This is a genomic window from Candidatus Amarolinea dominans (genome assembly GCA_016719785.1).
Taxonomy (GTDB): Bacteria; Chloroflexota; Anaerolineae; order SSC4; family Amarolineaceae; genus Amarolinea; species Amarolinea dominans.
Genome location: JADJYJ010000020.1, coordinates 1 through 57317, shown reverse-complemented (window position 1 = coordinate 57317; position 57317 = coordinate 1). Strand labels below are relative to the sequence as shown.

The window sequence follows — 57317 nt, the reverse complement described above, 5'->3', positions numbered from 1 at the left end:
GCCAGGCCTGGCGCAGCAGGTTGGCCTGGTGCTGGCCGGTCGTGAAGACCCGCGCTACGTCGGCATCCGCGCCGCCATTGCCCAGGCGGGTCTGCAAAACGACATCCTTGTGTTGGGCGCGGTCAGCGAGGCCGATCTGCCGGTCCTGTACAGCGGCGCCGAGGTGTTCATCCTGCCCTCGCTCTACGAAGGCTATGGCCTACCGGTGATCGAGGCGATGGCCTGTGGGGTGGCGGTGGCGTGCAGTAACACCTCAAGCCTGCCGGAGGTGGTGGGCGGCGATGCCGGTGTCCTGTTCGATCCGGCTGACAGCGATGAGATGGCGGCCGTTTTGCGGCGCCTGCTGACCGACGGCGCCCTGCGCACCACGTTGCAACAGACCGGCCTGGCGCGTGCCCGTCAATTCACCTGGCAGCGCACGGCAGAGCTGACGCTGGCGGGATATGAGAAGGAATTCTGACGCCGCAACTCACTTGGGCAAACGGTGTTATGCTGTGGTAGTACAGTAAAATCAAGGATGGAAGAATTCAATGTCAGCAACGATGGTGGCAGCGGCAGCCGTGATTGGCTATCTGCTTGGCTCGATTCCCGTGGGATACCTGGTGGTGCGAGCCATGAGTGGAGTGGATGTGCGTACCGTGGGCAGTGGACGCACCGGCGGCACCAATGCCATGCGCGCTGGTGGTTTGGGCGCCGGTGTCATAACAGCCATCGGCGATATGCTCAAGGGCCTGGCGGCCGTTGCTATCGTGCGGCTGCTCAGCGGCGGCGTACCGGAGATCGAAGCCATCGCCGGCCTGGGCGCCGTGGCCGGTCACAACTGGTCGCTCTTCATGGGCTTCAAGGGCGGCGCCGGTACCTCGCCCAACATCGGCGCCTGTATGGTGTTCTGGCCGCTCTCGGCCCTATGGTTGGTGCCCATGGTGCCGCTTGGCGTCTTCGTCGTCGGTTACGCTTCCGTCACCTCACTGGTGATTGCCGCTGTGATTCCCATCACCTTTGCCCTGCGCGCGGCCGCCGGGCTGACCTCGTGGGTCTACGTCTGGTATGGCATCGCCGCCGCGCTGCTCGTCGTCCTGGCGCTGCGTCCCAACATCAAACGCCTGCTCAACGGCACCGAGCCGCGCGCCCCACGCATCGGACGCCGCACCCCCGACAAGCAGGCTTAACCAGCAATTGCAAATCCTGTTCATCCTGTCAATCCTGTCCAAAAAACTCGCACCGATCTATGCCGCGAGCCGCAGCCACGTCTCCCATTCTGGCTGCGGATCGCGATAGACCCCGCGCATCTCCGGCGGCAGCAGACCGGCCACGCGGCTCATGGCGGCGTCGGTCTGCAGCCGCAGATGCTCACGCGTCAGTTTGCCTTCGGGCCAGCGAAAACGAAACGGCGTTCCGTAGCGCAGATGCACAGGAACGGGCCGCAGGCGCTTGAAGGACGCGGTCAGCGCGGTGGAGCCGGTGATTGCCACCGGCACGATGACCGGATCGCTCTTGCGCGCCACGAAGGCCAACCCCTCCTTGCCCACCTGCAGGCTGGCATCCCTGCTGCGCGTCCCCTCCGGCGCCATCAGCAGCACATGACCGGCCGCCAGCACCGCCTCGCACGCCTTGATGGCCCGCACGTCAACCTCCCCGCGACGGATCGGAATGACCCCAAACCAGCGGATCAGCGCGCCAAAGAGCGGAATGTCGTAGTTTTCGATCTTGGAAATCGGCACGCCATAGCGCGGCAGCAGCGCCACCGTCACGAACGGGTCAATGGCGTGGATGTGGTTGAAAATGAGAATGACCGGCCCCTGCGCCGGCAGGTTGTCCAGCCCCTCGATGGTGGTGCGGCTCAGGGTGCGCACCACCGCGTAGAGAATGGGTTGCACCAGGCGCCGGCCCCAACGCGGTTTCCTGGGGTCCGCAACGGCCAGATAGCGATAGTCTTGATTCATCCTCATCTCCTATCCGCATGACGGCAACCAATTCGTGAAATTCGTGGCAAAAAATGCTCGCATTCTTCTTTCGAGGGACACGGATCAACACGGAAACGGCCCCCGCTCGTGGGGCGGGAGCAGAGCGGCCAGGTGTTCCATGATGAGGTCGCTGGCGTCGTCCAGGGCCTGGCGCCGGGCCGCGCCGTGGCCGGTGATCGTCAACGGGCCAAAGGGCCGGCCGATGGTCAGCGTGACGGGCGCGCGGCGCAGGCGCTTCCAGCAGCCGAAGACCTCCTGACCGCTGCCGGAGAAGGCCATCGGCAGAATGGGCACGGCCTGCTGCGCGGCCAGGAACGCCGTGCCCGGACGCGGCCGGATCAGCGCGGAGCGAAAGCTGCGGCTCTGCACCCCGCCTTCGGGAAAAATCGCCAGCACGCCGCCCTTTGCCAGCACGGCCGCTGCCATGCGCAGCGCCTTGCGGTCCACCTCCCCACGATGTACGGGGATGCCCGCGTAGCCGCGCACAATCCAGCCCACCCACGGATGCTCGAACATGTTGTGTGCGGCCAGGAATTCCACGTCGTAAGGCAGAAAGACCGGCGCCAGCGCCGGCTCGATCCAACCAAAATGATTGATTACCACGATCAGCGGCCCGCTGCTGGGCAAATTCTCCTGCCCGCGCACCGTCAAGCGCAGCAAGAAGAAGGCGGCCAGGCGCGCGAGGAGAATCAAGAAGCGCCGTTGCAGGCGCCGGCTCCAAGTCATGGCCGGCAACGCGGCAGTATCCTGCGGCATCAGTCCCTCGCCTCCTGCCAGGCGACAATCAGGCCCATGATCTGCTGCAGGACTTCGGGCGCCGACAGATCAGTCGAGTCCACAACCTGGGCGTCTGGCGCGGCGCGCAGCGGGGCCGTGCGGCGTCCGCTGTCGAAGGCGTCGCGCCGGCGCATCGCGGCCAGAATCTCCTCGTAGCTCACCGGCAGGCCGCGCTCACGGCCTTCTTCACAGCGGCGTCGTGCCCGCTCCGCTGGGGACGCGTCCAGGTAGATTTTCAGATCAGCGTCCGGCATGATGACTGTGCCGATGTCACGGCCCACCATGACCACGCGGCCGGCATGGCCGATGCGCCGCTGATGCATCTTCAGGGCATCGCGCACACGCGGATACGCAGAGACCACCGAGACATTGGCGTCCACCTGCGGCTGGCGCACGGCCCAGGTGACATCTTCGCCCCCGGCCAGGACCGTAGCCAGTCGGCCATCGCATGCATCTGCCGGCGCGACCACATCAATAGGCACCGTCAGGGCCAACTGCGCGACGGCGACCTCATCGCTGATAGGCACCCCGCGGGTTAGCGCCAGCCAGGTCACCGCGCGGTAGACCACGCCGGTATCGAAATAGAGATAGCCCAGGCGCTGGGCCAGGGCATGACCAATGGTGCTCTTGCCCGAGGCGGCCGGGCCGTCAATGGCAATGGTCGCGGGAAGGGCAGCAGAGGGCTGCGGGGCGCCAACGTTCATCAGGTTGATCTCTTGCGGCGCACGCGCGCGATGCGGCCTCCCGCGGACAAGGGGCGCGCCCGGCGCGGCCGGCTGTCGCTACCCGGATAGGGCGAACGGCCGCCAGAATCACGCCGGCCAGGGCCGCGGCTGTCCGCTTGACCAGGGGCCGCGGCGCGGTCAGCGCGCGGTGGGCGGGCTGAGCCGGTGCGGCGAACTGGACGGGCGCTGGCGTCACGGCGGGGTGCATCCGCGGCATCCGCGCGGCGAACTGGACGGGCGCTGGCGTCACGGCGGGGTGCATCCGCGGCATCCGCGCCCTCGGCGCGGCGGGGCGGACGCGCGGTATCTGAACGGCGCGGCCGGCGGGTGGCATCCGCACGGCGCCCTGGGCGGGCGCTGGCGTCACGGCGCGGTGCATCCGCGGCCTCGGCGCCCTCGGTGTGGCGCGGCGGGCGCGCGGCATCCGCGCTGGCGTCACGCCGCGGTGCATCGGCGGTATCCGCGCTGAGGTCAGTGCGATCCGGCGCCGGGCGGCGGGGCGGGCGTCCGTGGGCAGGACGGGGCGCCGGCTGTGCGCGACGGGGACCGCTGCGTTGACTGCGGCCAGGAACGACCGCCAAGTGCGTGCCGTGCGCAGCCGGTTTATCTTGCAGCACGCGGCGCAGGTGGCGTAGTTCGGTCAGGGTGGCATCACGCCACGCGCCGGCTTCGAGGTGTACCAGGCGCAGCGGCCCCAGACCCACCCGGATCAGGCGTAGGACGGGGTGACCAACGACCGCGGTCATGTGGCGAATTTCGCGCTTGCGCCCTTCGCGCAGCACCATGCGCAACCAACTGGTGGGCTGTGAGCGGGCATCGCTTGATCGCGCTAAGTAAGGCGGCGGGCCATCAACAATCTCCGCCTCGGCCGGTGCGGTCTTGCCGCCGCTCAGTTCGATGCCCTGACGCAGCTTGCGCAAGGCAATGGGGCCAGGCTTTCCCTCGACCAGCACCAGGTATTCTTTCGGATGCTCGTAGCGCGGATGGGTGAGCCGGTGGGCCAGATTGCCATCGTTGGTCAGCAGCATCAGGCCCTCGCTGTCGAAATCGAGGCGCCCCACCGGATAGAGGCGCTGAGGCACTTTGACCAGGTCAACCAGACACGGGCGGCCGTCGGTGCTCTCCGTATCCGAAAGATAGCCGGCCGGTTTGTAGAGCACGATGTAGCGCAACGCCTCGGAGCCGGTCAGCGGGTGCCCATCGAGCAGCACCGTATCTTTGTCCGGATCCACCCGTGTGCCCAGTTCGGTGACGACCTTGCCATTGACCTTCACGCGGCCATCCACGATTATCTCTTCGCACGCGCGGCGTGAGGCAACCCCCGCATGTGCCATGATTTTCTGCAGACGCTCTTCCATTACAATCTCCTCCCTACGATCTCCCCCGCTACGATCTCCCCGCTCTCCAACAGCGAACTTCCCGCTCGTCAGTACGCGCCCCACAGCAGCGGCTGCGTGCCCAGGTCCTGATCACCTTGCAGGAAATGAACCACGCCGGCCGGAGCGCCCGCCTGATCATTGTCATCAAGCAGACGTTCGCGCAGGGGCTGCACCCAGGGACGCTGCCAGCGCGGGATGAAAACCGTGGACGCTGGCCCAGTGGTCAGGAAACGCCATTCGCCCGCGCGGTCGCGTGCCCGGTTGAGCGCGCTGTCTGGCACGCTCAACGTCATCCAGCCATAAAACGACCGGTAATGCGCCAGCAGATCGTTGGCATCCGCGTAGCGCTGCGTGCTGCCCAGAATCACCACAATCGTGCGATGGCCGTCCTGATTCACCGACCCGATCAGACACTCGCCGGCCTCGTCGGTCGTGCCAGTCTTGACCCCATCCGCATGGGCGTCCAGGGTCAACAGCTCGTTGATATTGGTCAGCGCATAGCCGCCGGCGTTGTGGTTGACCGTGGCGACGATGCGCGCAAACACAGGATAGCGCAGCGCGCTGACTGTGAGCTGGTACAGATCACGCGCGCTGGCGTAATGGCCTGGCGCATCGAGACCGTGCGCATTCATGAAATGAGTCTGCGTCAGTCCCAATTCGGACGCCCGGCGATTCATCAGCGCAACGAACGCATCCTCACTGCCGGCGATGTCCAGGGCAATTGTCACCGCCGCGTCATTGGCCGAAACCAACAGCAGCCCATACAGCAGGTCTTCGACCGTGAGGGTTTCGCCGGCCTGCAGGTACATCGAGCTGCCGCCCACGGCCAGGGCTGCCGCGGGCACGGTTGCCACGCGATCCAAGTCGCCGCGCTCCAACGCCAACAGCGCGGTCATAATTTTGGTCGTGCTGGCCATGGGGCGTGGTACATCGGCCTGTTTTGCCATCAGCACCTGGTTCGTATCCACGTCGGCCACCAGCGCAGACTGCGCCTGCACAGCCGGCCATTGGGCAGCCTGGCGTATGCTGGAAACCTGGTGCGGGTACAGCCGCAGCGGCGAACGACTGCCATCACGCTGCACCGGTGGACCGGCGGCCACCGACAGCAAAGCCAGCAGGCTGATCAGACAAGGTAGCAAACGGCTCTGACTGACCGTGCGGCCCTTCTGCATCTTGCGACTCTCTTTGAGATGGCTGCTAAATCGCCGCATGACCAACCTTCGGGTTCGTGAAAACGGTGCGTCCCGTGCTTTTGCGCGTTTTCCCGGCAAAACGCGCCATCTCATTCACTTTCAATCCCTGGGTTGCGTGATGGCCGGGCGCAAAAAGAGCACCTCGGTGTCGAATTTACATCGGCCACCCGTCGGTGCCCTCGTGCCTCAAGGAAATATAGACTTATTTAGCGGGGGGACAACCTACGGCTCATTGACAGCCACGTCGTAGACGCGGACATTATTCAATGTGTTCGTTTCATCGGCCACGCAACCCACTTCGACGCGCAATTGATAGCGTGATCTGAGCGCGCCAGCCAGGTTGCCTTCGAAGCGAATAATGGCCGTTTCACGCCCGGCAATCACCGACGCATATTCAGTATGATCCAGCACCACAGAATCGGCATCATCACTGAGGATGACACGCACGGGCACATCATACTCCGGCGCATCGCCGCGATTTTCGATGACCACCAGCAGTCCGAGACGACCATCGTTCAGGACGGCCTTTTTGGAATCGAACTCGATGGCAGCCACGCGCACATCGCGCAGGCCCGCGGTGTCGGTACGATAATCGGTGTTGGCGTCAACACTCTTCTCAGCTGGGTTCTCTGTCACACGAACACAACTCGTCAATGACAAGAGAAGGCAGCCCAAGCAAAACCATCTGGTAATTTGCATACGATCCATCTTGAGAGATTATCTACCGGACGCGAGGATGGGTGAATTGGGAGAGCGGAGGAAAGGGATTGAAGTGTTGATCATGAGATCGTCCGCTATTTTCATATCAAGCTCCTGCCCAAGATCATACTGCGGATGGAGAAGTTTGTCAAGTATGCTGAAATCTGGGAACCTATCCCAAAAAGATAGCTTGACCCCTCGCGGGCGTCCTGGCTGGCATGCGGCCCAATGCTGCGGGCTATTGGGATCGGCTCTGAGCTTGTGATTGCTTTGACTTTTGGATGGGCCTATGCTAAACTGCCGTTCATGATGACCTTGCAAGTAGCTGTTGGACGACCGTACACCTTTCGTGGCGACGACCATCATCATCGCAAACCCGGACAGGTTCAGCCGTAACCGCGCCCGCTGGCGCCTGTCCTCAAGACTAGTTCGCTGAACTAGTCTTTTTTATTGTCAAAGCGAGGCTGTGTTGATACCAGGCCAGATACCCTACGGAGTGGGCGATCTTTTCCTTGAGGATGCCGCACACCAGCGCGCCCTGGAAACGCGGCTGCGCCAAACCTTCGCCGGTTGGGCTTACAGCGAGATCATTCCACCGACGCTCGAATATGCCGAGGTCGTTGCCGGGCCGGCCGGCAGCCAGTTGGCGAACACCATGATCCGCTTCGTAGATCGTGACGGCCAGACCCTGGCCCTGCGCCCTGATCTCACCATCCCCACCGCGCGCGCCGTCGGCACCAAGCTGTACGCGGAACCGCTCCCGCTGCGCCTGTTCTACATCGGCAATGTCTTTCGCTACGAAGAACCGCAGGCCGGCCGCCGCCGTGAGTTCAGCCAAGCCGGCTGTGAGCTGATCGGCGCCAGCACGGTCGCGGCCGATGTCGAAGTCCTCAGCCTGACCATCGCCGCGCTGCGCGCCGCCGGCCTGACCGACTTCCAACTGACGATCGGCCACATCGGGTTCTACCACAGCCTGTTGGCCGCGCTCAAGCTGACGCCAGAGGCCACCCTGACGCTGAGCGAGGCCATTGACCGCAAGCGCCAGGGTGATCTGGCGGCCCTCCTGCCCACGCTGCCGCTGACCTTGCCGGCGCGCCGTGCTCTGCAGACCCTACCGCGCCTGACCGGCGGCGCCGGGGTCTGCGCCCAAGCCCTGGAAATTTGCCTGACCACTGACATGGCGGCCGCGGTTCATCATCTGCAGGCCATCTATGCGCGCCTGGCCGCGGCCGGATTGGCGCCTCACATCAGCCTGGATCTGGGCGAGATCCGGGGCATGGCCTACTACACCGGCATCACCTTCGAAGGCTTCGCGCCGGGCAGCGGCGCGGCCATTTGCAGCGGCGGGCGATATGACAACTTGATCGGACATTTCGGCCCTGCGCTGCCGGCAGTTGGCTGCGCCCTGGTCGTGGACCGCGTGCTGCGCATTGCCCGTCAACAGCAGGCGCCCGCACACTCCCTGACGCCCGATTGGCTGATGGGCGTCGCACCTGCCGCGGACGTGACCGCACTGCAAGGCTGGATAGCCGGCCGGCGCGCCGCGGGTCAGGTCGTGGATGTGGATGTGCTCGGCCGCAGCGAAGATGCGCTGCGCACGCTGGCGCAGCAGCACGCCATTCCCCGCCTGCTCTGGCTACATGAAGAGGGCATCCATCTCCTGACCGCCAACAGCGCACAGGCCTGGGCGCTCGCCGACTTCTTGGCCGCACCACCGGAGGCGCTATGATGATCGGCGACGGACCGCGTGCCAACAGCCAGGGTATGGCGCTGCCAACTTCCACCTTCGACGCACGGCAGTTGACCATTGCCCTGCCCAAAGGGCGCATGCAGCAGCAGGCCCTGGCCCTGCTGGCGCAGATCGGCTACGGTCGCGACGCCGCCGATCCGAACGATGATGATGCGGCCCGGCGCCTGATCATTGCGGGCGCGGCCGGCCGCGTCAGCTACCTGCTGGCCAAGCCAGGCGATGTTCCGATTTATGTCGAGTATGGCGTGGCCGACCTGGGCGTGGTCGGCGAGGATGTGCTGGCTGAGAGCGGCCGCGATGTCTACGAGCCGCTGCGCCTGCCCTTCGGTCATTGCCGGCTGGTGGTGGCCGGTTGGGCCGAGCGCCCCTCGCGACCGCTGCGCCTGGAGTCGAATCCACGCGTCGCCACCAAGTACCCCAACCTGGCACGCGCCTATTTCCAGGGGCGCGGCATTTCGGCCGAGATCATCGCCCTGAGCGGGTCCGTGGAGCTGGCGCCGGTGGTGGGATTGGCCGACCTGATCGTTGACCTGGTGGAAACCGGCAACACCCTGCGCGCGCACGGCCTGGTGGAACTGCGCACCATCCTGGAATCGCAGGCCTGCCTCATCGCCAACCGCGCCAGCTATCGTCTCAAAGCCACCAGCATGACCGACCTGCTCGAACGCCTGCGCAGCGCGATCCAACCGACGGACCTTTGACACGAAATTTGCCATGCGGTGCTATAATTCACTCATGAGATAAGGTAAACAACCTGGTTGAGGTGAAACCATGACCGTTCAATCTATCACTACCCATTCTATCACTCGCCATGCTATCACTCTGCATCTGTCAGACGCCGTCATGCGCCGGGCGACGCAAGCGGCCTCCATGTTGCAAGCGCCGGTTGAGGAGATTCTGGCTTCGATGCTGGCCGTCACTCTTCCAGACACCGATGATGCACCGGTCTCTATACAAACCGAATTGGCGCGAATGACCTGGCTAAGCGATCAGACCTTGTGGCAGATTGCTCATCAATCGCTGCCGATGGAGCAGGCCGCACGCCTGAAAGAACTGTCTGCTCCACAGGCTGAGCACCCGCTGAGTCCCGCAAATCAGGCAGAACTCGATGCATTACGCCAGGAATACGGCCGCTACACCCTGCGCAAAGCACGCGCCTACGCGCTCTTGAGTCTGCGCGGCGGGCGCCCGCTATTGGTCAACCAATAATCTAACATGGCGCATATTCCGAAAACTCTGCGCCGCCGCGTCATGTCCACAGCCAAGTATCGTTGTGGCTATTGTCTGACTTCTCAATTGCTCAGCGGCGCGCAAATGCATATCGAACATATTATCGCTCAATCTCAAGGCGGTACGTCTGACGAAGCAAACCTTTGGCTCTCATGTGCCTGGTGCAACAGCTACAAGGGAGCGCAGGTAACCGGTGCTGATCCGGCAACAGGCGCCATCATTGCGCTTTTCAACCCGCGTACACAATCATGGCATGACCATTTTGCCTGGAGCGATGACGGCCTGTACATTGTCGGTACAAGCGCAACTGGCCGTGCAACTGTCGAAGCCCTACGCCTGAACAACGAGTTCATTGTACCTGCACGCCGTCAGTGGAAACTTGCCGGCTGGCATCCGCCGTTGGACGAAGAAACAAAACACTGAAAAACCTAGCGGAACCATGACAAGATCACTCATTCCAATCATTACCGACATTGGGCAGGCCCGACAGACGGTGCTGCGGCGGGCGGCCTGGGATGACCAGGAAGTGCCCGATGTCGTGCGCCGGCATCCGGCGGCGCTTTGGCGAGGAGCTGACGCCCGCGGCGGCCGTGGCCCGTGTCTTGAGCGATGTGCGTCGCCGCGGCGAGACGGCCGCGCTGGAATGGACGCAGCGCATTGACGGCGTTACCCTGGCGTCGTTGACGGTGAGCCGGGCGGAGCAGCAAGCCGCCCTGGCACGCCTGCCGGCCGCCCTGGTCGAGGCGCTGCAACTGGCAAAAGAACGGATCGAAGCCTTTCACCGCAAACAACCGATGGATTCCTGGGTGGACGCGGGCGCGGATGGCGTCCTGGGCCAACTCGTGCGGCCGCTCGACGCGGTGGGCGTCTACGTACCAGGCGGCACCGCGCCGCTGCCCTCGTCGCTGTTGATGGCGGCCGTGCCCGCGCGCGTGGCCGGCGTGACGCGCATCGTCGCCGTCACTCCGCCCGACCGCGCCAGCGGCCGCGTGCCCGACGTGATCCTGGCCGCGGCCGCGCTGGCCGGCGTGGATGAGCTGTGGGCCGTGGGCGGCGCGCAGGCCATCGGCCTGCTGGCCTACGGCGGCGCCACCCTGAAGGCGGTGGACAAGATCGTCGGCCCCGGCGGGCTGTTCGTCACCCTGGCCAAGCGCCAGGTCTACGGCGCGGTGGGCATTGACGGCATCCCCGGTCCCACGGAGACGATGGTCATTGCCGATGCCGGCGCGCGCCCTGCGCTGGTCGCGGCCGATCTGCTGGCGCAGGCCGAACATGATGTGCTGGCCTCGGCCATCCTGCTGACCCCGTCGGTGGAACTGGCCAGCCAGGTGCAGATCGAAATTGGTCGCCAACTCGAAGATCTGAGCCGGGCCGACATCATCGCGCAATCGCTCAGCGACCGCGGCGGCATCGTCATCACCGCCAGCCTGGCGCAGGCCGTGGAGTTGGCGAACGCGTACGCGCCGGAGCACCTTTGCCTGCTGGTGGAAGATCCATGGGCGCTGGTAGGCCAGGTGCGCCACGCGGGCGGCATTTTCCTGGGTGAAGGCTCGTTCGAAGTGCTGGGCGATTACGTGGCCGGGCCTAGCCACATCATGCCCACGGAAGGCTCCGCCCGCTTCGCCTCGCCGCTGAGCGTGGCCGATTTCGTCAAGCGCATCAGCCTGATCGGGCTGTCGTTGCCGGCCGGTCAACGGCTGAGCGCGGCCGCAGCCATACTGGCCGAGGCGGAAGGGCTTGACGCACACGCGGCCGCGGCCAGGCAACGCATGAAGGGGGACTGATGATGGATTATCCGAATTACGTACCCGCGGATCCACCCGACGCGGCGCTGCTGCTGACGCTCAACCAGGCGCTCTTCGCCGAAGATGGTTTGACCGCCTTTCCGCTGGCCGACCGTCAGCGCGCCATCGAGATGCTGCTTGAGGAGCCTGAGCGCTGGGGCGAAGTCTGGCTGATTCGGGACGGCGAGACCGTCGTTGGCTACACCATCCTGACCTGGGGTTTCACGGTGGAGTTGGGCGGCCCCTTCCTCCTGATTGATGAGCTTTATCTGCGGCCTTCGCACCGCGGGCGGGGCTGGGGCAGCACAACGCTCGATTTCATCAGCGACCGGGCGCGCTTTCATCGCGGCGTGGCGCTTCAGCTCGAAGTGGAACACCACAACGCCCAGGCCCGTGCGCTGTACGAGCGTAACGGATTCCAGTCGCACGCCACGCGCACCACGATGGAACTGCGCCTGGATGACGATTCAACGGCTGCGTTCTGAGCCGGCGCCGTGACGCGGAGAGAAGCATGGAAATTACTCAACCGTCCGGCTCGCGCCCTGGCCAGGCTGCGCACAGCTTCGAGCACCTGCTGCGGCCCGATGTGGCGGGACTTGAGGAGTACACGCCCATCCTGCCCTTCGAGGTGCTGAGCGAGCAGTTGGGCCGCCGGCCCGAGGAGATCGTCAAGCTGGACGCCAACGAAAACCCGTATGGCCCCGCGCCGGCTGTGCGCGAGGCGTTGACGGCCTTTCCGTTCTACCACATCTACCCGGATCCGGAGCAGCGTCACCTGCGCGCGGCGCTAAGCGCGTATGTGGGCGCGCCGGCCGAGATGATCCTGGCTGGGCATGGCGCGGATGAGCTGCTGGACTACCTGTGCCGCATTTTTCTGCGCCCCGGCGACGCGATCATCAACTGCCCGCCCACCTTCGGCATGTACAGCTTCGATGCGCAGCTCAGCAGCGGCCGCGTGGTGGAAGTGTGGCGCCGGCCCGACTTCAGCCTGGATGTGGCGGGCATCGAACAGGCCGCGGCCGGCCAGGGCGTCAAACTGCTCTTCCTGACCAGCCCCAACAACCCGGACGGCAGCCTGCTCGATCCGGCCGATCTGCGCCGCCTGCTGCGCCTGCCACTAATTGTGATCCTAGATGAGGCCTACATTGAATTTGCCGGGCTGGAGCACTCGGCGGTCTCATGGGTGGCCAGCCATGACAACCTCGTGGTCCTGCGCACCTTCAGCAAATGGGCCGGCATCGCGGGGCTGCGCCTGGGCTATGGCATCTTTCCGGTCTGGATCCTACGCCACCTGTGGAAATTCAAGCAGCCCTACAACGTCAATGTGGCCGCCACCGTGGCCGGGCTGGCCGCGCTGGCGCACCGGGCCGACCTCGCGCCGACCATCGCCGCGCTGATTGCAGAGCGTCAGCGCTTGCAGGTGGAACTGGCGCGCTTCCCCTTCTTGCAGCCCTACCCCAGTCAGGCCAATTTCGTGCTGTGCCGGGTGCAGGGTCGTGAGGCCACGGCGCTCAAACTGGCGTTGGCGCAGGCGGGTGTGCTGGTGCGCCACTATGCCAAGCCAGGCCTGGAGAACTGCATCCGCGTCAGCGCCGGTCGGCCCGCGGACACCGATGCGTTGCTGGCCGCGCTGGCCGGCGTTTGACGGTCCCGGCGCATGGCGCCAACGATGCAAGCCGGAGGCTGGCGTTACGGTGACGGCGCTGTCGGCGGCAGAGTTTGCTTCTCTCGTCCAACGTCGTCCGGCCAGGAGGCCGGACCTACGGGAACGATTGTCGCGCCGGTTCGCAGGTCGTCCACCGAGCGCACGGTGAAATCTGCGCCGGCCGCCAGCAGGTGGGCGGCCAGGGCCTCGCCACCCGTGACGCTGATGCCGATGGCGAGGAAAGAGCGTTCCTTGCGCGCACGTTGTGCGGCCAGCATGTCGTCCGGCGTATCGCCCAGGTAAGCGGCCGCCAGGGAACCGCCGGGATCGAGTTGCGCGCTGGCAGCGAGCAGCGGCCAGGGGGACGGTTTGCCCAGGCGAGCGGGCGCGCCGGCGGCCGCGGCGGCCGCCTCGGCCGCAACCACATCGTCATGCGTGACGCAGACCTCGAAGAAAGAGGCCAGACCCAGCCGGTGCAGCGCGTAGGCGGCTTCGGCACGCGGACGGCCGGTGGCAATGCCCAGGCGATGATCGCGCGCCAGCGCGGCCAGCGTCGCGGGGCTGACCAGCGGCGTTTCCGTCTCAACCAGACCGGCTGTGCGTCGGAAACGGGGCGCGACCGCAAAAAAGTGTGTGAACAGCGTCGGGCCGAAATAAATTTCCTGGAACAGGCGTAGGACGAGGTTGGTTGTCGTCAGGTCGCCGGCGTAGAACACCAGGTGTTGATTGCGGGCGCCCATGACCTGGCGCAGGCCAGGCAGTCCGCCGCCGGCCTGGCGCACCGGGCCAGTCAGGGAATCGAGGCGGTCAGCGGCTGCTTGCAGATGTGCGGCGGCGTTGACTGGAATCGGGATTTGCGCCAGATAGGCCAGGATGGCGTCCAGGTCAGGCAGGGGTGCAGGCGGCTCGGCCAGCGGCGGCAGTTGCGCCAGAAAGTAGCCAATGAGGCCGGCGGTCAAGTCCCAATCGTTGTTGAAGCCGCCCATAAGCTTGCAGGTTTCAACCAGGGCCGGCGTCACCAGACCCGGCGTCAAGTTCAGGCCCAGGCAGTCGCCCAGGTAAAATTGCACGGTTTGGATCACGACGGCGCGATAGGAAGAACGGACGTCCACCAGAACGCCGTCCATGTCGAAGATCAAAAGTGGTGGTAATGGCATAGGGGTAGTGTAATCGCGAAAGTACAAAGTGCAAAGTGCAGAGGGCAAAGCGCAGAGGGCAAAGCGCAGAGGGCAAAGCGCAGAGGGCAAAGCGCAGAGGGCAAAGCGCAGAGGGCAAAGCGCAAAACGCAGAGTGCAAGGCGCAGAGTGCAGAGTGCAGGGCGCACGTGAGGACGCCGAACACAGAACGTTGAAGGATCGCCAGCAAGACGGCGTGAACGCCAAGTCACGGTTCGCCTCGATGTTTTGCACTTTGTATTTTGTACTTTGCACTAACTTTTGAGCGCCAGGTCGCGAAGCACGACGATGCTTTGCACTTTACACTTTGTATTTTGCACTTCCTAAGGGAGGTATTCATGCGGACAGGTGAAATCAAGCGCAGGACGAACGAGACGGACGTTGTCCTGAAATTGGAGGTGGACGGCCAGGGTCGTTTTGCGGGGCAGACGGGCGTCGGCTTTCTCGATCACATGCTGGCGCTTTTCGCGGGGCACGGGCTGTTCGATCTGACGGTTACGGCGCAGGGTGATCTGCAGGTGGATGAGCATCACACGGTGGAGGATGTTGGCATCTGCCTGGGCAAGGCGCTCGACCAGGCGCTGGGCGATCGGCAGGGGTTGGTGCGCACGGCGCACAGCTTTGTGCCGATGGATGAGGCGCTCGGTTTTGTGGCGATTGACCTGGGGGGGCGCCCCTACTGCGTGGTAGACGCAACCTGGCACACGCCGCGGGTGGGGCAACTGGGCACCGACCTGATCCCCCATTTCTTCGAGGCGGTGGCGATTCACGGCCGCTTGAACCTGCACGCCCGCGTGCTCTATGGCCGCAACGATCATCACCAGGTGGAGGCCCTGTTCAAGGCCTTTGGCCGCGCCCTCGACGCAGCCACCCAACTCGACCCGCGGCGGCAGGGGGTGCCGTCAACTAAAGGCACGTTGAGCGCGTGATTTCCGTAGGCCCCCAGAGATGGGGTACACGTCAGCCAAGCCCACGATAAACCTGAAGCAAACCAAAGGCCAAGAGCGCCAGCGCGGAGATGCCGAGAAGGGTACGGTTGATTTGCGGGCCGAGCGGTCGCGCCAGGCCGAAAAGCAGGGTGATTCCCGCCAGCGCGCCGACCAGGGTTGCGTAGAATCCGAACAGGAAGGCAGCACCTGAGATGGGCGCTTCCTGCCAGCCGCTGAGCAGGATGGGGCCGGTGACGAGGCTCCAGTAGATGTACGGGCCGGGGTTGAGCGCGTTCATCAAGGCGGCGTGCCACACGCTCTGCCGCTGGCTGGGGCCAACCCGCTGCCAGCGCGAGGCGTCGAACGAACGCCAGGCCCGCCAGGCGCCCCAGGCCAGGTAGAGGATGAAAAGTCCACCGGCCAGGTAGAGGCCGCGCTGCAGCCAGGCCGGTATGCGGCTGAGCAGCAAGAGCACCAACAGGATGATGGGGCCGTCGCTGATGAGCGGAGCAAAGGCCGCGGGCAGCGTACGCCGCCAGCCATTTTGCATGGTCTGCGACAGCAGGTAGGCCTGGAACGGCCCGGGCTGCGCCGCGGCGGCCAGCCCGAAACCGATGCCCTGAAGCAGATAGAGCCACATGCCGGGCACCGCTAGTGCGCCAGCGCGGTCACGAAGCGGGCGAACAGTTCATCCGCATCGTGCGGGCCGGGGCTGGCTTCGGGGTGATACTGCACCGAAAAAACGGGACGATCCTTGAGGCGCAGCCCCTCAACCGTGCCGTCGTTCAGATTCCAGTGCGTGACTTCGACCTCAGGGGGCAAGCTGTCCGGGGCCACCGCGTAGTTATGATTCTGACTGGTGATCTGCACCCGGCCGCTGACCAGGTCCTTGACCGGCTGATTGCCGCCGTGGTGCCCGAACTTGAGCTTGTAGGTGCGGCCGCCCAACGCCAAACCCAGAATCTGGTGCCCCAGGCAGATGCCGAAGAGCGGGATGTCGGTTGTCAGGAAGCGCCTGACCGCCGCTGCCGCATAGGTCACGGCCGCGGGGTCGCCCGGCCCGTTGGAGAGGAAAATGCCGGCCGGCGCCAGCGCCAGCACCTCGTCGGCCGGCGTATCAGCCGGAACCACCACCACGCGGCAGCCGTAGCTGGTGAGGCGGCGCAGGATGTTCCATTTGCTGCCAAAGTCGTATGCCACGACCAGCGGCGCGCCAACCGCGACCGCATGCGCCTGGGCAAGCTCCCAGGCCGGCGCGGCGCCTTCTTCCCAGGTGTGCGGATGAGCGCAGGTCACCTCTTTGACCAGGTCGCGGCCATCCAGCCCGGCCCAACGCTGCGCCAGTTCCACCAGACGCGCCGCGGGCGTTCCATCGGTCGCAAGCGCGCCCTTCAGCACCCCGGCCGTGCGCAGGTGACGGGTGAGGCTGCGTGTGTCAATTTCGCTGATGCCGGGAATGCCGTGGCGCGCCAGGTAGGCCGGCAGCGATTCGGTGGCGCGCCAGTTCGATACCAGCGGGCTGATTTCGCGCACGATGAAGCCCTGCACCCACGGCCGGCTCGATTCGACATCCTCCGCGTTGACCCCCACATTGCCGATGTGCGAGGCGGTCATCACGACCATCTGCCCGTGGTACGACGGGTCCGTCAGCACCTCCTGGTAGCCGGTCATGCTCGTGTTGAAAACCACCTCGGCCACGGCCGTGGCGACGGCGCCGAAGCCCTCACCGTGCAGAATCGTTCCATCTTCCAGGGCCAGTATGGCTTTCATAGCTTTCATAGCTTTCATCCTTTCCGTCGGGGCATAACCGGTGCTCAGAAGAATTTCACATTGACCGGCGCCAAGATCAGACGCTTGAGCAGGCCATTGCGGGCCGCCGGGGCTGTGATCACCGGCGCGGCCGCTATTTCGGGCAACGTCAGCAGCATGGCCACTTCGTCGCAGCGATGGAATTTCGGGCAATAGATGCACTCCTGCCACACCTTGGGCGAGATGCTCCAGCGGTCCACGGCCTCGAAGCCCAAGCGCTCGAAGAAGCGCGGGCGCAGGGTCAGCGCGCAGACCTGGCGAAAACCGCGCGCCAGCGCCAGATCGAGCAGCTTGCCCACCAACAGGCCGCCCAGGCCGTTGCCGTGCTGGCTGGCGTCCACCGCCAGCGAGCGCACCTCCGCCAGGTCAGCCGCCAGCGCGGCCAGTGAACCGCAGCCCACCACCCGCTCGCCCGCGCCATCCGGCCCGACGGTTATCTCAACCGCCACCAGGAAATCAGGCAGAGCGCGCAAAATCTGCGCGGCGCTGCGCGGCAGCATCAGGTTCTGCGCGGCAAACTGCTCGACCAACGCGGACATTGCGGCCGCATCTGCGGCCTGCGCCGGCCGTATGGCCATTCTAACCCCGAATGAATTCGGGGCTAATGGGCGTTCCGCCGCCAGGTCGGCCTGCGCCGACCGATCTCCGCCGAATGAATTCGGGACGAAGGGGCGTTCCGCCGCTACCATGTCTTCAGAATCGCGTCCAGGCGCTCGACCACGGTGTCTAGCTCGGCGTCGGTGATGACCAGCGGCGGCGCCAGGCGCAGCACATCCGGCCCGGCGTTGATCAGCACCAGGCCGTGCGCGAAACCGGCCTTGACCACATCGCCGGCCGGGATGTCGAGCTGCAAGCCGAGCAAAAGGCCCCGACCGCGCACATCCAGCACGTGAGGCGAGTTGATCTCCTCCAGCCGCTCCTTGAGAACCTCACCCTTGCGCCGCACCTCGGCCAGGAAGGCCGGTTGACTGATGCGGCGCACCACCGCCTCGGCCACGGTCGCCACGAACGGCCCGCCGGCAAAGGTGCTGGCATGATCGCCCACGGCCATCACGTCCGCCACGCGCTGGGTCATCAGGATCGCGCCCATGGGCAGGCCGCCAGCCAACGGCTTGGCGCTGGTCAGCAGGTCGGGCGCCACGCCGCTGTCATGCCAGGCCCACAGCGTGCCGGTGCGGCCCAATCCGCACTGCACCTCGTCGAAAATCAGCAGTGCATCGTGCGCGTTGCATAGGTCACGCAGTCCTTGCAGGAATTCAGGCGTCGCGGAATGAATGCCGCCCTCCCCTTGCAGCGGCTCCACGATCACCGCGCACACGTCATCCTGAATGGCCGCGGCCGCGCTGGCAAGGTTGTTGAACTCGGCCACGCGCACGCCGGGCATCAGCGGCTCGAAGGCCTGCTGGTACTTGGGGCGGGGCGTGGCGGCCAATGAGCCGAACAGGCGGCCGTGGAACGCGTTGCTGAAGGAGACGATGTGGAACTTGCCCTCGCCATGCCGCGTACGGCCGTACTTACGGGCAAACTTGAACGCGCCTTCGTTGGCGCTGGCGCCGCACAGGCTGAAATGCACGCGCTGCGCAAAACCACTGGTTTCGACCAACAGCTTCGCCAGGCGTGCGACCGGCGCGGTGTGATACAGGTTGCTGACATGCCACAGCCCGCCCGCGGCCTGCTGCGCCACCGCGGTCAGTTCCGGGTCCGCATAGCCCAGCGCGTTGACCGCAATGCCCGCCACGCAGTCCAGGTACGCGTTGCCGCGGCTGTCGTAGAGCGTGGAGCCTTGTCCGCCCGTGAAAACGATGTCGGGCCGGGCATAAACCTGCAAGAGATAGTCGTGTTCGGTCTGAATGATGTCGTCCATGGAAACCCCCTCATTTCACAATCGCGGTGCCGCCGGTCCGGGCCAGGCCATCCAGGTCGGTGATGACGGCCTGATAGACGCCGGCGACGACGGCTTCGGCGGCGCTGCGCACTTTGGGGATCATGCCGCCGGTGATGATGCCTTCGCCAATCATTTCCTCGACCTGACCGATGGTCAAAACCCGCACGACACGTCCGGCCACCAGTACGCCGGGCACGTTGGTCACGAAGACCAGCCGGCTGGCCTGCAGGCCGTGCGCCAGCGCGGCTGCCACGTGATCCGCGTTGACGTTGTAGGTCTGGCCGTCTTCGCCCAGGGAAACTGGAGAAATGACCGGCACGAAACCCTGGGCCAGCAGGCGCTGCAGGGGCGCGACGCGCACGGCCGTCACCTTGCCCACGTAGCCCAAGTCGAGGCCGTCCGGCTGCCAGCGCGTCACCTGCACCAGGCCCGCATCCACGCCGGTCAGGCCGATGGCCTCGACGCCGCGGTTGACCAGCCAGCGCACGACGCGCGTGTTGACCAGGCCGCTCAGCACCATTTCCACCAGGCGCAGACTCTCCGCGCTGGTCACCCGCACCCCCTGCACCATCTCGAACGGCACCTGCAGGCGCTGATGCAGGTCTGCAATCTCCTTGCCCCCGCCATGCACGATCACCGGCTGGCAGTCCGCCTGCACCGCTTGCACCGCGGCGACGAACCGGCCCAGGAACGCCGCATCGTCAATCTCATTGCCGCCGATCTTGATGACCACCACCGGCTTTTGTGTACTCATGAGCCGCCCCTCTCCCAAAAAAGTTCGAACACTGAACGGCCAGTGCAAAGTGCAAAATACAAAGCATATCGGCGCACTTTGCACTTTGTATTCTGCACTTTGCACTTACAGTAGCGCCGTTGTCTCCGGCAGGCCCCACATGGCATTCATGTTTTGCACCGCCTGGCCGCTGGCGCCCTTGAGCAGGTTGTCAATACTGCTGGTCACAATCAGCAGATTGTCGGCCTGCGGGCTGAGGCCAAGCGCGCAGCGGTTGCTGTTGACGGTATGCCGCAGCGTCGCCACCTGGTTCAAGCCCAGCAGGTGGATGAACGGCTCGTCCCGGTACGTGTCGCGATAAAGGCCGAGCAGCGCCTCGCCGCTGATCTTTTCCGGCAGTTCCACGTACATCGTGCTCAGAATGCCTCGATTGACCGGCAGCAGGTGCGGCGAAAAGATCACCTGGAACGCGGCCGCAGCCGGGCGAGCTTGCACCGTCAGTTGCTCCTCCATTTCGGGCAGATGGCGATGCTGGCGGCCGATGCTGTAGGGCGCAAAATTCTCGTTGGCTTCCACAAAATGGCTGCTCAAGCGCAGCCCGCGGCCCGCGCCGCTGACGCCCGACTTGCAGTCCGCGATCACCCGCCCGGTCAACAGGCCCACGCGCGCCAGGGGTGCGAGGGCCAGGATCACGCTGGTAGGATAACAGCCGGGATTGGCGACCAGTCGCGCCGCGGCCACCGCGTCCCGGTAGAGTTCCGGCAGGCCGTAGACCGCCTCGGCCAGGAGCTGCGCCTGGGTGTGGGGATGGGCGTACCAGCGCTGGTACACGGCCGCGTCCTGCAGGCGAAAATCGGCGCTCAGGTCAATGGCCTTGACGCCCGCGGCAATCACCTGCGCCACCGCCTCCATCGAAGCCGCGTGGGGCAGGCACAAGAACACCACATCCACCTCGTCGAGCCGCTGGCGCAGCGCCTGCTCCAGCGGCAGCAGTTCATCGTCCCACGGGCAGGGGAAGACGCTGCTCAGGCGGCCGCCCGCGCTCGACTCCGACGTCAGCCACGCCAACTGCACCTGCGGATGGCGGCGCAAAATCTGCACCAACTCGTATCCTGTATAGCCGGTCGCACCGGCAATGCCCACTCGAATCATCCTGGCCTTGTCCTTACGCTCACTCGCTTGTCATACCCCTGGTTTTGGGCAACAAAAAAGCTCTCCGCCTGGAGAGCTCTCGTTTGACCGTGACACACTGTTGATCCCCACCCTGGGAGTGGCCCAAAACGCGCTGACCCAGACTTTAACGTCCGGCTACAACCTCTGTGGGCTCCTAGGGGAGGGAATCTGAAGCATCATGCGTGTCTCAATCCTTTGCTCGATTTGCCTGCATCGCCCTTGCATTTTGCAGTGAGTCAAGTTTAGCACAGGTATACCCGCTTGTCAATTGCGAAAACTGCCCTATGCTCCCGGCAGTCGGCGTCAGTTGACAACCGATTAGGATGAGAGTAGACTGCGGGCAGTGACGGGGACATGATTCGAGTTGCATTCTCGGATACAGCAGGCAACTCGGTTGACGGTTGACCGTGTCAATGCAGACCTGTCACAGCGGAGGAGTCGAGAGGAGTCGAGAGGAATCAAAATGAAGTGGCAAGAGATTCGTGATCACTACCCACATCAGTGGCTGCTCGTCGAAGCGATCAAGGCTCATTCAGAGGCAAATAGGCGCATCTTGGACCAGTTGGCGGTTATCAGCGCGTTTCCTGATTCGCCAACAGCGCTGCGAAGCTATCTCCAACTGCATCGTGAAGCCCCACAGCGCGAGTTGTATGTCTTCCACACCAATCGGGCCGTACTTGATATCCCAGAACGTCACTGGCTTGGAATTCGGAGAGCGTTATGAGAATCCGATTGCAAGTATGGCTTGTCCTATGTTAGCGCAAAGTGACATACCAGGGTCAGAATCTATGGCCTGGAAACCCTCAGTTACAGATGATTCAGACGAGGAATTGTCGCTACAGATCAGGCGCTACGATTGGGTTATTGCAGGAACCTGAGACGTAGTTCAAGCCGGATTCACGGCGTCGGCGGCGCTGAATTCGTGTATGCCAAACGCGTTGATGAGTTGAGCGTAGGTGAACTCCATGTCCATGACTTCGAAATCGAAGTCGGGGCAATGGATTATGGCTTCGAAATAGACGGGATCATCGGAATGAGTTTTTTGATCCAGGTTGGAGCAGTCATTGATCTTGTGCAGCTAGAGGTGCGGTTATCAGCTTGACACAATCAAATCTGTACATAGAATGCAACAATCACCTGATTGACACCCGTTCCATGTTGGAACAGTTGGGAGAAGAGGCGTAAGTCAGTCATGCCCAGTCTTTTTCGTAAGATCTTTCAGACAGGAATCGTCACGGAGCCGCTTGGCCCTGATGCAGACGAAGTCGTGCAATTGGTCAAGGCCGTCAACGCCCAGGCGCAGCGGCTGTTCGGCCGTGCGCTGGCCGTGCGCGAGGTGGATGCCGGTTCCTGCAACGGCTGCGAAATCGAAATCAGCGGCCTGACCAGTCCGGTGTATGACAGCGAGCGCTTTGGGATTCACTTCGTGGCCTCTCCGCGCCACGCCGACCTGCTGCTGGTCACGGGTCCGGTCACCCGCAACATGGAAGTGCCCCTGCGCAAGACCTACGAGGCCACGCCTAATCCCAAGCTGGTCGTGGCCGTGGGCGACTGCAGCCAGACCTGCGGCGTCTTTGCCGGCAGCTATGCGGTGACCGGCAGCGTGGACCAGGTGATCCCTGTGAATGTCTTCGTGCCCGGTTGTCCGCCCGAACCCGCCGACATCCTGGCCGGCATTTTGACCGCGCTGAACCGAAGGCCGCCGCGTTGATTTCTACCTCTCACTCCTTGGGCAAACCATGATGCAAACCTTTTTCTTTCTCATGCTGGGTGGGTACGCGTTCGGCGCGCTGAGCGCCGCGGTCAGTGGTCGCAGCGCAAGTGGGCGCTGGCTCACCGCGTTGGGAGCCATGATCGGCGGGGGCGCGGGCATCGCCCTGGGCGGCCAAGTGCTGCTGAGCGGAACGTCGTTTACGCAGGTGTTTCCCAATCTGCTGCCGCTGGCCGGCGGGCTGGCGCTGCGCCTCGATCCCCTGGGCGCCGTCTTCCTGCTGGTGATCGGCCTGGGCGCCGTGCCGGCCGCGCTCTACGGCGTGGGCTACACGGCTATCTACGCGGATGGCCGCGCCTCCCTGCCCGGTCTGGGCGTCATGTTCAACCTGTTCCTGCTGACCATGAGCCTGGTCACCCTGGCCGACAACATCCTCACTTTCCTCTTCATGTGGGAAGGCATGTCGCTCACCTCCTACTTCCTGGTGCTGACCGAAGCCAATGCGCCCGCTGCCGACGGCAGCACCGCGCAGGCCGGGGTGTGGTACGCGGTCATGACCCATACCGGGCTGGCGGTGCTGCTGGCCGCGTTCGTCCTGCTGGGAGCGGGCGGCAGCGGCTCATTTGCCGAACTGCGCAGCGCCGCGGCCGCCCTGCCGGCCACCACGCGCAACGTGATCTTCCTGCTGGCCTTGCTCGGCTTTGGCTCCAAGGCTGGCGTCATTCCCCTGCACGTCTGGCTGCCGCGCGCCCACCCCGCTGCGCCCAGCCATGTGTCGGCGCTGATGTCGGGCGTCATGATCAAACTGGGCATCTACGGCCTGCTGCGCATGGCGCTCGATCTGTTGGGCGGCGGGCCGGCCTGGTGGGGCGCGCTCGTCCTGGCGCTCGGCGCGATCTCCGCGCTGCTCGGCGTGCTCTACGCGCTGATGGAGCACGACCTGAAACGCCTCCTGGCCTACCACTCGGTCGAAAACATCGGCATCATCCTGATCGGCGTCGGCGCCGGGCTGGTCTTTCACAGCTACGGCATGATGACCCTGGCCGTGCTGGGATTCATCGGCGGGCTGTACCACACGATCAATCACGCCAGCTTCAAAGGGCTGCTCTTCCTGGGCGCAGGCGCGGTGCTGCACGCCACCCACACGCGCAACATGGAAGAAATGGGCGGTCTCATCAAGCGCATGCCCTGGACCGCCCTCTTTTTCCTGATCGGCGCGGTCGCCATCTCCGCGCTGCCGCCCCTCAACGGCTTTGTCTCGGAGTGGCTGGTCTTCCAGGCGCTGCTGGGCGGTTTCAACCTCCCCGTGCCCGAAGTGGCGGCGCTGGTTCCTGTGACCGTCGGCATGTTGGCGCTGACGAGCGGCCTGGCCGCGGCCTGCTTCGTCAAGGCGTTCGGCATCAGTTTCCTGGCGATCCCGCGTTCGCAGGAAGCCGAACATGCGCATGAAGCCCCGGCCACCATGCTGGCCGGCATGGCGATCCTGGCCGTCGCCTGCATCGCCCTGGGCCTGGCGCCCTTTGCTGTAGTGCCCCTGCTGGGACGCGCCCTGACCGGCCTGGCCGGCCTGCCCGCGACCGAAACAACCTTCACCCTCGGCCTGACCGTGCAGGCGCCTGGCGGCTTCGGCAGCGTCTCTCCCACCCTGCTGGCATTAGGCCTGCTGGTCATCCTGGGGCTGACGCCGCTGCTGCTGCGCCTCCTGCGCGTCAACGGCCGGCTGCGCCTGGCCGACACCTGGGGCTGCGGCCGCATCGGCCAGACGCCGCGCATGGAATACACCGCCACCGCCTTTGCCGAACCGCTGCGCCGCGTCTTCGCGGAGCTGTATCGCCCCACCAGGGAACTGACCATTGACACCCATCCGGAGTCGAAGTATTTCGTGCAGGCCATCGCCTACCGGAGCGACATCACCCCGCTCTTCGAGCAGTGGCTGTACGACCCGCTGCTGCGCCTGATCCGTGGCCTCGCCCGCCAGGTGCGCAAGCTGCAAGCCGGGTCGCTGCATCTCTACCTGGCCTACATCGCCGTCGTGCTCATGGTCCTGCTGCTGGCCGTTAGGTGGTTCTGATGACCGCATATCTCTTGGAAGGTTTTCAAGTGCTCCTGGCGCTGCTGCTGGCGCCAGGGCTGGTGGGCTTCGTGCGCTGGCTGAAGGCGCGGCTGCAAAACCGCCGCGGGGCAGCGCCCTGGCAGCCCTACTTCGAGCTGAGGAAACTCTTTGGCAAAGAAGTGGTCATGTCGCACAACGCCTCGTGGCTCTTTCGCTTTGCGCCGTACATCGTCTTTGGCAGCACCGTGGCTGTGACCTGCCTGATTCCGCTCATCGCGGCGCCGCTACCCTTCGACGCGCTGGGCGACCTGCTCGTGGTGGTCTACCTGCTGCTGCTGGGCACCTTCTTCCTGGCGCTGGCCGGTCTCGATCCGGGCACCGCGTTTGGCGGCATGGGCGCCAGCCGTGAAATGACCGTCGCGGCCATTGCCGAACCGACCATTGCCCTCTCGATCTTCGGCCTGGCCCTGGGCGCCGGTTCCACCAACCTGGGGCGCATCGTCACCGAGACCCTGGCCCATCCCGACGTCGCCATCAGCCCCGGCCATCTGCTGGCCTTCACCGCGCTCTTCATCGTCACCCTGGCCGAGACCGGACGGCTGCCGGTGGACAACCCCGCCACCCACCTGGAACTGACGATGATTCACGAGGCCATGATCCTGGAGTATTCGGGCCGCTACCTGGCGCTGATCGAGTGGGCGTCGTGGCTCAAACTGACGGTCTTCTTTGCCCTGCTGGCCAATCTCTTTGTCCCCTGGGGCGTCGCCACCACGCTCACCCCGGCCGCGCTGGCGATTGCGCTCGTGACCCTGTTGGTCAAGCTCGCGATCCTGGGCGCGGTCGTGGCCGTCGTCGAAACACGGGTCGCCAAGCTGCGCCTGTTCCGCGTGCCAGAGCTGCTCAGCATGTCATTCGTGCTGGCGCTGCTGGCCGTCACCTCATCATTCCTGTTGAAATGAGCTGCCTGCCCATGAAAGACGAACTATGAACGCTGCCTTAGTGACTCAAGTGACAACCCTGGGTTCGAGCGTGGCCCTGCTCTTTGGCATCATGCTCCTGTGGCGGCGCAGCCTGCAAGCCTACGTCTCTGCCTTTCGCTGGCAGTCGGCTGTGCTGGCAGCCATCTTCGTCGCGATCGGCGTTTTCGACGGTGATCCCGAGTTGATCTTCGTGGCCGCGTTCTTCGTGGTCCTCAAAGTCATCGTCCTGCCGCTCTACCTGGGGCGTTTGCAGCAGCGGTTCGGCGCGGAAGGGGAGAATCAGCCTTACATCAACGTGGCAACGTCGCTGATCCTGGCCGGCGTCCTGGTGCTGCTGGCCTATGCCATCACGCGGCCCCTCGTCGCGGTCAGCACACTGCCCACGCGCGGGGCCATGCCCCTGGCCATGGGCCTGATCTTCGTCGGCCTGTTCGTGGTCGTCACCCGCAAAAAGGCCCTCACCCAAATCGTCGGCTTCCTGGTGCTGGAAAATGGCATCGCGCTGCTGGCTGCGCTGGGCACCTATGGCATCCCCCTGATTGTCGAGCTGGGCGTGTTCCTGGATGTGCTGATGGGCTTCCTGGTGATGCAGGTCTTCGTCTATCACATTCACGGCACCTTCGACTCGATTGACGTGGACCAATTGAGCGAACTCAGACACTGAGTTGACAGACTTCCGAGGCCCTGGAGACTGCGGAAGTTTCCTTTGCACCACAAGAGATTGCACATGACCTTCTTTTTGCTCTTGCTTCCACCCTTGCTGGCCGCCCTGCTGGCCGCGGTTGTTCGCCCCTATCGCTCGTGGGTCGGATGGGTCAATGCCTGCCTGTCGTTATTGCCCCTGGCCGCGGCGCTCATCTTCGCCAGCCAGGCCATTGCCGGTCACGAGGCGCCGGTGTGGGGCATCGCTCTCGGCCCGCTCGCGCTGGCTGAAGTGCTGCGCGCGGATAGCCTGGCGGCCCTGATTATGGTGTGCGTCGCCGCCGTTGCCGCGCTGACGCTCTGGCTCAGTCCTGGCGTGGGCGGCGCCGCGCGCTTCGACGACGCTCAGTTGCGTCGTTATCAGATCTTCGTCAACCTGTTCATTGCCATGATGCTGCTGGCGGTCGCGGCCAACAACGTAGGGGTGATGTGGATTGCCATCGAGGCCACCACCATCTTCTCCGCGTTCATCATTCCGCTCAGGCTGAGCAAGGCGTCGGTGGAAGCCTCGTGGAAATATATCCTGCTCAGCTCGGTTGGCATTGCGCTGGCGTTTGCCGGCACGGTGCTGGCCTATTTCGATTTCGTAGCCCTCTCCGGGCGCATCGAAAATGCCCTCAACTGGGATGTGCTGCTCACGATGGCGCCGGTCCTGCACCGTGAAGTGATGCAGATCGCCTTCGTCTTCCTGCTCGTAGGCTACGGCGCCAAGGCCGGCATTGCCCCCATGCACACCTGGAAGCCAGACGCCTACGGCGAAGCGCCCCCGCCCCTCACCGCCCTGATGTCCTCGGCGCTCTTCGCCGTCGCCATGCTGGCGATTGTGCGCTGGAAGGCTGTGGCCGACATCACCCTGGGCAGCGGCTTCACCGACAACCTGCTCATCGCGCTCGGCGTGCTCTCCCTGCTGATCGCAGCTTTCAGCGTCGTGCTGACCACCAATTACAAACGTATGCTGGCCTATTCGAGCATCGAACACACCGGCTTGATCTGCCTGGGCCTGGGATTGGGGCCGTTGGGCGCCTGGGCAGCCCTGCTGCACCTGGTCAACCACACCGCGGCGAAATCGCTCATGTTCCTGCTCGTGGACACCATCGAACAAAGATTCGTTTCGCCCCTGATCGCCAACACGCACGGCCTGCTCAAAGCGCTGCCCTGGACCGGTGCGCTCTTTGCCGCCGGCCTGCTGATTCTGATCGGACTGCCGCCCGGCGGCATCTTCATCAGTGAATACGCCCTGATACGCGCCGGCTTTGCCCAGGGTCAGCCCTGGCTGATGGGCGGCGTCCTGGCGCTGCTGGCCATCATCTTTGCCTCGTTCATCTCCCACCTCAACCGCATGCTCTACGGCGCGCCGCCCGCCGCGGTCAGCCTGGGAGAGCGCGCCAGTTGGCGCACCGCGCTGCTGGTGCTCAGCGTCGTCTTCCTGGTCACGCTCGGCCTGACGCTGCCCGCGCCCCTGGCAACGCTGCTCAAGCAAAGCGTGCAAATTATTGCGCCCTGATCGGTGAATCCTATGACTGATTTTGCTCGTCTTCAATCTGTTCTGACCGCGGCGTTCGCTGAGCGGGTCATCGCCCTGCACATCCGGCGGGGCAATGAACTCCACTGTCAGATCGAGCGCGGCGCGGCCCCGTCCCTGGCCCAACTGCTGCGCGCCGATTTTCAGACCGAACTGGCGCTGATGGTTGCCAACGACCGCAGCGCCGACCTGGACAAGCTGGAAGTACATTACCTGTTTGTCAACGACCGTCACAACTGGTTCTTGCACGCCACCGAGCAGCTGCCGCTTGACGACCTCACGATTCCCTCCATGGCCACGTTCTATTATCCGACCTCGCGTTTCGAGCGCGAGATCAAAGACCTCTTCGGCATCGAGGCGGTCGGTCAACCGGACCGCCGGCCCCTGGTGCGGCACGGATTTTGGCCGGAGAGCTATCACCCCCTGCGCAAGGACGCGACGCCGCCGGCCGACTTTCACGATGATGGCGCCGGCTTTCCCTTCCTGCCGGTGGGCGGCGAAGGGGTCTACGAGATTCCGGTGGGGCCTGTGCATGCCGGCATCATCGAACCGGGCCATTTTCGCTTCAGCGTGGTGGGCGAAACGGTGATTGACCTGAAGATCCGCCTCTATTTCACGCACAAGGGTACGGAAAAGCTCTTCGAGGGTCGCACACCCGCGCAGGGCGTGGAACTGGCCGAGCGCATCTCCGGCGACACGACCATCGGCCACTCGCTGGCCTATTGTCAGGCCGTGGAGACGCTGGCTGGCTGTGAGGCGCCGCCGCGCGCGCGTTACCTGCGTGTGGTCCTGCTGGAAATGGAGCGGCTCTACAACCATGTGGCCGATTTCGGGGCCATCTGTAACGACACCGGCTTCGCCTTTGCCCATTCGCAGTGCTTCCGCATCCGCGAGCGGCTGCTGCGGCTCAACAAGCGGCTGACCGGCAACCGCCTGCTGCGCGGCGGCATCGTGCCCGGCGGCGTCGGCCACGACCTGCCCGCCGATCTGAATCTGGCGGCCGAACTGGCTGCTGTCCTGGCCGATTTCAACGAGGTGGTTGCCATCAGCCTGGACAATTCGATGGTGCGCGACCGGCTGGACGGCGCCGGGCGTCTGACCCAGGCCACCGCCGCGGACCACGGCGTCCTGGGCTATGTCGCACGCGCCTCCAACCTGGACATAGACGTGCGCCGCGACCATCCGTTTGCCGCCTACGGTGAACTCAGCTTCGCGGCGCCGGTCTATACTGCGGGGGATGTGCATGCGCGCACGATGGCGCGCGTGGAAGAGGTGGCCGCGGCCGTACGGCTCATCCAGCAGGCGCTGACCGCGCTCCCGCCCGGGCCGCTGACCGCGCCGCTCGGCGCGCTGCCCGCGTGGGAGCCGGCCTTCGGCCTGGTGGAGGGGTGGCGCGGCGCCATTCTGCATTGGGTCATGGCCGACGCCGGCGGCAAGCTCTACCGCGTCAAAGTCAAGGACCCCTCCTTCGTCAACTGGCCCGCGCTCTCCTTTGCCCTGCTCAACAACATCGTGCCCGACTTCCCCCTCTGCAACAAATCGTTCAACCAGTCCTATTCAGGCAACGACCTGTAAGCGCAAATGCGTTGCGCTTTCATGGACTGCCGTGGTTTGGCAGCCCGCGCAGGAGGGAGAACTGATGCTCTGGACATATCGCATCTTTCGTGATGCACAGGGGCGCTATTCGATGTCAGTTCGTAAGCGGACGCCGTTTTCACCTTCGAAGACGATCGCGAGGATTATGGCGAACAGCGATGGGTGACTCTGGGCTTGCTGCGCGGCAAAGTCGTGGTGATCGTGCATACTGAAACCGAAAACGAAATTCGCATCATATCAATGCGTGAGGCTGATAAACATGAGCAACATCTATTCTTCCGAAACCTTCGATGAACGGGATGACTACCCCCAGATCACGCAGGCTGACCTGGATCGGGCCACATTCCGCGTCGGCCTCAAGCCTGCGCCACGCAAACGCAACACCCTGGAAGAAGCGCTGCGCCGCATCATCCGCGAGGAACCAGGCCGTGAGGATGCGGCGGTGGGCACAAGGAGTGAATCACCGCCATGACCAACAAGACAACCATTCCCAGCCTGCAAGACATTCACCGCAAACGCCAGCAGTCCGATTTCACCGGCCGGGCGCAGCAGGTGGCCGACTTCCGCGCCAACCTGCGCTACGGGACCGCCGGAAACCAGGCAAATCCGAATATCCTGTCAATCCTGTGCATCCTGTCTGAATTCCGGGCCGCGTCATCCGCGAGGAACTGCGTCGTGAGGAGGCAGGCCGCGAGCCGGTCACTGCATGGCGCGGGCGGCCCAGGCGACTGCATTGGCCGGGGTGACGCGATTGCAGGCGTCGCAGCAGACGCGGGTGGGCGTGATGCGCCGCGGTTCTTCGAAGACCCAGGCCAGCACGCGCCGCGCCGCGGAGACCGGCGCGGCCGGCAGCGCAGCGTCCGGCCGGAAGTAGGCCAGCAGCCCCTGGCGAAAGCAGCGCTGGCGCTGACTGACCAGCGCACGCAAATCCTCGATGGCTTCCAGCTTGATCTGCAGCGCCTCGCCGGCCGCCTGTTCGTCCAACCCAGCCTGCTCCACGGTTTTCTCCGCCATGAAGCGCAGCAGACCGATCTCCCGCGGCCGCGTGAAGAGCACGGCCACGGTCGGTTTGCCGTCGCGGCCGGCGCGGCCAAATTCCTGCACGTAATCCTCAACCGAGGCCGGATGCTGCCAATGGATGACCAGGCGCACATCGGGCAGATCCAACCCCAGGCCGAAGGCGTTGGTGCAGATGACGGCCGGCGCCGCGGGCTGCTCACGCCCCATGAAGCGCGCCAGCAGGTGCGCACGTTCCTCCCCGCTGCCCATGCGCGCATGGTAGAACGGCAGATCGAGGCCCACCGCCTGCAAACCAGCCTGTACGAGTTGCCCCACCTTGATCGTCGGCACAAAAATCATCGCCCGGCCGCCCGGCATCTGGCGCAGCAGGCTGGCGGCCAGGCGCAGGCGGTCCTCATCGGCCTCCAGCGGCAGGCGCAGCAGGCTGATGTTGGGCCGATCCACGCCCGTCACCACGACGCGGGCCTGGGGCACACCCAGCGAGGCGAGGATGCGCCGCTGGGCTTTGACCCCGGCCGTGGCGGTGAAGGCCAGCACGGGCGGCGCGCCCAGGCGCCGGCGCACGTCGTCCAGGCGGCTGTACGCGGGCCGAAAATCGCGACCCCAGCGGTCAATGCAGTGTGCCTCGTCCACCACCAGGAACGCGGGGCGACCGGCCAGCGCCTGGGACGCCTCACGGTCGCCCACCACGCTGGCATCGAAGCGCTCCGGGGTGGCGAAGAAGAACTTGATCTGCTGATCGTGCAGGGCCTGGTAGCGCTGGCGCTTCTCGGCCGACGTCAGGTCGCTGTTGATGAAGGTCGCCGCGATCTGGCGCCGCGCCAGGTCCGCGGCCTGTTCGCTCATGAGGGCGCGCAGGGGCGAGATGACGTAGGCCATGCCGGGCGTGAGCAACGTGGGGACCTGGAAGCAGAGGGTTTTGCCAGAACCGGTGGGGCTGACCATCAGCACCGACTCGCGGCGCAGCGCGGCCAGGATGACTTCGAGCTGACCTTCGCGCAAGGAGCGCACCCCCAGGCGGCGCATGGCCCAGCCCAGGTAACGCGTCACAGCCGGCGCCTCGCCGCTGGCGTCCAACCAACGGGCCAGGCGCACCGCCAGGCGTTCCAGCGCAGGCAGCCGCGGCGCGGCAGACGGCGCGTTCATCGGCACGCTGCGGGCAACGGCCAGGCGCGCCGCGTCAACCGGCTGGCGTCACGGTCCGCGCTACTCGCGCGGTGTACGCAGCAGATCCGCCGGCAAGGGTTGGTAGTTTTTGACATACTGATCGAAGAAGGCGAGCGAGCGCTGCATCGCCACACGGAAATTGGCGGAGATGTTGTGATTGTCGCCCTGGTACTGATAGAAGGCGGTTGGCACCCCGGCCTTTTGCAGCGCGGCGTAGAGGCTGGCGGAAAATTCCAGCGGCACCGATTCGTCCTCGGTGCCGTGGTGCAACTGAATGGGGCCGGAAGAGTCGGCCACGTAGCTGATGGGTGAAATCGAATCCCAGAACGCGGCGTTCTGTTGCGGCGTGCCAAAGCGTTCGATCAGGTCCTGGCGCCAACGCCGCGCGCGCTGAGGCACCGTGACCGGCACCGGCCGCCGCCAGTTGTTCATCAGGTCATCGTACGACGCCACCACGCCGGCCCAGATGACGCCGGCGCGAATGTCGCCCGTCGTCACCATGGCGCGCAGGGTGATGTGTCCACCCATCGAATGGCCCCACATGCCGATGCGCTCGGCATCAACGCCAGGGTAACGTTTGAGCGAGCTGACCGCGTTGAGCACATCCACCGTGTAGTCGGGCGAGCCGTAGCCGCCGGTGGCGGCGCCTTCGGAGCTGCCATGCCCGCGGTAGTCAGGTCGAAAAACGATGTAGCCGGCGCGGGCGAAGTAGTCTACGTAGGCCACATAGCGTTCGGTGGTGCGATACTCTTCCGGGGGAATGTAGCCGTGGTTGAAGACGATCACCGGCCAGCCGTCGGCCGGCCGTGTGCCGCGCGGAACGGTCAGCAGCGCGTAGATTTTCAGCCCTTCCGAGCGATACGCGGCGATGTAACGGTTGTAGTTGCTGCCAGGCGCCAGGGTCTGCTCGATGAGGATGTCGCTGCCGGGATACCGACGCGCGCGCATCACTTCGATCATCAGCGGGCTGCGAGCCGCCAGCGGAGGCGGCAGCTCTGTTGCAACCGTCTCTTGCGCACTGGCCCTGACGGCTGCGGGGTCGGCAGCCTGGGCCAATGACGGCAGCACCAGGAGCAGAAGCACGGCGAGGGCCGTTGTTGTTTGATGTAAGAGGGTCGCTATTGTTTTATGTAAACTAAATTGTCTGATCATTTTTTTCCCCATCGTTCCCACTATCGCATTTTGCATCTACAAATCTGTGAACTACCTTCCGTTTGACGACTATTCACCTCTGGATTAGAATCACCGTTGCCCAATCGCTGTCAACGCGGATAGCCGGCCGATGCGTGATCGCATCGAAGTATTTCATTGAAATGTCTCAATGGAAATGTCTCAATGGAAATGTCTCAATGGATCTCGACATATCTCAAAGAAGAGGAGTGACACTCATGAATGGACATCCCCGGCGCAGTGCCTACGAGGTGGCTCTCGCCCAGTTCGACGAAGCAACAAGCAAAATGCCTCATCTCTCGCCCAATACGATCAAGTTCATGCGGGTATCCAAACGTGAACTGATCGTCAATTTCCCGGTTGAAATGGACGACGGTCGTATCGAAATGTACACCGGCTACCGGGTACACCACAGTACCGTGCGCGGCCCCACCAAGGGCGGCATTCGCTATCACCCCGATCTTACCCTGGACGAGACACGCGCCCTGGCCATGTGGATGACCTGGAAGTGCGCGCTGATGAACCTACCCTTTGGCGGCGCCAAGGGCGGCGTCATCGTGGATCCGCGCAAGCTGTCACAGCGGGAACTGCGCCGGTTGACCCGCCGCTATGCCACTGAAATCTCGATCATGATGGGGCCTGAGGGCGACATTCCGGCGCCCGATGTCGGCACCAACCCCCAGGTGATGGCCTGGATCATGGATACCTACTCGATGCACCGCGGCTACTCGGTGCCGGCGGTGGTCACCGGCAAGCCAATCCAGATTGGCGGCTCGCAAGGCCGCTTCGATGCCACCGGCATGGGCGTCATGTTCATGGCGCGCGAGGCGCTCAAGCACCTGCGCATCTCAGCCGAAGGCGCGACGGCGGTCGTGCAGGGGTTTGGCAACGTGGGCGCGATTGCGGCCCGCTACATGCAGATGCTGGGCGCCAAGGTCATTGCGGTCAGCGATGTCAACGGCGGCATTCACAATCCCAAAGGACTGGACATTCCTTCGTTGCAGCAGCATGTGCGTGAAACCGGCAGCGTGCTGGACTTTGGCGGCGCAGACACGGTGAGCAATACGGAGCTGCTCGAACTGCCCTGCACGGTGCTGATTCCGGCGGCGCTGGAAGGTCAAATCACCGAAGACAATGCAGACAAGATCCGCTGCAAGGTGTTGGCCGAAGGCGCCAACGGCCCCACGACGCCCGGCGCCGACAAGATTCTCATGGGAAACGGCACTTTCATTGTGCCCGACATTCTGTGCAATGCCGGCGGCGTGACTGTTTCCTATTTCGAGTGGGTGCAGAGTCTGCAGGCGTTCTTCTGGAGCGAGGCCGATGTCAAGCGTCAATTGGAGCGGCTGATGGTGGATTCGTTCAATTCGGTGCTCAACGAATCGCGCGAGAAGAGTCTGCCCACCCGCATGGCCGCTTATACCCTGGCCATCAACCGCGTCGCGGATGCCTTGGAGCTGCGCGGGGTGTATCCGTAGGCCTCACCTCACCCCCGGCCCCTCTCCTCTCCGCACAGCGGAGAGGAGAGGGGAGGTAGGGGGGTGAGGTGAGGTGAGGCGTCATTTACTCAAGGCGGGCGCGGCGGCGGGCGCCGGTCACGGCGATCAACAGGAGGACCGCCAGCAGGGCGGACGCGGCCCACAGCCACGGGGTGATGCCCGTCGCGGTCAGGCCGCTCAGGCGCACGGCCGTCGGCTGTTCGGCGATGGTCCACACGTAAGGCGCCATCATGCCCACGTTGTCGTTCTCCGAGCCGCGCAGGTTGCCGGGGTTGACCGTGACGACGAAGGTGCCAGGGCCGAACGGCTGCACCGGCGTGAACGTGAAGGTGGTGGTGGCGTCATCGTAGGCCGTGGCGCCCGGAATCAACTGACCGCCGGTTGTCATGACGGTGATGGTGTCCGCGGCCACGGTGGCCGGGCTGACCGGCCGGTTCATGCGCGCCCACACCGACGTGAAGAAGTCGGGGCTGTTGGGCCGTGCGCTCGTGTGTCCGGTCTCCACCACCAGTAGGTCGCGCCAATTCTCCAGGTCAACCAGGTTGACCGTCTGCACGCCGCCCTGGCTGAAGACCACGTCCATTTGGCGATTGGCAACGCCAACCAGGGTGCCCCAACGTTCCACAGTGTCCCAAGAGCCACGCGTGAACTTGTACTGCAGGTGCATCCCTTCCAAACCGGGCCGTGTGATGGTCCAGTGCGTGTCATCCACGCGCGTCAAAGGCAGGTAACCAGGGTTCCATTGCGTGCCAAAGACGCTGGACGTATCGCCGGCGATGTAGATCGTATCGGTCGGCGGGGTGAAGGCCGGAAGGGTCAGGTTCCAGGTGATCTGCACCGTGCGCTGTTCCGCGGTGATGTCCACGCTATTCGAAAAGCCCGACTCGTTGAAGCTGGTGTCAATGGCCGTCACCGTGTAGCGATAAGTATGACCAGTCGCGACATCGGTGTCGGTGTATTCGGTGGTGGGCGCCAGCACATAGGCAATCAACACCGCGCTGGTCGGCGCATCCGCGGTCAGCATTTCGCGGTAGACGCCATAGGCAGCAGTGTCAGGATCAGGCGAGGCATCCCAGGCAATGATGATCTCGGCCGCGGAGCGCGAGACCTCGTGCAGGTTCAACGGCGCCGCGGGCGGGGTCGTGTCGCCGGAGCTGATGACATGCAGCAGGCCGGCCTGGTTTGGATCGTAACCGTTACCGGTGCCGTCGCGATCAGCGTACAGCCAGTCACGGCCGTTGGTCGTGGTGTAGCGCACCGCGTAGGCGTAGTCGCCGATGGGGTGCGGCAGCATGTCGCCCATGAACTCATCGTTGCTACCCGCATCCACGTTGAAGGTCATCGGGAACCAACTCCAACCCGTGGCGGGGTCCGATCCCACCGGCCCGTAGCCGACTTCGGCCATCAGGCTTGGGGTGGGGCCGGGCTGCCCGGTAGCGCCATCAATCCACGCCTGACCGTAAACGGTGTCGGTGCGATCGCTGAAGCTGATGACGTGCGTCATCTCCGGCGGCCATTGCAGGTTGGCCCAGCCAATGGTGTAGTGCGGAATGGCCATGGCCGGCGCCGAGGCCTGGCTCTTGAGGCCCGCCGGCGTTACCGCCTTGACGTTGTAGTAGTATTGCAGGCCGTTGTGTACGGTGTTATCGGTGTAGGTGGTGCCCAGCACCAGCGCCGCGCTGATCTGCTCATAGCCGCCGTCCACCACGCTGCGATAGACATGATAGCCGGCTACAACGGCATCGGCGGGCGCGTCCCAGTTCAGGATCACGCTGCCGGAGCCTTCGCTGGCGGTCAGGCCGGTGGGTGCGGAGGGTCGCGTCATGTCCAGGCCAGGCCGGCTGACCCAGACGCGTGCGCCCATGCCGCTCACGTTGAAGGTCATCGTGCGAGCTGCGCCGACGGTCAGGCTGGTACCCGGCTCCAGGCCGTCGTCCAGCACGGCGCCTTCGGGCACGTAACCGTCCACATCGAGGGTGACATCATGGGCCACGGTGTCGCGGTTGATGGCAATCACAGCCACGCCGGTGTTGTCGCGGCGGCCATAGACCAACACCTTGTTGGCGTCGTCGGTCTCGAGGGTGTTCCACGAACCGGTGCGCAGGAAACTCTTACTGTTACGCAGGCTGGTCAGCGTGCGATAGTGCTGCAGCAGGTCGGTGTCCGCCTGACGCCAGGCGGGCAGTGTGCCATAGCCGGCCTCATCGGACCACGGGTAGGGTTGGCGGTTGTACGGGTCATCGCGCGGGATGTCGCTGCCGTAGCCGGCCAGGCCGACTTCATCGCCGTAGTAGATCGTCGGCGCGCCCGGTACCGTCATCTGCACCACGGCCAACAGGGCCAGGCGCTCGCGGCCGTCCTGGAAGCCGTTGACGGGCTGACCGCCCGCGATGCCGTCATGGTCGAGCACGCGCACCGGCCGGTTGGTGTCATGACTGCCCAACAGGTTCATGGCCGACTCGAAGGCGGGCGCGGGGTAGTCTTCCTGGATGGTGCGCATCATGTTGTCGAACTGCGTGGGCGACAGCGGGTTGATCGTGTTGTCGCCGTTGTTGTCGTTATCGCTCCAGACCGTGTCGCGCATGAAGCCGAGCATGGCCTTGCGGAAGCGATAATTCATGGTGGAGTCGAACTCATCACCCAGCAGGCGGAACTTGGCGTCATCTTCGCCCCAGGTTTCGGAGAAGAGCATCGCGTCGGGGTAGCTGGTCTTGACGACCGTGCGGAAGGTCTCGAAGAACGTCGGGTTGACGCCGACGATGTCGGGCACCACGTCAATGCGCCAACCGTCCGCGCCGCGGGCGAGCCAGTAGGTGGCGACGCCGTTGGGGCCAAACCAGTAGTTCAACACATCGGGGTGTGCGGTGTTGATCTGCGGCAGGGTCTGCACGCCAAACCAACCGGTGTAGTTGGTGTCACCCGCGCAGACGCCGCTGCCAGGCGGGTTGGCGGGCTGGAAGAAGAACCAGGTGCGATAGGGGCTGTTGAGATCTTCACAGGCGCCCACTTCAGGGTGGCGGCCAAAACGATCAAAGAAGGGGCTGTCCGAAGAGACATGGTTGGGCACGCCGTCGAGCACGATATACATGTCACGGTTGTGCGCCTGCGTCGTCAACTGCTCGAAGAGGGCCAGGGTGGCCGTGTCATCGCCCAGCACGCCCATCGTCGGATCAATACGCAGGTAGCTGCGGCCGTCGTACTTGTGGTTGGATGGTGAATCGAAGATAGGATTGAGATAGACGGTCGTCACGCCCAGGTTTTGCAGATAGCCCAGCTTGCTGATCAGGCCCTGCAGGTCGCCGCCATAGGAGGTGCTGCTGTAGGTGCCGTACCAGTCGGGGTTGGCCGTTGGGTCATTAGGCTCAGGGTCCGGCACGATGGTGTTCCAGGGCGTGATCGGGAAACGATGACCGCGCTCCTGCGGATAGAACCAATCCACGGCCGTTGGGTCGTTGCTGGCGTCGCCATTGCGGAAGCGATCGGGAAAAACCTGGTAGATGATCGCATTCCTGGCCCAGGCCGGTGTGTCGAAGCCTGGCTCGTAGACGTAGATGTTCCACGAGACGTCCGGCGAACTGTTGTAGGGCTGGCCCCAACCGCCATCGCGCGCGGCGTCATCCTCATAATAGACCACCGCCGTCCCATCTTCGATGATGAAGCGGTAGTAGAGGATGCTCAAATTCGCGCCGACATTGAGGGTCGTTTCCCAGTATTCGTAGCCGAAAAGGTTGGCATCCGGGTCCGTGGCTACTTTGGCCATGTTGTAGACGGTCTGGCCCTGCTGCGCGCTGTCCCACACACGCGCCTTGACGCGCTGCACGTCGTTGGCGTAGGTGCGGAAGCGCAGCGTCACATTGCTGTTCTTCGTCACCGCGCCAAAGGGGTCGCGGTAGAGGCCGCTGCGGCTGTCGTGACCCAGGCCGTCCCACCAGATGTTGTCATCGCCCACCTGGGGAGCGGGCGGGTTGTTGATGCTGTCCCGAATCTGGTGCGTGGTGTCGTTGTAGCCAAAGGTGACGACCGTGCGCGTGCCTTCAGCTCCCGGCACCACCAGGCCAATGTTCGGACCGCCGGGGACACCGCCTGCGCCGTAGTTCTCATCCCACGACTCATTGAGCGCCACCTTGTATTCGTAGCTGCCGGCCGGTATGTCGAACGACGTCTCGAACCAACCGTCGCTGTCGCGGTCTTTCAGCCAGCCGACGAGGTTGTCTGGCGCCCAGTCCTGTCCGCCAAGCACGCCCATCAGGCTGCCGACGAGCACGGGGATGCGGTAGTTGGGACGGCTGGCCACCATGTTGCCATCGCGGCGGTCATAGTAGAAATGAACGGTCTCCCCGCCCACGGTGGTGAAGGGGACGTTCGGACCGCCGGGTACGCCGTTCAGGCCGTAGTTCTCATCCCAGGTGCCGCCTACCGTGGCCTTGAACTCATAGGAGCCGGCCGGGATGGCGTTGGTGGTGAACTTCCAGACCTGGTCGCTATTGCCATCGCTGGCCTGCGTGTTGGTGTTACTGGGATCCCAGTCGTTGCCGAGGCCGGCCGCGCTGACGTAGCCGCCGGGAAATGTCACCAGCAGGTTGGGCGTGGCCGCAGGCGCCACCGAGGCAGAGCCGACGGGCGCCAGGCCCAGGAGCATGGTGAGGACTACAAGCAGAGAGACGAAACGAAATGCTTTCATGACGAATCCTCCATCGTAAGAACGAGCTGCCGATCAGGAGACCGGCAGTATCTCAGGGTTTCGATGGCATCTCCTGACAGGTGAAGATGCCCCCACTCAACGGGGGGATTGATGCAGATTACTTCATCTGCCTGATCTTGTTCTCGATCGCCGCTTGCGCCGCCTTCATGGCAGCGGCCGGCGTCTGAGAACCGTTCCAGATCGCGGTCGTAACATCACCCACCGCGTCCCACTGGGCCTCCGCGAACGGCGTGTTGGCATTCGGTACGCCGAGTGCCAGCGCGGCCGCGAAGCCCTGAATCGTGGTCGCGGTTGCCAACTCAACCGAGCTGAGGGCTGCGGAAGCCGCGGGCACGGTCTTGTTGATCAGCGCGAGGCCCTTCTGGACGTCTGCACTGGTGAAGTACCTCATGACGTCCAGCGCGGCTGCGGCATGCTCACGCTCAACCGCATTCGGCGTGAGCATCAGGGTCCTGATGCCCACGAACGGGCGACCGAACGCCTTCAGACCGTAGTCCAGCCCGGCAGCTTCCACGTCAGCGATGGCCCACCGGTCAGTCCACCACGCGGCCGCCTGGCCTTCCAACAGCATGTACCTGCAAATGTCGTGGCTGGTTTCTTTCGGCGCGTACGCGCTGAAGGCCTTGATCCACTCTGCGGCAGCCAAACCTTCAGGGGTGTTCAGATAAACCTTGCCCTGGTCATCCACATAGCTGGGAACACCGTGGCCAAAGTAGATAGGCGCCACATGGTACGCATCGGAATTGCCCAGGCCCTGGTTGCAGATGAGGAACTTGCCGGGGTTCTTCTCAGCAAAAGTCTTGGCCGCGGCCAACAGGCCCGCGAAGTCCTGCGGATCGGTCGGGAAGTCCGATTCGTTCACCAACGCCTTGTTGTAGACCAGTGTGATGCCTTCCTCGGTTTCGGGCAGGCCCCAGATCTCGCCGTTCCAAATCATGCCGTTGACGGGGGCCGCTTCGTAAGTGGACTTGAGGAAAGCTTCGTCAACCCCGAGGTCGTTCAGTGGGACAATGTTGCCAACGAGCGCGTTATTGCCGATCTGGTCATTGGTCCAGGCCACGATGTCGGGGCCTTCGCGGACCGGCACGGCAATGGCCAGGGCGTCGCTCAGATTGTCAACCTTGGAGAGTTCGATCGTGATGCCAGGGTGCGCCGCTTCGTAGGTCCTGAACGCAGTCTCGATGGGCTTCAGATAGTCGCCGGCCCAACCGTGCCAAATGATGATCTGGATAGCTTCCGCGGACTTGGTCGGCGCAGGAGTCTTCGTTGCTTCAGGGGTCTTCGTTGCTTCGGGGGTCTTCGTTGCTTCCAGGAGGCTTGGTGGCTTCAGGGATCGTGGTCGGAGCTGGCGTCGGAGTCGCGCCGCCACCGCAGGCACTGAGGATGAGGCTCAGTACGATGAACAGAGCCGCAACGGCAGACACAGACCTCTTCATAATTCTTCTCCCTCCAACAGTCAACTTATTATATCACAAACCGACAGACATTTCCAGGGCGTCAGGCTGCCCAAAGGGCGCCTGCGCGGGCAGTCCACGCGCACGGGCTTGGTTGTTTTGGGGTTGCTCTCAAAGTTGGGTACAATAGGCCTTATCTACAACTCGACTTATTCCCGATAAGGTCTGATGGCGCAGTCTGCATGTTATGGAGCAAGCAAAGGAGTGTGCCGTGGAGCGTGAATACCTGGCCTGGCAAGACGTGGATGCCCTCATTGATCACCTGATCCCGCAGTTCAAGCGGGGTTACGATGCGCTGCTGATGATTACACGCGGCGGTATTATTCCCGGCGGCCTCATCGCCGAGGCGCTCAGCCTGCAGGTTGTGCTGACCGCGGCGGTGGACTTCTTGCCGTCGTCCGAACAAAAACTGGCCTGGCCGACTTTCTGGCAGTTCCCGGCCGATTCCCAACTGCGCCACAAGACTATCCTGGTGGTAGACGACATCTGGGACAGTGGGCGTACCATCATGACCGTCAAGGGCCGCACCGAAGCGGTGGGGGGCGTCGTCGAAACGGCTGTCCTGCACTACAAGCCGGGGCAGTCGTTCTTTGCACGTGAGGGGCCAAACTACTACGCGGCCATCACGCACAAATGGATCGTATATCCCTGGGAAATTGACCGCGGGCGCGACCTGATGATGCGACCGCTCGTCCCCGTATTGTCTTGAACGAGAGTGGGCATGTCTTTTCCACAAGCTGAAATTGTTTGTCACAACGGCCGCCTGGTGACGGCGGCGCAGGCGCAGGTGCCGGTGTTTCATCCAGCCCTCTACGGCGCCTATGGCATCTATGAATCTATCCAGGTCGCGTCCGGCGTGATCTTTCACCTGGAGGAGCACCTGGCGCGGCTGGCCGGCTCGGCCGCGATCCTCGAAATGACGCTGCCGCATGACCGCGCACAGATCGCGAGCTGGATTCCCGCGCTGCTGGCGGCCAGTCAACTCCAGAGCTGCCTGCTGCGGCTTTTTGTGCTCGGCGCCAATGGCGGCGCCGAAGGTGATTCATTCATCTGGGCGCAGAGTTTGCCGATCTATCAGGCGCAGTTCTACAGCGAAGGCGCGGGCGCGGTGACCTTCGAAGGCGAACGCGCCTTGCCCCAGGCCAAATCGCTCAACACGCTGGTCAATTTCCTGGCCCGCCGCCAAGCGCAGCGCCAGGGGGAGCATGAAGGGCTGCTGCAGAGTCGCGGTACGATCAAAGAAGGTTCCAGTTCCAACCTGTTCGTTGTGCGCGACGGGCGCCTGCTGACGCCGCCGCCGGAGGAGGTGCTGGCCGGCGTCACAGCCGACATCGTGCTGGCCCTGGCCGCACGCGAAGGCATCGAAGTCGTCGCCGCGCCGCTGGCAGAGAGCGAGATTTGCGCCTGGGATGAGGCCTTTCTCACCAGCACCAGCCGCCACATCATGCCGCTGGTGCGCATCAACGGTCAGCCGATCGGCGACGGCCGCCCCGGCCCCATCACCCAACATCTGAGCCGCTGCTTCGAAGGGAACTTCCAGGCTGCCATCGCGGCGCAAACACCTGCAGACGGTTGACTTGGCGCCTGAAATAAAGTGCGGCGGGATTCCCACAATCCCGCCGCACTCACACAGGAGGTACACACGCTAACCAAGCGTAGCCGCCGAAATCAAGCCAAAACAAATTCCCGATTGCGTACCGGACGATAATTGCTCACCTCGGCGTGGTCATAGATCACGTCGGCCAGGATGGCGATGTGCGCGGGGGTGGTGCCACAACAACCACCGACGATTTGTGCGCCAATCGCCAGCCAACTGCGCACATGGCGCCCGTAAGCCTCGGCTGAAATATCCTCAGTAAAATCCCATCCCCAATCCGATTGTGCATGACCGACGTTGGCATAGGCGCCAATCGGCCGATCCGTCACCGCCCGCAACTCTTGCAGGGCAGACAATACCGCCGGTGTTGACATGCAGTTGACCAGCAGCCCCAGCGGGTCGAGCGGTGCCAGCGCGGCAGCAGCCTCGGCCAGGGTCTCACCGTTGAGCAGACGCTGGTTGTTGCCACACACAAAGCTCACCATGAAGGGCAGACCGGTGCGCTGCGCCGCCGACGCGGCTGCCACGGCCTCGCGGATCGTGTTCATCGTTTCCACCAGGATCAGGTCCACCCCGGCCGCCGCGAGGTAGCGCGCCATCTCATCGTGCTCAACCTCGCACTCGGCCTGGGTTGGCGTCAGGTGCGGCGCGTAGCAATCTTCCAGCGGGCTCATCGAGCCGGCAATCAGGACACTGCTGCGTAAACCGGCATCCCGTCGCGCCTGAATCGCCAACGTGGCCGCACGGTAGGTCAAGGTTTGCGCCCGATCGCCCAACCCGGCGCGCGCCAGGGTGCGCCGATAGGTGCGAAAGCTATTGGCCGTCAGGATGTCCGCGCCGGCCGCCAGGTAATCGAGGTGAATCTGGCGCACCGCTTCCGGCTGGTTGATCAACGCCGCGGCCGACCACAACGGCAGCGGCGTCGGAATCTGACGCCGCTGTAGTTCAGTGCCGGTTGCGCCGTCGAGCAATATCGTATCGCCCTGGCCAAGCCGCTCTTGGAGCGAAAGCATCGCAGACTCCTCATGATTCGCAGCAGTTGCGCCCAGTGTATCACCGCGCAACGGCCACTAACATGATGAATGTCAGTTTGTGATGATGTTTACAAGAGCGGTCACGGTGCGCTGAGCACGGCGTAGTGCTTGGGCAGGGTGCGCGCCAGGTGCTGATCTGCCTGTGCCCAGGTGTGCCGGCCATTGGCAATGGCGCCGCCATCGTTGACCAGCCCCATGCGCGCCAGCAGATTGATGAAGTATTGACCGCGATAGAAGTTGGAATCGTGCGGCTCCCGCGACTCTGGCCCGTATTCGATGAACCAGTGCAGGTGTTCGAAGGCGTCAGCCGGCGTGTTGAGGAGAAGATTGGCGGGGTTATTGGCCACAGCGAACTGAATGTTTCGTGGAGAGCCAAACACAGGATCAAAGAGTCCATTCTGGAACGAACGATCATCCAGGCTGATGCCCAGGCGCACGCTCGTCGTGTCGTTGGTGACCAGCGGGTTGGACAGCGGCGCGGTCAGGGTCACCCCCAGGGTGGAGGTCACCACGTTGGAAATCACGCCGGCGTAGAAGAAAAGGCCATCATAGGCGCCCACAGTCGCAAACCAATCAGGATGCTGCGTCGCAATTTTGACCGCCATGAAGCCGCCCAACGAAAATCCATCCACCCCGCGATGGGCGGCGCCTGGCAGCACCGGATAGTTGGCATTGATAAACGGGATCAGGTCCTGCAAGAAATAATCCTCGAAGCGGCCCGAACCAACCCCGCGGGCGCCATGCGTCTTTTCCGGGTCAATCATGTTGACCAACATGCCGCTGTACACATTGTCGTTACTGGAAATGCCTGGAAAGACCAGCACCATCGGGCCAATGGCGCCGGCAGCCACCAATTCTTCGTAAACGTCAATCACATTGCGGTTGCCGCGCGACATATCCTCGGCCGGGTTCACCCATTCGCGCTCATGTCCGCGGAACAGATAGAGCACAGGATAGCGCTCAGCGGGATGCGCAGCGGCGTCCGGGGGCACGTAGATGAAGAACGTCTTGCGGATGCCCAAGGCCCGGCTGAGAAGCTGCACACGTTGGGCACGTGGATCATACGGATTAACCAGGGATGGATCCGGGGTTGGCGTGGTGATGCCGGCTTCCTGGCGCAGGTCTGACCAGCCGGCCAGTTGCAGATCAATCGCGCGCGCGGTCTCAACCAACAGCACATGATTGGGAACCGGCTGCCCCGTTTCGTCAGCCTCGCGCTTGGCCCAACTGCCGCGCGTGAATGTGTATTCCAACGTTTGCCCCTTTTCTACTGTCAGGGTTAGCGTCGCCCGGCCCTGCTGGCGCACCAGGCGCAGTGCCGGATCGGCGGCCTGCCATTGGTTCCAATTGCCGCTGAGAAAGATCTCCTCGTCGGGCGGCGTGCCCGCGGGCAGCGTGACGGCCCAGGTCAAAGTGACGGCGCTGGCGGCCGGGGTCGTTGCCGGCCCGGGGCGCGAATCGCAGGCATTGAGCAGGGCGAGCATGCACAGGAGACACAACCAGGTGGGCCTGGCGAGCAGGGAGTGGGGGACGGAAGGCCAGCATCGTTTACGTTGCATCATGGGTGATAGACATCGTCCGGTTGCGCCCGGCGCCGCGCGCAGCTAAGCCGCGCCGGCTGACGCAGGAGCCATCAGGGAATCATAGCGAATCAAGGCCACGCCTGCCTGCGACAGGAAGGCGCGGGCGTTTTCGTCCGGATAATCGCCCGCATAGACCACGCGCAGCAAGCCAGCATTGATGATCATCTTCGCGCAGGTCAGGCACGGCTGGTGCGTCACATAAACCGTGCCACCTTGCACAGAGACCCCATGCAGGGCGGCCTGCAAAATGGCGTTTTGCTCGGCATGCAGCGTGCGCACACAGTGGCCGTCCACCATCAGGTGGCCGATGTCGTCACAGTGCGGCAAGCCGGCGGGTGAGCCGTTGTAGCCCGTGGTCAGAATCCGGCGCTCCTTGACGATGACCGCGCCCACCTGCGCGCGATCACATGTGCTGCGCGTGGCAACCTGCGCGGTGATACTCATGAAGTATTGATCCCACGGTGGACGACCTGACTTGGCCGTGGCGCCCATCATCCGGTGCCAAACTGCCGGTCGCCGGCATCGCCCAGGCCCGGTACGATGTAGCCAATCTCGTTCAGGTGCAAATCGAGCACAGCGATATGAATTGGGACATCGGGATGGGCCTCGTGCAAGGCTGCGACACCCTCCGGCGCGGCGATGATGCCCACGAACTTGATGCGGCGTGCGCCCCAGCGTTTTAGAATGTCAATGCAGGCCACGGCCGAGCCGCCCGTCGCCAGCATGGGGTCCAACACCAGGCAAACCTGCACCGTCGGCGCCACCGGCAGCTTGTTGTAATACTGCACGGGCCGCAGGGTCTTCTCGTCACGATAGACGCCAAGATGCCAAACCTCAGCACCCGGCATCATTTCCCAGATGCCTTCCACCATACCCAGGCCAGCGCGCAGAATCGGCACCAGGCCGATCTTCTCAGCCAGGATCGTGCCGTCCGCCTGTCCCATCGGTGTTGTCACCGTCACTGGCGAAAGTCCCAGGTCGCTCGTCGCCTCATAGGCCAACAAGATGGCAATCTCGCGGATCAGCTCGCGGAACTTCTTCGGCTCGGTCTGGATGTCGCGCAGCAGAGCCACCTTGTGTCGAATGAGCGGATGGTTCGAGACAAATAGACCTTCCACGGCCTAACGCTCCCAATCAATCTGAGTGGGCGCCAGGCCGCGCCTGACCAGGCGTTCCACGTCTTGCTGACACTTCAAGCAGAGCGTGGCGTCCGGCTTGACTTCCAGCCGCGCCGGGTCAATGGGCTGACCGCAGCGTTCGCAGACGCCATACAGACCTTTGCTAATAGCCCGCAGCGCGCTGTTGATTTGTTCCAGACGACGCTCCAGGGTATTGAGCAAGGCCAGGTTCTTCTCGCGCTCGAAAAGATCTGGATCGCCCTCCTCCGCATCAATATCAACTTCGCTCTTCAACCATTCACCCAGGTGCTGAATCTTGGCTTCGAGGTCCGTGCGTCCGGCTTCCAGCTTTATCCGCTCGCGGTCTACCAATTCTTCACGATTCATCTGATCCACACTCCATCCCACATACAGCCATTGCGCCACACTAAGAGCGCGCCTGTTATACCACGAAATGAAATTCACGTCAATACACCCTGCGCCTCACCAACTTGGGGTTCCCTATTGCTTTTGGTATAATCCAGCCGAACAAGAGTTCGGGCGACGGCACATCGTGCTGCGCCGACCGCCAGCAAGAGAGATGAGACGACAGGCATGACTGACCGCACCATTGCAGCATCCAAACGCCCGGAAGAGATCGCCCTCGATGCCGCCCTACGCCCACGCACCCTGACCGAAATGATTGGCCAGGACAGGCTGCGGGACAACCTGCGCATTCTGATCGAAGCCGCCAAGCGCCGTAAAGAGACCCTGGACCATGTCCTGCTCTACGGCCCGCCCGGCTTGGGCAAGACCACGCTGGCCGCGGTCATCGCCAATGAGATGGGCGCCAATCTCAAAGTCACGGCCGGCCCGGTCATCGAGCGCGCCGGCGACCTGGCCGCCATCCTGACCAACCTGAGCGGGGGCGATGTGCTCTTCATTGATGAAGTGCATCGCCTCGGTCGCGCCGTCGAAGAAATTCTCTACCCCGCCATGGAAGACTACGCGCTCGACATCGTCATCGGCAAAGGCCCCAGCGCCCGTTCCATCCGCCTCAAGCTGCCGCGCTTCAGCGTGATTGGCGCCACAACCCGCCTGGCGCTGATGACCGCGCCGCTGCGGGCACGTTTTGGCGCCGTCTACCGTTTCGATTTCTACACACAAGACGCCCTCGAAAGCATTGTGACGCGGGCCGCCGCGCTCCTCAAAGTCCCAACGTCGGCGGATGGCGCCAGTGAGATCGCCCGTCGCGCCCGCGGCACGCCGCGCATCGCGCTGCGCCTCCTGCGCCGCGTGCGTGACTACGCGCAAGTGCGCGCCGATGGCGTCATTGATGCCGCGGTCACGGATGCCGCCTTGCGCCTGCTCGACATTGACGAACTCGGATTGGACGACCTCGATCGCCAGGTTCTGCGTGCCATCATCGAAAAGTTCGGCGGTGGACCGGTGGGCCTGGAAACAATCGGCGCCTCCATTTCCGAGGAGGCCGACACCATCATGGATGTCGTGGAGCCATACCTGCTGCAGCTCGGTTTCCTGGACCGCACCCCGCGCGGGCGCACGGTCACCGCGCGCGCCTATCACCACCTGGGACTGACGCCGCCCGCCGCGGCCAGCGCGACCCAGGCGCCCCTCTTCAGCCCTGACCTGCCGGCCGAGGCCGAGTAGGACCACGCGTGATCCTGCCGTGAAAACCTCAGACTTCGACTACGACCTCCCAGCGGACCGCATCGCACAGACGCCAATCGAGCCACGCGATGCCTCGCGCCTGCTGGTGGTGCATCGTCCGTCCGGCGAGCTTACCCATCGGTCCTTTGCTGCCATCGGTGACTATCTGCGGCCCGGCGACATTCTGGTCGCCAACGATAGTCGCGTCCTCCCCGTGCGCCTACACGGGCGCAAAGAGAGCGGCGGCCAGGTTGAGGTGTTGCTGCTGACCCGCGTCAGCGACGTGCGTTGGGAGGCCCTGGTACGCGGCCATCGCCTGCGCCCTGGCCTGGTCATCGAACTAACCGCACCGGCCGCGCCCACCCTCCGCGCCCACATCGTGGCCGAGTTGGCGGCCGGCAGTCGTCTCATCGAATTCGAACGCCCGCCCCTGCCTGAGTTGGCGCGCCTGGGCGAAGTCCCCTTGCCGCCCTACATTCACGAACCCTTGCGCGATGCCGAGCGTTATCAGACCATCTACGCCCGGGTCAGCGGTTCGGCGGCCGCGCCCACGGCCGGGCTGCACTTCACCCCGACCTTGATCGAGCGCCTGGCCGCGCAAGGCATCGGCTTTGCCTTCATCACCCTGCACATCGGGCTTGATACTTTTCGGCCGCTGCGGGTGGAACGCATTGCCGACCACCAGATGCACCACGAATGGGCCGAACTGACGCCGGCCGCTGCTGCTGCCATCGAAGCCCATCGCCGCGCCGGCGGACGCTGCGTGGCGGTGGGCACCACAGCCGTGCGCGTGCTTGAAACGGCCAGCCGCCAGCCGGGCAGCGAGGGCAGCCTGCGCCCATTCAGCGGCTGGACCAACCTCTTCCTGACACCGGGCGCCGTCTTTCACACCGTGGATGCCCTGATCACCAATTTTCATCTCCCGCGTTCCACCCTGCTCATGCTCGTCAGCGCGTTTGCCGGCAAGCCCCTGATTGATCGAGCCTATGCTGCGGCCATCCAACAGGGCTATCGGTTCTTTTCCTTCGGCGACGCCATGCTGTTGTTATAGGCGCGGCCTGGCCTGTCGTCTCATCCCAGTCTACGTCCCGGTTTTTGGTTTATGGCAAGTTATGCAGTAGAATGATAAAGAGCAGTGCCATTCGTCGTAGCAACATGCCATTTCTCACTCCTGACGGTGTTGGGGTCTGCAGGTCGGCCCAAACACCTTTTTCATGATTGCCAGAGAAGTAATCACAACGGGAGAAGTAACTGAATGGGAGCAAGAGGGAGAGGACATGCAACAACAGATTGACCGTTTCCTTGCCAGCCTTGCCAGCAAGAAAGGCAAAAAAGGCAAAGAAAACACCGTTGCCGCGTATCATAACGATCTCGGTCAGTTCTTCGCCTATGTGCATGATCGCAGGCGCGACGGCACCCCAACGACCTGGAGCGACATCAGCACCAACGACATCATTGATTATGTCCTCGATCTGAAGCAGCGCGAGTATGCGGCGGCCAGCATCGCGCGCAAAATCGCGGCCATCAAGTCGTTCTTTCATTATCTGATGGACACACAGATCGTCAGTGACGACCCGAGCAAGCCGATCACCACACCGGCGGTTCTGAAAGCCCCGCCCCAGATCATGGATCAAGCCACGGTTGAGCTCTTACTCGCAGCGCCGGCGCAGGGATCGCATCCCAAAGCCCTGCGCGACAGCGCCCTGCTGGAACTGCTGTACGCAACCGGCATGCGCACCAGTGAAATCGCCGCGCTGAACATCAACGACGTCAGTCTGCAGGCTCACATCGTCTGGTGCGAACGCTACGACAAGGACACGCGTGCCATCCACCTCAGCGAGCGGGCGGCCAACGCCCTGGCCACTTACCTGGCGGACGGGCGCCCGCACCTGACAGGCATCCGTGCCAAAAACGAGGCTCTGTTCGTCAACCATCGCGGCCAGCGCCTGACCCGCCAGGGCCTTTGGTTGATCGTCAAGTCCTATGCCGAACAAATAGGCATGGCCGCAGATGTGACGCCGCACGTTCTGCGCAGCTCGTCCGCAACGCACAGGCTGGCCAGCGGTACGGCAGACATGGTGAGTGAAGTGCAGAACGCGCTGGGTCATGCCAGCCGCGCCACAACCCTTATCTACGCCGGCCTGACCGCACAGCGAGCCGCAGAAAACGACCAGCAAGGCGGAAACTCATGAACAAAGAATTTGTGACCTCCGAGGACGTGGCGCAAGCCGTGGCGTATGTCCGCAGTCAAACGCGGCAGCAACCGCAGGTGGGCCTGGTGCTCGGATCAGGCTTGAGTGGACTGGCCAGCGCGGTCACCGATGCCGAACGGATCGCTTTCGGTCGCATCCCGCATTTTCCCGTCAGCACGGTGGAAGGACACGATGGCGCGTTGGTCATCGGCCGGCTGCAAGGCCAGGATGTCCTCGTCATGCAGGGCCGGGTCCATTTTTACGAAGGTTATTCCATGCAGCAGGTGACGCTGCCCATGCGGCTGATGCAGCGGATGGGCATTCACACCGTCATTTTGACCAATGCCGCGGGTGGCATCAATCCCGCGTTTCACGCCGGCGAGTTGATGCTCATCAACGACCATATCAACCTGATCGGCATGGCCGGGCAGAATCCGCTGCGCGGCCCTAACGACCCGATCTTTGGGCTGCGTTTTCCCAGCATGACCCGTGTGTATGATGCGCAGTTGCGCGCCCTGGCCCTGGCTACGGCCGCCCGCCTGCAAATTCCCTTGCGCCAGGGCGTTTACATGTGCCTGGCCGGGCCATGCTTCGAGACGCCGGCCGACATCCGCTTCCTGCGCACCATTGGCGCCGATGCCGTGGGCATGTCAACCGTGCCCGAAGCCGTGGTGGCGCGCCATGGCGGTATGCGAGTGCTGGGCATTTCCACCATCAGCAACATGGCCATTGACGACATTGACAGCGAGGCCGAAACCACGCACCAGGAAGTGCTGGAAACCGGCAAACTGGTCGTCCCACGGCTGACGGCCCTCCTGCAAGCCATCCTCGCCGACCTACCCGCGCCCGGGAAACCGGCCGGAGCCTGAAAAAGCCTCATGGCTATCATCGTCAAGCTGATCAGTGACTATGCGCCCTGGGTCTACGCCGCGTGTGCGCTCGTTGCCCTCTGGTATTTGCGCGTGGCCGTGCAAGCGCGGCAGGAGCGACGCCAGGCGGCCTTCAGCCTGGAACGCGAAGCCGCGCTGAACAAGACCTATCAGGCGCTCAACATCGGTGTCTTCCTGCTGGTGATGATAGGCATCGTTTACTTCATCAGCCACAACCTGGCCACCGCGTTGCAGCCTTTGGTAGACGCCGTGGTGTCACCGACGCCAACCGCCCTGACCCTGCCCACGCTGACGCCCACACCAGAGCCAGCCACGACCACCCCCACACCCTCGCCCGTCCCTACCAGGAAGCCGACGCCGCGACCGACACCCACCGTGCTGCTCAGCCCCACCGCGCCGCCCATTGTCGCGCCGCGTTGTCCGGATTCTCGTGCTCGCCTCTTGCGCCCCGGCGTCAACGAGATCGTCAGCGGCACCGTGCAAATCGTGGGCAGCGCTGAGGCGGAGCGATTCGATTACTATAAACTGGAATTCAAACCAAGCGGCGCCGCGGGCGATCCAACCTTCATTGTCTCCTCGCGACAGCCCGTGCCCAGCGGCGTACTCGGCAGTTGGAACGTCGCCGGGCTGGCGCCGGGCGCCTACACGCTCTATCTGCGCACCGTTGACGTCACCGGCAACTTTGGCGAATGTAGCGTGCAGGTGCAGGTCAACCGGCCCTGAAATGGCGCATGTAACCCGCCTGCCGGCTCACTCGTTGCAGCATGGTGCAGAGACACCATCATCAGCGGGAGAGAATTCACCGGCATGGCCTACGTTGAGGTCGCGATGTTAAGCCAGGCACAGTCCACCACGGCCGCGCCGCGTGCCCTGGAAGAACTGTTCGAGCGGCTCTATGTCCAGTATCACCGCCCGCTGTTCAGCTATGTGCTGCGGCTGGTCGGTCATTGGGAACAGGCCGAAGACCTGACCCAGGAAACCTTCGTCAAGGCCTACCATGCCCTGGCGCGCCTGCCGGCCGATTCCAATTACCGCGCCTGGTTGTATCGTATCGCTACCAATACCTGCTACGATGCACTGCGCCGCAAACGCTTGATCCAGTGGCTACCCTTCTTCGATGACGATGCCGGCCCACAGACCGACAGCCCGGAGCACGCCACCGCCGAGGCGCTGGCGGTGCGGACGGCGTTGGCCCAACTCCCGGCCGATCAACGCACCTGCCTGGTACTCTACATTTATGACAGTTTCTCCACAGAAGAAATCGCCCAGGTCATGGGCTGTTCACGTGGCGCGGTCAAGACCCGCCTCTTTCGCGCGCGCGAACGTTTCCGCCAGGTCTACGTGGGTGTCGAGGAGAGAAGGCCATGACCAACGCTGAACATCGCCATCTGCGCCTGCTCCTGGCGCACTATCGCGAGCTGGATGACCCCGCCCGCACGGCCGTGGATGCCCACCTGCTCACCTGCGCCAACTGCCGCCTGGCGTTGGCCGCCTACGCCGAACACGAAGCGCTCCTGTTGCGGGGTCTGCCGGCACGCGCACCATCTCCGCGCCTGGCCGCCGGCCTGCATCGCCAACTGACGCCGCGTCACCTGGGTGTGCCCTGGTATCGTCGCCTGGGCAGTGAGCTGGTCTTTGCCGCCGGCGTTGCCCTGCTGGTGCTCACCTTCATGGGTGTGATTCGCCTGCAGCAGCAGCGCCCGCAAATCACGGCCGGCACCGCCACACCGATCAGCATCGTGGCGCCAGCAGCGAGCGCGACACCCATCGCCAGCATCACAACCGCGCCCTCGGCGCTGGTTTCACCCACACCCGCAGCAGCGCAAACACCCGCGGCAACGCCCGGCACTCCCGCCCCCACCTGGCCCTGGCTGGTCTACACGCTGGATACCAACAACAGCAGGTCACTCTATACCGCCCGCGTCGACGGAAGTGATACGCGCCTGCTCCACCGATGGCCGACCCGTTTACCCGGCGCGCCTGCGCTCAGTTTGGATGGGCGCTGGCTGGCGTACGGATTGGACGGCCTGTGGCTCCTGCCGCTCAACGGCGAGGCCGCTCTCAACCTGTTGCCGCCCGACCGCGTGAACGGCCAGGTGACGGCACTGGCCTGGGCGCCTGACAGCCTGGCCCTGGCGCTCGTCATCCAACGCCCCAACGGCACCTACCAGGTGACCATCGTGCGCCTGCAGGCCGATCTGCCCACGGACAACTTCAGCTTTGACCAGGGCTATCCGCGCCTGCTCGGCTGGAATGCGGACGCCAACACGGTGCTGGTGCTGCTCAGCGCCAACGAGCAGGAAGACAGCAGCGGGCAGATTCAGGCGCTGACGCCAGGCCAGCCCGTCGCCTCACAGCCCTATCTGTACGAGGCCGGCCCCAACTGGCGTCTGCATGCGCCAACCCTCGGCCCGCGTGGGCGCTCGGCCTACTATCTGGCCGATAGCCCGCAAGGCGCCTCAGTCCTGGTGCGCCAGGACCTGAGCAGCGGCCGTCAAACCATCGCGCTGTCGGCCACATTGCCCATCGAGAGCTATGTGCTGGCGCCGGACGAAGATTATGTCATGTACACCGTGGCCGCCGATAAGCGCACCGCCCGCGTCACCGACGTGCGCTTGCTCGCCTTTGCCAGCGGCAAGCCATCCGCGCTCACCGCCTTGCCCGGCGCAGGGGCACGGTTGCTGACCTGGTCGCCCGCCATCCCCAACGCGCTCGATGCCTGGGTGTTATGGGAACCTGCGTTCGACACAACCGGCAATGCCGGGCAGTCGCTGCATCTGCTGCGACCTTCGGACCAGGTGAGCACGACGCTCAGCCTGCCCGTGTCGGCGCTGCACGTAGCCGGCTGGCGCACGGCCCCGCCGCCCGCTGCCCCGACCGCCGACGAAACCAACTTCGACGCGGTGCTCGCCAGCCTCGATCGCGCCCTTGCCGAGAGCGATGGGCCTGGCCTGGCGCACTGGTTGACCGATCAAGGCTGGGTTTCCTGCACCTACGGGCAACCGTGTGACCAGGGGCCGCGGACCACCGCCGCTGGCCTGGCCACACTGCTGCGCGCGCTGAACGGGTCGCAGGCGCGCATCGAGGCGCAGCGTCTGCCCGTCAACCCGCCGGACTTCCAGCCGCCGGGTGAGGCGACGGTGCTGGTGCGACGGCAAACAAACGCCGGTGCATCCGACAGCCTGCACCTCTACCTGCACCGTCGCGCGGATAACACCTGGCGTGTGGTCGGCGCCTTGCTCGACATTCCTTACTACGATGCGCCGGCCCTGGCCGATGTACGCGCCGCGCCGGCGGCCTTTGCCGGGCGCGAGGTCGTCATGACCGGCGCCTACCTGACCTCCGCGGCGGGCGATCTGCCCGCGGACGCACCCCGCCTGGGGCAGTGGGTGTTGCGCGACAGCAGCGGCGCCTCGGTGTGGGTACGCAATGCCAGCGCCGATCTCACGCAAGGTCTGCTGGACGGCAGCGAGGTGCAGGTCTTTGGCCTGCTCAAGATGGAACAGGGCTGGCCGTTCCTGGAAGTACGCTTCGTGCAGGCGCTGCCCGCGGCCGGTTCCTGATGTGAAAATAGCCCTGTAACTTCTCCTGTAATCACCACGACGCCCGAGATATTCGCGCCAGTGGTCCAGCCTGAACAGATGTTGCTGCCTGAGCCACCCCCGATTGCGCCGATCCCGCCCAGCGCAGTGCGCCTGCCCCAGGGCGTATTCTCGCGGCCCCGCCAGCAAGGAGTTCGTCTACGCGCCCGACCAGCGGCCCGCCTGGATCAAGACCCGCCAGCTCAAGGACGCCGCGACCAGCAGCTACCTGGAAGCCTGGGGCTACTTCGACGGCCTGGGCCGCAGCCTGCAAAGCCAGGCCCCGCTGGCGAACGGCAATCGTAGCGTGACCTCCACCGGGTATAACGCGCTCGGCCAGACCGCCTACAGCAGCGCGGCCTACGAAATCGCGGCCGGCAGCGGCTACGTCGCGCCCACGTGGACGAACCTGGCAAACTATGTCTACACCACCTACGACGAGTTGGGCCGCACGGTGCGCAACGAGACGCGCAGCGGCGCGACCCAGTTGTTGGCCACGCGCGCCACCTACGACGTCTGGCTGGCGTCCAGCTACGACGCCAACGACCATCGCCAGGACGCGGTCAGCGACGCGTTCGGCCAGACGACCCAGGTGCTGGAGTACAACACCGGCGGCGCCACCTACACCACGAACTACGCCTACGACCTGGCCGGCCGCCTGACGGGTGTCACGGATGCGGCCGGTAACCCGACCAGCATCGGCTATAACCTGCTGGGCCGCAAGACGGGCATGACCGACCCCGACATGGGCAGTTGGACCTACGGCTACGACAACGCCGGCAACCTGACCAGCCAGAAAGACGGCGCGAACCGCTGGCTCTACCTGGAGTACGACGCGCTCAACCGGCTGATCCGCAAGCGCCAGGATAGCGCGGCCGGCGCGATCCTGGCCGAATGGCTCTACGACGCGACCGGGCAGCTCGGTTTGCCCTCCAAGAGCAAGGTCTACAGTAGCCAGGGCACGACCGAAGTCTACACCGTCGCCTACGATGTGAACAACCGGCCCACGCAACAGCAATACACCGTACCGGGCACGGGCGGCGGCACGTTCCGCCTCGACACCGGCTACACCACGGCCGGCCAGCGCTCCACGCTGCGCTATCCCGGCGGCAATGCGGGCCAGCAGGGCGAGCTCGTCACCTTCGGCTACAACGCGGTGGGCCAGCTCGCCAGCGTGACGGGCGACGACGGCACGCAATACGTCGCGGCCACCAGCTACAACGCGCAGGGCCAGATCAGCGAGCAGCGCGTGGATTCCGGCGCCAACGGCTTCACGCGGCAATACGGCTACAACGCCAGCACCCTGCGCCTGGAGACTATCAAGGCGGGCACGGCCAGCCCGTGGGAGAACCTGCAAAAGTTGACCTACGCCTACGACCTGGCCGGGAATGTCCAGACGTTGGCAGACAGTGCGAACAGCGGCCAGGTGCAAACCTTCGGCTACGACTGGCTGGATCGCCTGACCACGGCGGCTACGAATGCGGCAGGCGTGGGCCAATACAACCACACCTACGCCTACAACGCCATCGGCAACCTGACCAGCTACAATGGCGCCGCCTACACCTACGGCACGAAGCCACACGCCGTGACCGGTGCGTTCGGCAACGCGTATGGCTATGACGCCGTGGGCAACCAGACCAGCCGTACCATTGGCGGAATTGCCTACACCCAGGCCTTCGACTATGACAACCGCCTGCTGGGCGTGGCCGGCGGCGCGGTGAGCGCCACGTTCCTCTACGACGCCGACGGGAACCGGGTCAAAAAGGACCGTCGCAGGTGTGACGACCGTCTACATCGCCGGCATCTACGAATACCAGAACGGCGCGGTGACGAAGTACTACGAAGGTGGGGCCATCCGTCGCACCGGTTATGCCTCCGACAATGGTGTGTTCTACACGCTGAGCGACCAGTTGCACTCGACGAGCGTGCTGGTGAATCAGAACGGCACGGTGAACAGCCGCAACTTACTATCCCTACGGTGGCAATCGCGGCGGGAGCGCGTTCAACGGCATCACGACCAAGCGGTTCACCGGTCAATATCACGAGCAAGGCCTGCCCGGCGGCGAAGGGTTGGCGTACTACAACGCGAGGTGGTATGATAGTCAGGTCGGCATGTTCATCAGCGCGGATACGATCGTGCCGAGTCCGCTCGCGCCGCAGTCGTTTAACAGGTACGCCTACGCCGGCGGGAATCCGCTGCGGTACATCGATCCGACGGGTCATAGCGTGGATTCTGGATTGGCCGACAGCAGTTGTCGGCTGGGGAGCAAACCCAACAACTCACGATCCAGTATGTTGCCCAGCGATACACACCAAGACAAGCATTATTACTGAGCAGTTTATCCGAGCAATCGGACGAGAGGCTACGCGGTTCTGTTGCCACCCTCAACTGCTCGCGCAGCCAGCATGTACGCAGAAATGAACAGCCGTACGGTGAAGGACGATGAAGATGGCGCAGTGGCAACCGCTGACGGTGTGCGTCAGAAATGTGGGGCTTTTTGACAAACTGATGGCGGCGATAGGGCAGAAACGATAGGGAGATCAGAGTTTTTGGTCCTGCTAAAGCCAAGCCGAGTGCGGTACTCAACCCCAGCATCACCGTGCCCACGCTCAGAGCGGCATCGGTCTCGGTGCCTTCTACCGGCGCTTGATGCTGCGGTGCAGTCTCTGACTTCGACAGGAGCGTGCAGTTTGTCGCCGCATACCTCAAGGGGCGAATGACTTGCGCATGGGTGACCCCACCGGGCAGCGGGAACTCACGTAGCTCCGACATGCTCAAAGTTGACATGCAGATCGTTCGGGCGGCGTAAATCAATGTCTTGTGTCATTTCTGAAAAGAGTAATGGCACGCCTGAATACTACCAGACGAGCACCTATATTGATGCGAGGGGCGTAGGGGAGGAAGCTTACCGTGGCTTGACGCCTTTCAGGAAATCTTCACGCCTTGATTTCCGCTCTGTGTGTAGTGAATAATTGCGTAGGAGTAGTGCAATGCGTAACCTCCAATGGATGTTCTGACTGTAGTGGCGCAGTGGTAGTAGTGTTGATACCAGCACGCAACTGCTTACGTGAAGAAAGCGCGGTAGGAGGTGATGCGGCGTACTCGAGAACGCCCCTCCCTCCCACAGAGCGGTCTGTATGAGTGAGCTGTATTTTTCTGGAAGGCGGCAACAACGCCAAGATTTGTGTAAGTGTTTGATAACGTGCGTAGTCGGTTCATCCCCAGCAGACCTGAAATCCAAGACT

General features: G+C 63.9%; 51 protein-coding genes and 3 pseudogenes (1 of these 54 running past the window's edge). 32 read left to right on the top strand and 22 right to left on the bottom strand.

What is annotated here, in order from left to right:
- Together IPM84_19395 and IPM84_19390 are read left to right on the top strand one after the other, a co-directional pair.
- Nucleotides 1-460 carry the end of a glycosyltransferase family 4 protein gene (locus tag IPM84_19395; protein MBK9094887.1) on the top strand. It extends 710 nt beyond the left edge of the window, so only the last 460 of its 1170 coding nucleotides appear in the window; the start codon falls outside the window, past its left edge; its stop codon occupies nt 458-460.
- Between the two features lie 70 nt (nt 461-530).
- Entirely contained in the window at nt 531-1169 is a 639-nt protein-coding gene (locus IPM84_19390) for a glycerol-3-phosphate acyltransferase (protein ID MBK9094886.1), read from the top strand.
- A gap of 57 nt (nt 1170-1226) precedes the next feature.
- Here the strand turns inward: IPM84_19390 and IPM84_19385 are convergent, their stop codons facing one another.
- The 6 genes from IPM84_19385 to IPM84_19360 all read right to left on the bottom strand — a co-directional run bounded on the left by IPM84_19385 (nt 1227) and on the right by IPM84_19360 (nt 6674).
- Entirely contained in the window at nt 1227-1943 is a 717-nt protein-coding gene (locus IPM84_19385) for a 1-acyl-sn-glycerol-3-phosphate acyltransferase (GenBank protein MBK9094885.1), read from the bottom strand.
- Nucleotides 1944-2027: 84 nt separating this feature from the next.
- Nucleotides 2028-2720 carry a 1-acyl-sn-glycerol-3-phosphate acyltransferase gene (locus tag IPM84_19380; GenBank protein MBK9094884.1) on the bottom strand — a complete coding sequence of 231 codons (693 nt, stop codon included), beginning with the start codon at nt 2718-2720 and terminating at the stop codon, nt 2028-2030.
- Nucleotides 2720-3445, bottom strand: a complete 726-nt coding sequence (locus tag IPM84_19375) for a (d)CMP kinase (protein MBK9094883.1) — start codon at nt 3443-3445, stop codon at nt 2720-2722. The genes IPM84_19380 and IPM84_19375 overlap by 1 nt, the downstream gene beginning before the upstream one ends.
- Nucleotides 3445-4824 carry a pseudouridine synthase gene (locus IPM84_19370; GenBank protein ID MBK9094882.1) on the bottom strand — a complete coding sequence of 460 codons (1380 nt, stop codon included), beginning with the start codon at nt 4822-4824 and terminating at the stop codon, nt 3445-3447. Before IPM84_19370 ends, IPM84_19375 begins: the two co-directional genes overlap by 1 nt.
- A 68-nt stretch (nt 4825-4892) precedes the next feature.
- Nucleotides 4893-6056 (bottom strand): D-alanyl-D-alanine carboxypeptidase, encoded by a 1164-nt coding sequence (locus tag IPM84_19365; protein MBK9094881.1) that lies wholly within the window; start codon nt 6054-6056, stop codon nt 4893-4895.
- Nucleotides 6057-6260: 204 nt separating this feature from the next.
- A complete protein-coding gene (locus IPM84_19360) occupies nt 6261-6674 on the bottom strand; it encodes a hypothetical protein (GenBank protein ID MBK9094880.1) in 414 nt (137 codons plus the stop codon).
- Between the two features lie 529 nt (nt 6675-7203).
- Between IPM84_19360 and hisZ the strand changes: the two genes are divergently transcribed.
- From hisZ to hisC, 7 genes and pseudogenes are all read left to right on the top strand, one after another.
- Nucleotides 7204-8466, top strand: a complete 1263-nt coding sequence (gene hisZ / locus IPM84_19355; protein ID MBK9094879.1) for an ATP phosphoribosyltransferase regulatory subunit — start codon at nt 7204-7206, stop codon at nt 8464-8466.
- 35 nt (nt 8467-8501) lie between these two features.
- Nucleotides 8502-9188: an ATP phosphoribosyltransferase gene (locus IPM84_19350; GenBank protein MBK9094878.1), complete on the top strand. Its 687-nt coding sequence runs from the start codon at nt 8502-8504 to the stop codon at nt 9186-9188.
- 70 nt (nt 9189-9258) lie between these two features.
- Nucleotides 9259-9696 (top strand): hypothetical protein, encoded by a 438-nt coding sequence (locus IPM84_19345; protein MBK9094877.1) that lies wholly within the window; start codon nt 9259-9261, stop codon nt 9694-9696.
- Nucleotides 9697-9702: 6 nt separating this feature from the next.
- Nucleotides 9703-10140, top strand: coding sequence for an HNH endonuclease (locus IPM84_19340; GenBank protein MBK9094876.1), 438 nt, complete (start codon nt 9703-9705; stop codon nt 10138-10140).
- Between the two features lie 16 nt (nt 10141-10156).
- Nucleotides 10157-11501 (top strand): annotated as a pseudogene (gene hisD, locus IPM84_19335) (histidinol dehydrogenase).
- On the top strand, nt 11501-11986 hold the full coding sequence (locus IPM84_19330) for a GNAT family N-acetyltransferase (GenBank protein MBK9094875.1): 486 nt from the start codon (nt 11501-11503) through the stop codon (nt 11984-11986). The pseudogene hisD and the gene IPM84_19330 overlap by 1 nt, the downstream one beginning before the upstream one ends.
- Nucleotides 11987-12012: 26 nt before the next feature.
- Complete coding sequence (gene hisC, locus IPM84_19325) at nt 12013-13146, top strand: histidinol-phosphate transaminase (GenBank protein ID MBK9094874.1); 1134 nt, start codon at nt 12013-12015, stop codon at nt 13144-13146.
- Between the two features lie 44 nt (nt 13147-13190).
- Here hisC and IPM84_19320 read toward each other — a convergent pair whose 3' ends face one another.
- Complete coding sequence (locus tag IPM84_19320; GenBank protein MBK9094873.1) at nt 13191-14303, bottom strand: HAD hydrolase-like protein; 1113 nt, start codon at nt 14301-14303, stop codon at nt 13191-13193.
- A 35-nt stretch (nt 14304-14338) separates the two neighbouring features.
- Here IPM84_19320 and IPM84_19315 point away from each other — a divergent pair, with 35 nt between their 5' ends.
- Both IPM84_19315 and hisB read left to right on the top strand, forming a co-directional pair.
- Complete coding sequence (locus IPM84_19315; protein ID MBK9094872.1) at nt 14339-14497, top strand: hypothetical protein; 159 nt, start codon at nt 14339-14341, stop codon at nt 14495-14497.
- A 162-nt stretch (nt 14498-14659) separates the two neighbouring features.
- Nucleotides 14660-15250, top strand: coding sequence for an imidazoleglycerol-phosphate dehydratase HisB (gene hisB, locus IPM84_19310; protein ID MBK9094871.1), 591 nt, complete (start codon nt 14660-14662; stop codon nt 15248-15250).
- 31 nt (nt 15251-15281) lie between these two features.
- Here hisB and IPM84_19305 read toward each other — a convergent pair whose 3' ends face one another.
- The 6 genes from IPM84_19305 to IPM84_19280 form a co-directional block, all read right to left on the bottom strand.
- Complete coding sequence (locus tag IPM84_19305) at nt 15282-15890, bottom strand: LysE family transporter (GenBank protein ID MBK9094870.1); 609 nt, start codon at nt 15888-15890, stop codon at nt 15282-15284.
- 11 nt (nt 15891-15901) lie between these two features.
- Entirely contained in the window at nt 15902-17020 is a 1119-nt protein-coding gene (gene carA, locus IPM84_19300; protein ID MBK9094869.1) for a glutamine-hydrolyzing carbamoyl-phosphate synthase small subunit, read from the bottom strand.
- Between the two features lie 44 nt (nt 17021-17064).
- Nucleotides 17065-17637: a GNAT family N-acetyltransferase gene (locus IPM84_19295; GenBank protein MBK9094868.1), complete on the bottom strand. Its 573-nt coding sequence runs from the start codon at nt 17635-17637 to the stop codon at nt 17065-17067.
- A 104-nt stretch (nt 17638-17741) separates the two neighbouring features.
- Nucleotides 17742-18923, bottom strand: coding sequence for an acetylornithine/succinylornithine family transaminase (locus tag IPM84_19290; protein ID MBK9094867.1), 1182 nt, complete (start codon nt 18921-18923; stop codon nt 17742-17744).
- 10 nt (nt 18924-18933) lie between these two features.
- Nucleotides 18934-19698: an acetylglutamate kinase gene (gene argB / locus IPM84_19285; protein MBK9094866.1), complete on the bottom strand. Its 765-nt coding sequence runs from the start codon at nt 19696-19698 to the stop codon at nt 18934-18936.
- Nucleotides 19699-19803: 105 nt separating this feature from the next.
- Complete coding sequence (locus IPM84_19280; GenBank protein ID MBK9094865.1) at nt 19804-20829, bottom strand: N-acetyl-gamma-glutamyl-phosphate reductase; 1026 nt, start codon at nt 20827-20829, stop codon at nt 19804-19806.
- 484 nt (nt 20830-21313) lie between these two features.
- Between IPM84_19280 and IPM84_19275 the strand changes: the two genes are divergently transcribed.
- The 10 genes and pseudogenes from IPM84_19275 to IPM84_19230 all read left to right on the top strand — a co-directional run bounded on the left by IPM84_19275 (nt 21314) and on the right by IPM84_19230 (nt 29886).
- Nucleotides 21314-21574, top strand: a complete 261-nt coding sequence (locus IPM84_19275) for a hypothetical protein (protein MBK9094864.1) — start codon at nt 21314-21316, stop codon at nt 21572-21574.
- A 132-nt stretch (nt 21575-21706) separates the two neighbouring features.
- Nucleotides 21707-21952 (top strand): aspartyl protease family protein, encoded by a 246-nt coding sequence (locus tag IPM84_19270; protein ID MBK9094863.1) that lies wholly within the window; start codon nt 21707-21709, stop codon nt 21950-21952.
- A gap of 90 nt (nt 21953-22042) precedes the next feature.
- Entirely contained in the window at nt 22043-22561 is a 519-nt protein-coding gene (locus tag IPM84_19265) for an NADH-quinone oxidoreductase subunit B family protein (protein ID MBK9094862.1), read from the top strand.
- Nucleotides 22562-22589: 28 nt separating this feature from the next.
- Complete coding sequence (hyfB, locus tag IPM84_19260; protein MBK9094861.1) at nt 22590-24632, top strand: hydrogenase 4 subunit B; 2043 nt, start codon at nt 22590-22592, stop codon at nt 24630-24632.
- The gene (locus tag IPM84_19255) at nt 24632-25573 is read left to right on the top strand and encodes an NADH-quinone oxidoreductase subunit H (GenBank protein ID MBK9094860.1); all 942 of its coding nucleotides are present in this window, start codon (nt 24632-24634) and stop codon (nt 25571-25573) included. The genes hyfB and IPM84_19255 overlap by 1 nt, the downstream gene beginning before the upstream one ends.
- Nucleotides 25574-25598: 25 nt before the next feature.
- Nucleotides 25599-26258, top strand: coding sequence for a hypothetical protein (locus IPM84_19250; protein ID MBK9094859.1), 660 nt, complete (start codon nt 25599-25601; stop codon nt 26256-26258).
- Nucleotides 26259-26321: 63 nt separating this feature from the next.
- On the top strand, nt 26322-27800 hold the full coding sequence (locus tag IPM84_19245; protein MBK9094858.1) for a hydrogenase: 1479 nt from the start codon (nt 26322-26324) through the stop codon (nt 27798-27800).
- Nucleotides 27801-27812: 12 nt separating this feature from the next.
- A complete protein-coding gene (locus IPM84_19240) occupies nt 27813-29393 on the top strand; it encodes an NADH-quinone oxidoreductase subunit C (GenBank protein MBK9094857.1) in 1581 nt (526 codons plus the stop codon).
- 135 nt (nt 29394-29528) lie between these two features.
- Nucleotides 29529-29708 (top strand): annotated as a pseudogene (locus IPM84_19235) (BrnT family toxin).
- On the top strand, nt 29674-29886 hold the full coding sequence (locus IPM84_19230; protein MBK9094856.1) for a hypothetical protein: 213 nt from the start codon (nt 29674-29676) through the stop codon (nt 29884-29886). Before IPM84_19235 ends, IPM84_19230 begins: the two are co-directional and overlap by 35 nt.
- Nucleotides 29887-30113: 227 nt before the next feature.
- On the opposite strand, the gene IPM84_19225 is transcribed toward IPM84_19230, so the two are convergent.
- On the bottom strand, nt 30114-31580 hold the full coding sequence (locus IPM84_19225) for an ATP-dependent DNA helicase RecQ (GenBank protein MBK9094855.1): 1467 nt from the start codon (nt 31578-31580) through the stop codon (nt 30114-30116).
- Nucleotides 31581-31640: 60 nt separating this feature from the next.
- The gene (locus tag IPM84_19220) at nt 31641-32753 is read right to left on the bottom strand and encodes a S9 family peptidase (protein MBK9094854.1); all 1113 of its coding nucleotides are present in this window, start codon (nt 32751-32753) and stop codon (nt 31641-31643) included.
- A gap of 236 nt (nt 32754-32989) precedes the next feature.
- On the opposite strand from IPM84_19220, the gene IPM84_19215 reads away from it, so the two are divergent.
- On the top strand, nt 32990-34249 hold the full coding sequence (locus IPM84_19215) for a Glu/Leu/Phe/Val dehydrogenase (protein ID MBK9094853.1): 1260 nt from the start codon (nt 32990-32992) through the stop codon (nt 34247-34249).
- 85 nt (nt 34250-34334) lie between these two features.
- On the opposite strand, the gene IPM84_19210 is transcribed toward IPM84_19215, so the two are convergent.
- Together IPM84_19210 and IPM84_19205 are read right to left on the bottom strand one after the other, a co-directional pair.
- Complete coding sequence (locus tag IPM84_19210) at nt 34335-38951, bottom strand: alpha-amylase (GenBank protein ID MBK9094852.1); 4617 nt, start codon at nt 38949-38951, stop codon at nt 34335-34337.
- A 118-nt stretch (nt 38952-39069) separates the two neighbouring features.
- Nucleotides 39070-40408: pseudogene (locus tag IPM84_19205) on the bottom strand (extracellular solute-binding protein).
- 229 nt (nt 40409-40637) lie between these two features.
- Here IPM84_19205 and IPM84_19200 point away from each other — a divergent pair.
- Both IPM84_19200 and IPM84_19195 read left to right on the top strand, forming a co-directional pair.
- Nucleotides 40638-41135, top strand: coding sequence for a phosphoribosyltransferase (locus tag IPM84_19200; GenBank protein ID MBK9094851.1), 498 nt, complete (start codon nt 40638-40640; stop codon nt 41133-41135).
- Nucleotides 41136-41147: 12 nt separating this feature from the next.
- Nucleotides 41148-42002 carry an aminotransferase class IV gene (locus tag IPM84_19195; protein ID MBK9094850.1) on the top strand — a complete coding sequence of 285 codons (855 nt, stop codon included), beginning with the start codon at nt 41148-41150 and terminating at the stop codon, nt 42000-42002.
- Between the two features lie 92 nt (nt 42003-42094).
- Here IPM84_19195 and IPM84_19190 read toward each other — a convergent pair whose 3' ends face one another.
- From IPM84_19190 to IPM84_19170, 5 genes are all read right to left on the bottom strand, one after another.
- Nucleotides 42095-43036 (bottom strand): homocysteine S-methyltransferase family protein, encoded by a 942-nt coding sequence (locus IPM84_19190; GenBank protein ID MBK9094849.1) that lies wholly within the window; start codon nt 43034-43036, stop codon nt 42095-42097.
- A 101-nt stretch (nt 43037-43137) separates the two neighbouring features.
- The gene (locus tag IPM84_19185; GenBank protein ID MBK9094848.1) at nt 43138-44541 is read right to left on the bottom strand and encodes a hypothetical protein; all 1404 of its coding nucleotides are present in this window, start codon (nt 44539-44541) and stop codon (nt 43138-43140) included.
- A 120-nt stretch (nt 44542-44661) separates the two neighbouring features.
- Nucleotides 44662-45132: a cytidine/deoxycytidylate deaminase family protein gene (locus IPM84_19180; GenBank protein MBK9094847.1), complete on the bottom strand. Its 471-nt coding sequence runs from the start codon at nt 45130-45132 to the stop codon at nt 44662-44664.
- Nucleotides 45132-45758 carry a uracil phosphoribosyltransferase gene (gene upp / locus IPM84_19175; GenBank protein MBK9094846.1) on the bottom strand — a complete coding sequence of 209 codons (627 nt, stop codon included), beginning with the start codon at nt 45756-45758 and terminating at the stop codon, nt 45132-45134. The genes IPM84_19180 and upp overlap by 1 nt, the downstream gene beginning before the upstream one ends.
- 3 nt (nt 45759-45761) lie before the next feature.
- Nucleotides 45762-46145, bottom strand: a complete 384-nt coding sequence (locus tag IPM84_19170) for a TraR/DksA C4-type zinc finger protein (protein ID MBK9094845.1) — start codon at nt 46143-46145, stop codon at nt 45762-45764.
- Between the two features lie 207 nt (nt 46146-46352).
- On the opposite strand from IPM84_19170, the gene ruvB reads away from it, so the two are divergent.
- From ruvB to IPM84_19130, 8 genes are all read left to right on the top strand, one after another.
- A complete protein-coding gene (gene ruvB, locus IPM84_19165) occupies nt 46353-47408 on the top strand; it encodes a Holliday junction branch migration DNA helicase RuvB (protein ID MBK9094844.1) in 1056 nt (351 codons plus the stop codon).
- A gap of 19 nt (nt 47409-47427) precedes the next feature.
- A complete protein-coding gene (gene queA / locus IPM84_19160; protein MBK9094843.1) occupies nt 47428-48459 on the top strand; it encodes a tRNA preQ1(34) S-adenosylmethionine ribosyltransferase-isomerase QueA in 1032 nt (343 codons plus the stop codon).
- Nucleotides 48460-48685: 226 nt separating this feature from the next.
- Entirely contained in the window at nt 48686-49600 is a 915-nt protein-coding gene (locus IPM84_19155; protein ID MBK9094842.1) for a tyrosine-type recombinase/integrase, read from the top strand.
- A complete protein-coding gene (locus IPM84_19150) occupies nt 49597-50469 on the top strand; it encodes a purine-nucleoside phosphorylase (protein MBK9094841.1) in 873 nt (290 codons plus the stop codon). Before IPM84_19155 ends, IPM84_19150 begins: the two co-directional genes overlap by 4 nt.
- 9 nt (nt 50470-50478) lie before the next feature.
- Nucleotides 50479-51213, top strand: coding sequence for a hypothetical protein (locus tag IPM84_19145; GenBank protein ID MBK9094840.1), 735 nt, complete (start codon nt 50479-50481; stop codon nt 51211-51213).
- A 105-nt stretch (nt 51214-51318) separates the two neighbouring features.
- Entirely contained in the window at nt 51319-51858 is a 540-nt protein-coding gene (locus IPM84_19140) for a sigma-70 family RNA polymerase sigma factor (protein MBK9094839.1), read from the top strand.
- Nucleotides 51855-54053, top strand: coding sequence for a hypothetical protein (locus tag IPM84_19135; GenBank protein MBK9094838.1), 2199 nt, complete (start codon nt 51855-51857; stop codon nt 54051-54053). Before IPM84_19140 ends, IPM84_19135 begins: the two co-directional genes overlap by 4 nt.
- Nucleotides 54054-54156: 103 nt before the next feature.
- Nucleotides 54157-56493: an RHS repeat protein gene (locus IPM84_19130; protein MBK9094837.1), complete on the top strand. Its 2337-nt coding sequence runs from the start codon at nt 54157-54159 to the stop codon at nt 56491-56493.
- Nucleotides 56494-57317 lie beyond the last annotated feature (824 nt).

Excerpts from the sequence above, each read along its gene's own strand:
- IPM84_19390 (MBK9094886.1), top strand. The coding sequence starts at position 531 with ATGTCAGCAACGATGGTGGCAGCGGCAGCCGTGATTGGCTATCTGCTT.
- IPM84_19385 (MBK9094885.1), bottom strand. The coding sequence starts at position 1,943 with ATGAATCAAGACTATCGCTATCTGGCCGTTGCGGACCCCAGGAAACCG.
- IPM84_19380 (MBK9094884.1), bottom strand. The coding sequence starts at position 2,720 with ATGCCGCAGGATACTGCCGCGTTGCCGGCCATGACTTGGAGCCGGCGC.
- IPM84_19375 (MBK9094883.1), bottom strand. The coding sequence starts at position 3,445 with ATGAACGTTGGCGCCCCGCAGCCCTCTGCTGCCCTTCCCGCGACCATT.
- IPM84_19370 (MBK9094882.1), bottom strand. The coding sequence starts at position 4,824 with ATGGAAGAGCGTCTGCAGAAAATCATGGCACATGCGGGGGTTGCCTCA.
- IPM84_19365 (MBK9094881.1), bottom strand. The coding sequence starts at position 6,056 with ATGCGGCGATTTAGCAGCCATCTCAAAGAGAGTCGCAAGATGCAGAAG.
- IPM84_19350 (MBK9094878.1), top strand. The coding sequence starts at position 8,502 with ATGGCGCTGCCAACTTCCACCTTCGACGCACGGCAGTTGACCATTGCC.
- IPM84_19345 (MBK9094877.1), top strand. The coding sequence starts at position 9,259 with ATGACCGTTCAATCTATCACTACCCATTCTATCACTCGCCATGCTATC.
- IPM84_19340 (MBK9094876.1), top strand. The coding sequence starts at position 9,703 with ATGGCGCATATTCCGAAAACTCTGCGCCGCCGCGTCATGTCCACAGCC.
- IPM84_19330 (MBK9094875.1), top strand. The coding sequence starts at position 11,501 with ATGATGGATTATCCGAATTACGTACCCGCGGATCCACCCGACGCGGCG.
- hisC (MBK9094874.1), top strand. The coding sequence starts at position 12,013 with ATGGAAATTACTCAACCGTCCGGCTCGCGCCCTGGCCAGGCTGCGCAC.
- IPM84_19320 (MBK9094873.1), bottom strand. The coding sequence starts at position 14,303 with ATGCCATTACCACCACTTTTGATCTTCGACATGGACGGCGTTCTGGTG.
- hisB (MBK9094871.1), top strand. The coding sequence starts at position 14,660 with ATGCGGACAGGTGAAATCAAGCGCAGGACGAACGAGACGGACGTTGTC.
- IPM84_19305 (MBK9094870.1), bottom strand. The coding sequence starts at position 15,890 with ATGTGGCTCTATCTGCTTCAGGGCATCGGTTTCGGGCTGGCCGCCGCG.
- carA (MBK9094869.1), bottom strand. The coding sequence starts at position 17,020 with ATGAAAGCCATACTGGCCCTGGAAGATGGAACGATTCTGCACGGTGAG.
- IPM84_19295 (MBK9094868.1), bottom strand. The coding sequence starts at position 17,637 with ATGGCCATACGGCCGGCGCAGGCCGCAGATGCGGCCGCAATGTCCGCG.
- IPM84_19290 (MBK9094867.1), bottom strand. The coding sequence starts at position 18,923 with ATGGACGACATCATTCAGACCGAACACGACTATCTCTTGCAGGTTTAT.
- argB (MBK9094866.1), bottom strand. The coding sequence starts at position 19,698 with ATGAGTACACAAAAGCCGGTGGTGGTCATCAAGATCGGCGGCAATGAG.
- IPM84_19280 (MBK9094865.1), bottom strand. The coding sequence starts at position 20,829 with ATGATTCGAGTGGGCATTGCCGGTGCGACCGGCTATACAGGATACGAG.
- IPM84_19275 (MBK9094864.1), top strand. The coding sequence starts at position 21,314 with ATGAAGTGGCAAGAGATTCGTGATCACTACCCACATCAGTGGCTGCTC.
- IPM84_19265 (MBK9094862.1), top strand. The coding sequence starts at position 22,043 with ATGCCCAGTCTTTTTCGTAAGATCTTTCAGACAGGAATCGTCACGGAG.
- hyfB (MBK9094861.1), top strand. The coding sequence starts at position 22,590 with ATGATGCAAACCTTTTTCTTTCTCATGCTGGGTGGGTACGCGTTCGGC.
- IPM84_19255 (MBK9094860.1), top strand. The coding sequence starts at position 24,632 with ATGACCGCATATCTCTTGGAAGGTTTTCAAGTGCTCCTGGCGCTGCTG.
- IPM84_19250 (MBK9094859.1), top strand. The coding sequence starts at position 25,599 with ATGAACGCTGCCTTAGTGACTCAAGTGACAACCCTGGGTTCGAGCGTG.
- IPM84_19245 (MBK9094858.1), top strand. The coding sequence starts at position 26,322 with ATGACCTTCTTTTTGCTCTTGCTTCCACCCTTGCTGGCCGCCCTGCTG.
- IPM84_19240 (MBK9094857.1), top strand. The coding sequence starts at position 27,813 with ATGACTGATTTTGCTCGTCTTCAATCTGTTCTGACCGCGGCGTTCGCT.
- IPM84_19230 (MBK9094856.1), top strand. The coding sequence starts at position 29,674 with ATGAGCAACATCTATTCTTCCGAAACCTTCGATGAACGGGATGACTAC.
- IPM84_19225 (MBK9094855.1), bottom strand. The coding sequence starts at position 31,580 with ATGAACGCGCCGTCTGCCGCGCCGCGGCTGCCTGCGCTGGAACGCCTG.
- IPM84_19220 (MBK9094854.1), bottom strand. The coding sequence starts at position 32,753 with ATGATCAGACAATTTAGTTTACATAAAACAATAGCGACCCTCTTACAT.
- IPM84_19215 (MBK9094853.1), top strand. The coding sequence starts at position 32,990 with ATGAATGGACATCCCCGGCGCAGTGCCTACGAGGTGGCTCTCGCCCAG.
- IPM84_19210 (MBK9094852.1), bottom strand. The coding sequence starts at position 38,951 with ATGAAAGCATTTCGTTTCGTCTCTCTGCTTGTAGTCCTCACCATGCTC.
- IPM84_19195 (MBK9094850.1), top strand. The coding sequence starts at position 41,148 with ATGTCTTTTCCACAAGCTGAAATTGTTTGTCACAACGGCCGCCTGGTG.
- IPM84_19190 (MBK9094849.1), bottom strand. The coding sequence starts at position 43,036 with ATGCTTTCGCTCCAAGAGCGGCTTGGCCAGGGCGATACGATATTGCTC.
- IPM84_19185 (MBK9094848.1), bottom strand. The coding sequence starts at position 44,541 with ATGCTCGCCCTGCTCAATGCCTGCGATTCGCGCCCCGGGCCGGCAACG.
- IPM84_19180 (MBK9094847.1), bottom strand. The coding sequence starts at position 45,132 with ATGGGCGCCACGGCCAAGTCAGGTCGTCCACCGTGGGATCAATACTTC.
- IPM84_19170 (MBK9094845.1), bottom strand. The coding sequence starts at position 46,145 with ATGAATCGTGAAGAATTGGTAGACCGCGAGCGGATAAAGCTGGAAGCC.
- ruvB (MBK9094844.1), top strand. The coding sequence starts at position 46,353 with ATGACTGACCGCACCATTGCAGCATCCAAACGCCCGGAAGAGATCGCC.
- IPM84_19155 (MBK9094842.1), top strand. The coding sequence starts at position 48,686 with ATGCAACAACAGATTGACCGTTTCCTTGCCAGCCTTGCCAGCAAGAAA.
- IPM84_19150 (MBK9094841.1), top strand. The coding sequence starts at position 49,597 with ATGAACAAAGAATTTGTGACCTCCGAGGACGTGGCGCAAGCCGTGGCG.
- IPM84_19145 (MBK9094840.1), top strand. The coding sequence starts at position 50,479 with ATGGCTATCATCGTCAAGCTGATCAGTGACTATGCGCCCTGGGTCTAC.
- IPM84_19140 (MBK9094839.1), top strand. The coding sequence starts at position 51,319 with ATGTTAAGCCAGGCACAGTCCACCACGGCCGCGCCGCGTGCCCTGGAA.
- IPM84_19135 (MBK9094838.1), top strand. The coding sequence starts at position 51,855 with ATGACCAACGCTGAACATCGCCATCTGCGCCTGCTCCTGGCGCACTAT.